General features: G+C 71.7%; 54 protein-coding genes, 2 tRNA genes and 1 pseudogene (2 of these 57 cut by a window edge). 34 read left to right on the top strand and 23 right to left on the bottom strand.

The window, feature by feature from the left end; all coding sequences use genetic code 11:
- Positions 1-850, top strand: partial view of an alpha/beta fold hydrolase gene (locus ACIOD2_RS44060; protein WP_400551520.1) — the 3' portion only. It extends 29 nt beyond the left edge of the window; only the last 850 of its 879 coding nucleotides appear in the window; its start codon lies beyond the left edge, outside the window; it ends in the stop codon at positions 848-850.
- Here ACIOD2_RS44060 and ACIOD2_RS44055 read toward each other — a convergent pair.
- From ACIOD2_RS44055 to ACIOD2_RS44045, 3 genes are read right to left on the bottom strand one after another with little or no spacing between them, the layout of a single operon-like run.
- Complete coding sequence (locus tag ACIOD2_RS44055; protein WP_400551518.1) at positions 843-1,502, bottom strand: response regulator; 660 nt, start codon at positions 1,500-1,502, stop codon at positions 843-845. The genes ACIOD2_RS44060 and ACIOD2_RS44055 overlap by 8 nt on opposite strands.
- Positions 1,499-2,623 (bottom strand): sensor histidine kinase, encoded by a 1,125-nt coding sequence (locus ACIOD2_RS44050; protein WP_400551516.1) that lies wholly within the window; start codon positions 2,621-2,623, stop codon positions 1,499-1,501. Before ACIOD2_RS44050 ends, ACIOD2_RS44055 begins: the two co-directional genes overlap by 4 nt.
- Before the next feature lie 42 nt (positions 2,624-2,665).
- Positions 2,666-3,283: a stage II sporulation protein M gene (locus tag ACIOD2_RS44045; RefSeq protein WP_400551514.1), complete on the bottom strand. Its 618-nt coding sequence runs from the start codon at positions 3,281-3,283 to the stop codon at positions 2,666-2,668.
- Positions 3,284-3,411: 128 nt separating this feature from the next.
- Here ACIOD2_RS44045 and ACIOD2_RS44040 point away from each other — a divergent pair, with 128 nt between their 5' ends.
- From ACIOD2_RS44040 to ACIOD2_RS44010, 7 genes are all read left to right on the top strand, one after another.
- Entirely contained in the window at positions 3,412-4,017 is a 606-nt protein-coding gene (locus ACIOD2_RS44040; protein ID WP_400551512.1) for a TetR/AcrR family transcriptional regulator, read from the top strand.
- Positions 4,018-4,192: 175 nt separating this feature from the next.
- The gene (locus tag ACIOD2_RS44035) at positions 4,193-4,567 is read left to right on the top strand and encodes a YciI family protein (protein ID WP_400551511.1); all 375 of its coding nucleotides are present in this window, start codon (positions 4,193-4,195) and stop codon (positions 4,565-4,567) included.
- Positions 4,564-5,796 carry an RNA polymerase sigma factor gene (locus ACIOD2_RS44030; RefSeq protein WP_400551509.1) on the top strand — a complete coding sequence of 411 codons (1,233 nt, stop codon included), beginning with the start codon at positions 4,564-4,566 and terminating at the stop codon, positions 5,794-5,796. Before ACIOD2_RS44035 ends, ACIOD2_RS44030 begins: the two co-directional genes overlap by 4 nt.
- A gap of 80 nt (positions 5,797-5,876) precedes the next feature.
- The gene (locus ACIOD2_RS44025) at positions 5,877-6,365 is read left to right on the top strand and encodes an SRPBCC family protein (RefSeq protein WP_400551507.1); all 489 of its coding nucleotides are present in this window, start codon (positions 5,877-5,879) and stop codon (positions 6,363-6,365) included.
- Between the two features lie 49 nt (positions 6,366-6,414).
- A complete protein-coding gene (locus ACIOD2_RS44020; RefSeq protein WP_400551505.1) occupies positions 6,415-6,747 on the top strand; it encodes a hypothetical protein in 333 nt (110 codons plus the stop codon).
- A complete protein-coding gene (locus tag ACIOD2_RS44015) occupies positions 6,734-7,315 on the top strand; it encodes a carboxymuconolactone decarboxylase family protein (protein WP_400551503.1) in 582 nt (193 codons plus the stop codon). The genes ACIOD2_RS44020 and ACIOD2_RS44015 overlap by 14 nt, the downstream gene beginning before the upstream one ends.
- A 136-nt stretch (positions 7,316-7,451) precedes the next feature.
- Positions 7,452-7,613, top strand: a complete 162-nt coding sequence (locus ACIOD2_RS44010) for a hypothetical protein (protein ID WP_400551502.1) — start codon at positions 7,452-7,454, stop codon at positions 7,611-7,613.
- A gap of 104 nt (positions 7,614-7,717) precedes the next feature.
- On the opposite strand, the pseudogene ACIOD2_RS44005 reads toward ACIOD2_RS44010, so the two are convergent.
- Positions 7,718-8,171 (bottom strand): annotated as a pseudogene (locus tag ACIOD2_RS44005) (alkaline phosphatase family protein); the annotation flags it as partial.
- A gap of 245 nt (positions 8,172-8,416) precedes the next feature.
- Positions 8,417-8,983: a hypothetical protein gene (locus tag ACIOD2_RS44000; protein ID WP_400551500.1), complete on the bottom strand. Its 567-nt coding sequence runs from the start codon at positions 8,981-8,983 to the stop codon at positions 8,417-8,419.
- A gap of 56 nt (positions 8,984-9,039) precedes the next feature.
- Here ACIOD2_RS44000 and ACIOD2_RS43995 point away from each other — a divergent pair, with 56 nt between their 5' ends.
- Both ACIOD2_RS43995 and ACIOD2_RS43990 read left to right on the top strand, forming a co-directional pair.
- Positions 9,040-9,270, top strand: coding sequence for a hypothetical protein (locus ACIOD2_RS43995; protein WP_400551498.1), 231 nt, complete (start codon positions 9,040-9,042; stop codon positions 9,268-9,270).
- Positions 9,267-9,554 (top strand): tyrosine-type recombinase/integrase, encoded by a 288-nt coding sequence (locus ACIOD2_RS43990; RefSeq protein WP_400551496.1) that lies wholly within the window; start codon positions 9,267-9,269, stop codon positions 9,552-9,554. Before ACIOD2_RS43995 ends, ACIOD2_RS43990 begins: the two co-directional genes overlap by 4 nt.
- A 73-nt stretch (positions 9,555-9,627) precedes the next feature.
- Here ACIOD2_RS43990 and ACIOD2_RS43985 read toward each other — a convergent pair whose 3' ends face one another.
- Complete coding sequence (locus ACIOD2_RS43985) at positions 9,628-10,230, bottom strand: hypothetical protein (protein ID WP_400551494.1); 603 nt, start codon at positions 10,228-10,230, stop codon at positions 9,628-9,630.
- Positions 10,231-10,447: 217 nt separating this feature from the next.
- Here ACIOD2_RS43985 and ACIOD2_RS43980 point away from each other — a divergent pair, with 217 nt between their 5' ends.
- Together ACIOD2_RS43980 and ACIOD2_RS43975 are read left to right on the top strand one after the other, a co-directional pair.
- Complete coding sequence (locus tag ACIOD2_RS43980; RefSeq protein WP_400551492.1) at positions 10,448-11,023, top strand: dihydrofolate reductase family protein; 576 nt, start codon at positions 10,448-10,450, stop codon at positions 11,021-11,023.
- 33 nt (positions 11,024-11,056) lie between these two features.
- Entirely contained in the window at positions 11,057-11,683 is a 627-nt protein-coding gene (locus ACIOD2_RS43975) for an alpha-ketoglutarate-dependent dioxygenase AlkB (protein ID WP_400551490.1), read from the top strand.
- Positions 11,684-11,744: 61 nt separating this feature from the next.
- Here the strand turns inward: ACIOD2_RS43975 and ACIOD2_RS43970 are convergent, their stop codons facing one another.
- Complete coding sequence (locus ACIOD2_RS43970) at positions 11,745-13,022, bottom strand: cytochrome P450 (protein WP_400551488.1); 1,278 nt, start codon at positions 13,020-13,022, stop codon at positions 11,745-11,747.
- A 136-nt stretch (positions 13,023-13,158) separates the two neighbouring features.
- On the opposite strand from ACIOD2_RS43970, the gene ACIOD2_RS43965 reads away from it, so the two are divergent.
- On the top strand, positions 13,159-13,947 hold the full coding sequence (locus tag ACIOD2_RS43965) for a methyltransferase domain-containing protein (RefSeq protein WP_400551486.1): 789 nt from the start codon (positions 13,159-13,161) through the stop codon (positions 13,945-13,947).
- Between the two features lie 3 nt (positions 13,948-13,950).
- Here ACIOD2_RS43965 and ACIOD2_RS43960 read toward each other — a convergent pair whose 3' ends face one another.
- Positions 13,951-15,612 carry a peptide-N4-asparagine amidase gene (locus tag ACIOD2_RS43960; RefSeq protein WP_400551484.1) on the bottom strand — a complete coding sequence of 554 codons (1,662 nt, stop codon included), beginning with the start codon at positions 15,610-15,612 and terminating at the stop codon, positions 13,951-13,953.
- 134 nt (positions 15,613-15,746) lie between these two features.
- Between ACIOD2_RS43960 and ACIOD2_RS43955 the strand changes: the two genes are divergently transcribed.
- Positions 15,747-16,742 carry a LacI family DNA-binding transcriptional regulator gene (locus ACIOD2_RS43955; protein ID WP_323330655.1) on the top strand — a complete coding sequence of 332 codons (996 nt, stop codon included), beginning with the start codon at positions 15,747-15,749 and terminating at the stop codon, positions 16,740-16,742.
- A 49-nt stretch (positions 16,743-16,791) separates the two neighbouring features.
- Positions 16,792-18,000, top strand: coding sequence for an MFS transporter (locus ACIOD2_RS43950; protein ID WP_400551482.1), 1,209 nt, complete (start codon positions 16,792-16,794; stop codon positions 17,998-18,000).
- 12 nt (positions 18,001-18,012) lie between these two features.
- Here the strand turns inward: ACIOD2_RS43950 and ACIOD2_RS43945 are convergent, their stop codons facing one another.
- The 4 genes from ACIOD2_RS43945 to ACIOD2_RS43930 all read right to left on the bottom strand — a co-directional run bounded on the left by ACIOD2_RS43945 (position 18,013) and on the right by ACIOD2_RS43930 (position 23,965).
- A complete protein-coding gene (locus ACIOD2_RS43945; RefSeq protein WP_400551480.1) occupies positions 18,013-18,663 on the bottom strand; it encodes a DUF6193 family natural product biosynthesis protein in 651 nt (216 codons plus the stop codon).
- 78 nt (positions 18,664-18,741) lie between these two features.
- Complete coding sequence (locus tag ACIOD2_RS43940) at positions 18,742-19,635, bottom strand: ROK family protein (protein ID WP_400551478.1); 894 nt, start codon at positions 19,633-19,635, stop codon at positions 18,742-18,744.
- Complete coding sequence (locus tag ACIOD2_RS43935; protein ID WP_400551476.1) at positions 19,632-22,526, bottom strand: glycosyl hydrolase 2 galactose-binding domain-containing protein; 2,895 nt, start codon at positions 22,524-22,526, stop codon at positions 19,632-19,634. Before ACIOD2_RS43935 ends, ACIOD2_RS43940 begins: the two co-directional genes overlap by 4 nt.
- Positions 22,523-23,965 carry an APC family permease gene (locus ACIOD2_RS43930; RefSeq protein ID WP_400551474.1) on the bottom strand — a complete coding sequence of 481 codons (1,443 nt, stop codon included), beginning with the start codon at positions 23,963-23,965 and terminating at the stop codon, positions 22,523-22,525. The genes ACIOD2_RS43935 and ACIOD2_RS43930 overlap by 4 nt, the downstream gene beginning before the upstream one ends.
- A gap of 147 nt (positions 23,966-24,112) precedes the next feature.
- Between ACIOD2_RS43930 and ACIOD2_RS43925 the strand changes: the two genes are divergently transcribed.
- The gene (locus tag ACIOD2_RS43925) at positions 24,113-25,291 is read left to right on the top strand and encodes an ROK family protein (RefSeq protein ID WP_400551472.1); all 1,179 of its coding nucleotides are present in this window, start codon (positions 24,113-24,115) and stop codon (positions 25,289-25,291) included.
- A gap of 21 nt (positions 25,292-25,312) precedes the next feature.
- Here ACIOD2_RS43925 and ACIOD2_RS43920 read toward each other — a convergent pair whose 3' ends face one another.
- Positions 25,313-25,543 (bottom strand): hypothetical protein, encoded by a 231-nt coding sequence (locus ACIOD2_RS43920; RefSeq protein WP_247050471.1) that lies wholly within the window; start codon positions 25,541-25,543, stop codon positions 25,313-25,315.
- Positions 25,544-25,826: 283 nt separating this feature from the next.
- Here ACIOD2_RS43920 and ACIOD2_RS43915 point away from each other — a divergent pair, with 283 nt between their 5' ends.
- The 3 genes from ACIOD2_RS43915 to ACIOD2_RS43905 are packed head-to-tail and all read left to right on the top strand — an operon-like array spanning position 25,827 to position 28,365.
- Entirely contained in the window at positions 25,827-27,311 is a 1,485-nt protein-coding gene (locus ACIOD2_RS43915) for an MFS transporter (protein ID WP_400551470.1), read from the top strand.
- A gap of 2 nt (positions 27,312-27,313) precedes the next feature.
- A complete protein-coding gene (locus tag ACIOD2_RS43910; protein ID WP_400551468.1) occupies positions 27,314-27,871 on the top strand; it encodes a TetR/AcrR family transcriptional regulator in 558 nt (185 codons plus the stop codon).
- Positions 27,872-27,891: 20 nt separating this feature from the next.
- On the top strand, positions 27,892-28,365 hold the full coding sequence (locus tag ACIOD2_RS43905; RefSeq protein ID WP_400551466.1) for a DUF3592 domain-containing protein: 474 nt from the start codon (positions 27,892-27,894) through the stop codon (positions 28,363-28,365).
- Here the strand turns inward: ACIOD2_RS43905 and ACIOD2_RS43900 are convergent.
- The 5 genes from ACIOD2_RS43900 to mftE form a co-directional block, all read right to left on the bottom strand.
- Complete coding sequence (locus ACIOD2_RS43900; protein ID WP_400551624.1) at positions 28,362-29,153, bottom strand: FkbM family methyltransferase; 792 nt, start codon at positions 29,151-29,153, stop codon at positions 28,362-28,364. The genes ACIOD2_RS43905 and ACIOD2_RS43900 overlap by 4 nt on opposite strands.
- An 834-nt stretch (positions 29,154-29,987) precedes the next feature.
- Entirely contained in the window at positions 29,988-31,163 is a 1,176-nt protein-coding gene (gene mftD / locus ACIOD2_RS43895) for a pre-mycofactocin synthase MftD (RefSeq protein ID WP_400551464.1), read from the bottom strand.
- Positions 31,160-32,590 (bottom strand): mycofactocin biosynthesis glycosyltransferase MftF, encoded by a 1,431-nt coding sequence (gene mftF / locus ACIOD2_RS43890; protein ID WP_400551463.1) that lies wholly within the window; start codon positions 32,588-32,590, stop codon positions 31,160-31,162. The genes mftD and mftF overlap by 4 nt, the downstream gene beginning before the upstream one ends.
- A complete protein-coding gene (locus ACIOD2_RS43885; RefSeq protein WP_400551461.1) occupies positions 32,587-33,372 on the bottom strand; it encodes a mycofactocin-coupled SDR family oxidoreductase in 786 nt (261 codons plus the stop codon). Before ACIOD2_RS43885 ends, mftF begins: the two co-directional genes overlap by 4 nt.
- Positions 33,373-33,655: 283 nt before the next feature.
- Positions 33,656-34,345 (bottom strand): mycofactocin biosynthesis peptidyl-dipeptidase MftE, encoded by a 690-nt coding sequence (mftE, locus tag ACIOD2_RS43880; RefSeq protein ID WP_400551458.1) that lies wholly within the window; start codon positions 34,343-34,345, stop codon positions 33,656-33,658.
- A gap of 92 nt (positions 34,346-34,437) precedes the next feature.
- Between mftE and mftR the strand changes: the two genes are divergently transcribed.
- Entirely contained in the window at positions 34,438-35,067 is a 630-nt protein-coding gene (gene mftR, locus ACIOD2_RS43875; RefSeq protein WP_400551456.1) for a mycofactocin system transcriptional regulator, read from the top strand.
- Between the two features lie 4 nt (positions 35,068-35,071).
- Here mftR and ACIOD2_RS43870 read toward each other — a convergent pair whose 3' ends face one another.
- Entirely contained in the window at positions 35,072-35,728 is a 657-nt protein-coding gene (locus ACIOD2_RS43870) for a GntR family transcriptional regulator (protein ID WP_400551454.1), read from the bottom strand.
- Positions 35,729-35,855: 127 nt separating this feature from the next.
- Positions 35,856-36,431, bottom strand: a complete 576-nt coding sequence (locus ACIOD2_RS43865; protein ID WP_400551453.1) for a hypothetical protein — start codon at positions 36,429-36,431, stop codon at positions 35,856-35,858.
- 646 nt (positions 36,432-37,077) lie between these two features.
- Between ACIOD2_RS43865 and ACIOD2_RS43860 the strand changes: the two genes are divergently transcribed.
- Positions 37,078-38,037: an ArsR/SmtB family transcription factor gene (locus ACIOD2_RS43860; RefSeq protein ID WP_400551451.1), complete on the top strand. Its 960-nt coding sequence runs from the start codon at positions 37,078-37,080 to the stop codon at positions 38,035-38,037.
- Between the two features lie 4 nt (positions 38,038-38,041).
- Here the strand turns inward: ACIOD2_RS43860 and ACIOD2_RS43855 are convergent, their stop codons facing one another.
- Positions 38,042-38,692 (bottom strand): winged helix-turn-helix transcriptional regulator, encoded by a 651-nt coding sequence (locus ACIOD2_RS43855; RefSeq protein ID WP_400551449.1) that lies wholly within the window; start codon positions 38,690-38,692, stop codon positions 38,042-38,044.
- Between the two features lie 73 nt (positions 38,693-38,765).
- Here ACIOD2_RS43855 and ACIOD2_RS43850 point away from each other — a divergent pair, with 73 nt between their 5' ends.
- From ACIOD2_RS43850 to ACIOD2_RS43790, 13 genes are all read left to right on the top strand, one after another.
- Positions 38,766-39,500 carry a hypothetical protein gene (locus tag ACIOD2_RS43850; RefSeq protein WP_400551447.1) on the top strand — a complete coding sequence of 245 codons (735 nt, stop codon included), beginning with the start codon at positions 38,766-38,768 and terminating at the stop codon, positions 39,498-39,500.
- Positions 39,497-40,723: an MFS transporter gene (locus ACIOD2_RS43845; protein WP_400551445.1), complete on the top strand. Its 1,227-nt coding sequence runs from the start codon at positions 39,497-39,499 to the stop codon at positions 40,721-40,723. The genes ACIOD2_RS43850 and ACIOD2_RS43845 overlap by 4 nt, the downstream gene beginning before the upstream one ends.
- 25 nt (positions 40,724-40,748) lie before the next feature.
- Positions 40,749-41,447: an SDR family oxidoreductase gene (locus tag ACIOD2_RS43840; RefSeq protein WP_400551443.1), complete on the top strand. Its 699-nt coding sequence runs from the start codon at positions 40,749-40,751 to the stop codon at positions 41,445-41,447.
- Positions 41,448-41,502: 55 nt separating this feature from the next.
- Complete coding sequence (locus tag ACIOD2_RS43835; protein ID WP_400551441.1) at positions 41,503-42,006, top strand: carbonic anhydrase; 504 nt, start codon at positions 41,503-41,505, stop codon at positions 42,004-42,006.
- Between the two features lie 58 nt (positions 42,007-42,064).
- Positions 42,065-43,072 (top strand): Lrp/AsnC family transcriptional regulator, encoded by a 1,008-nt coding sequence (locus ACIOD2_RS43830; RefSeq protein ID WP_400551440.1) that lies wholly within the window; start codon positions 42,065-42,067, stop codon positions 43,070-43,072.
- On the top strand, positions 43,069-43,956 hold the full coding sequence (locus tag ACIOD2_RS43825; protein WP_400551438.1) for a polysaccharide deacetylase: 888 nt from the start codon (positions 43,069-43,071) through the stop codon (positions 43,954-43,956). Before ACIOD2_RS43830 ends, ACIOD2_RS43825 begins: the two co-directional genes overlap by 4 nt.
- Complete coding sequence (locus tag ACIOD2_RS43820; protein ID WP_400551436.1) at positions 43,953-45,245, top strand: MFS transporter; 1,293 nt, start codon at positions 43,953-43,955, stop codon at positions 45,243-45,245. The genes ACIOD2_RS43825 and ACIOD2_RS43820 overlap by 4 nt, the downstream gene beginning before the upstream one ends.
- Entirely contained in the window at positions 45,245-46,024 is a 780-nt protein-coding gene (locus tag ACIOD2_RS43815) for an SDR family NAD(P)-dependent oxidoreductase (RefSeq protein WP_400551435.1), read from the top strand. The genes ACIOD2_RS43820 and ACIOD2_RS43815 overlap by 1 nt, the downstream gene beginning before the upstream one ends.
- A complete protein-coding gene (locus tag ACIOD2_RS43810) occupies positions 46,017-47,003 on the top strand; it encodes a ketopantoate reductase family protein (RefSeq protein ID WP_400551433.1) in 987 nt (328 codons plus the stop codon). Before ACIOD2_RS43815 ends, ACIOD2_RS43810 begins: the two co-directional genes overlap by 8 nt.
- Positions 47,000-48,169, top strand: coding sequence for a M20 family metallopeptidase (locus ACIOD2_RS43805; protein ID WP_400551431.1), 1,170 nt, complete (start codon positions 47,000-47,002; stop codon positions 48,167-48,169). The genes ACIOD2_RS43810 and ACIOD2_RS43805 overlap by 4 nt, the downstream gene beginning before the upstream one ends.
- Positions 48,170-48,189: 20 nt before the next feature.
- A tRNA-Pro gene (locus ACIOD2_RS43800) sits at positions 48,190-48,264 on the top strand.
- 9 nt (positions 48,265-48,273) lie between these two features.
- Positions 48,274-48,346: transfer RNA gene (locus ACIOD2_RS43795), tRNA-Arg, on the top strand.
- Between the two features lie 24 nt (positions 48,347-48,370).
- The gene (locus ACIOD2_RS43790; RefSeq protein WP_400551429.1) at positions 48,371-50,647 is read left to right on the top strand and encodes a hypothetical protein; all 2,277 of its coding nucleotides are present in this window, start codon (positions 48,371-48,373) and stop codon (positions 50,645-50,647) included.
- A 72-nt stretch (positions 50,648-50,719) separates the two neighbouring features.
- On the opposite strand, the gene ACIOD2_RS43785 is transcribed toward ACIOD2_RS43790, so the two are convergent.
- Together ACIOD2_RS43785 and ACIOD2_RS43780 are read right to left on the bottom strand one after the other, a co-directional pair.
- Positions 50,720-51,223 carry a type VII secretion system-associated protein gene (locus ACIOD2_RS43785; protein ID WP_400551428.1) on the bottom strand — a complete coding sequence of 168 codons (504 nt, stop codon included), beginning with the start codon at positions 51,221-51,223 and terminating at the stop codon, positions 50,720-50,722.
- A protein-coding gene (locus tag ACIOD2_RS43780; protein ID WP_400551426.1) for a hypothetical protein crosses the window boundary here: on the bottom strand, positions 51,213-55,389 show its 3' end. Its footprint extends 10,418 nt past the window's final position; 4,177 of the gene's 14,595 nt are visible here — the last part of the coding sequence; the start codon falls outside the window, past its right edge — the gene reads right to left on this strand; the stop codon is at positions 51,213-51,215. Before ACIOD2_RS43780 ends, ACIOD2_RS43785 begins: the two co-directional genes overlap by 11 nt.

The raw sequence follows: 55,389 nt of genomic DNA, 5'->3' as shown, positions 1-55,389 counted from the left end.
CCTGTGCTGTGCCGTGGCCGGAGTGGCGCTGGCAGGCTGCGACGAGGCGCCGGACGCGGACTCGGCTCCGCCTGCGAGCACATCCTTTACCGGCACGGAGAAGATCAAGGTCGGCGACCGTTCGGTGAACGTGTCCTGCTCGGGCGATCCGGTCGACGGACATCCGGTCGTCGTGCTGCTCCACGGTGGCGGCGACGGGCTGGACAAACTGGCGGCCCTCCAGAAGTCCCTCGCGGGCAAGGACCGGGTCTGCTCCTACGACCGGCTCGGCGCGGGCGCCAGCGACCAGCCCGACGGGCCGCAGACCTTCGAAAGCACCGGGAAGGTCCTGACCGCGGTCGTCGACCGGGTCGCCGGGGACCAGCCGGTCGTGCTGGCCGGGCACTCGCTGGGCGGGCTGATCGCCGCCCGGTACTCCCCCGACCACCAGGACCGGGTCAAGGGCCTCGTCCTGATGGACGCCACCTCCCCGACCCAGACCGCCGACCTCCGGGCCGGGATACCGGACTCCGCCACCGGAACAGCGGCCGAACTGCGTGCGCAAACCCTGACGGTGCTGCAAGGGGAAGGCCCGGAGAAGCTGGCAGCTCCCGACAGTGACGTCCGGTCCGCCGGGAACATCCCGGTGGAGGTGATCCAGCACGGGAAGCCCTACCTCGCCGCCGTTCCCGAGTACGGGCCGGCCCTGGAGCGGGCGTGGGCCGAAGGCCAGAAGAAGTGGCTCGCGATCTCCAGCCACAGCTCCCTGACCACCGCGACCGGCAGCGAGCACTACATCTACCTCGACCAGCCCGACCTCGCCGTCCAGGCGATCCGGCGCGTCGTCCTGCAGGCCACGCCGGTCAGGTGACCAGGCCCTGGCGGAAGGCGTAGATGACCGCTTGGACGCGGTCGCGGAGCCCGAGCTTCGTGAGCATGCGCGACACGAAGGTCTTGACGGTCTCCGGGCTGATCATGAGAGTCGCGGCGATCTCGCTGTTGGAGAAGCCGTCCGCAATGAGCCGCAGCACCTCGAGCTCCCTCGGGGTCAGCGGGATGTCGCCCGGGTCGTCGTCGACGGGCCGGATCCGGGCGGCGTACCTGCCCACCAGCCGGCGCGTCACGTCGGGATCGAGCAGAGCCGCGCCCGTCGCCACGGTCCGGATCCCGTCCAGCAGCCGGTCGGGCGGCGCGTCCTTGAGCAGGAACCCGCTCGCCCCGGCGCGCAGTGCCCGGTAGACGTGCTCGTCGAGGTTGAACGTGGTCACCACGAGCACCTTGCTGGGCTGGGGCACACCGGCTCCGGCCAGCAGCCGGGTGGCTTCGATGCCGTCCAGCACCGGCATCCGCACATCCATCACCACGACGTCCGGGCGGAGGCGGGCGGCGAGGTCGACCGCGGCCCGTCCGTCCCCGCATTCGCCCGCCACCTCGAGGTCGGGCTGGGCGTCGATGATCGTCACCAGCCCGGTGCGGACCAGCATCTGGTCGTCGCAGACCAGGACCCGGATCGGTGTGGTCACGAAGGGCTCCCCGCGGGAATGCGGGCCCGCACGGAGAACCCGCCGCCGGTCTTCCCGCCCGCGCTGAAGTCGCCGCCCAGGACGTCGACCCGCTCGCGCAAACCGGCGAGGCCCCGTCCGCTCCCGCCGGGCGACCCGGTGCCCGGGCCGGACCCCTCCGTGCTGACCTCCACGGTGATCTCCCGGTCGCCGTGCCGCACCTGCACCGAGGTCGGGCTGCCGTGGGCGTGCTTGAGGGCGTTCGTCAACGCTTCCTGCACGACCCGGTAGGCAACAGGACCGGCGGGCGACGTCGACGGCGTGCCCTCCTCGACGAACTCGACCGGCTGCCCGGCCCGGCGGGTGTGCTCCACGAGTGCGAGAAGCCCGTCGGCGGTTCCGTGGTCCGGGTTGAGCACGTCGAGCAGATGACGCAGATCGGTGACGGCCAGCCGCCCGGTGCCGGCGATGGCGGCCAGGCTCCGGTCGAGCCGCTCCGGCGCAGCGGTCAGGTAGCGAGCCGCCTCGGCCTGCACGACCATCGTCGTCACGTGGTGGGTCACGACGTCGTGGAGTTCACGGGCGATGCGGGCGCGTTCGGCCGCGCGAGTGTCTTCGGCGATGCGACGACGGCGTTCGGCCTCCGCGGCCCGAGTGGAACGCAGCCACGTCCCGATCCCCCACGCGAGCACCAGCGCGAGGTAGAAAGTCACGTAGCCGTCCAGCGATTCGTCTCCGCCGAGCAGGACGAACGCGGCCACCAACGCCACGTACGCCGCGGAGAACACGAGCGCGGCGGTGCGCCGGCGCCGTTCCAGCAGCAGTCCCGCGGTCAGCAAGGCGATGGGGAGCGCGGTGCCCGCGAACGAGTGGTAACCACGAAGCTGGTCGAGTGCGAAGCCGAGCGACACCAGCACGAAGCAGGCGACCGGCCATCGCCGGCACACCGTGAGGGGAACGCATTGGAGGGCGACCGCCGCTAGGGCCAGCGCGTCGTAAGGACGAAACGGCATACCGCCGAACTGCGTCCCGTGGCTCTGCAAGGCCGGCAGCAGGGACCCGGCGAAGAGCGCTAGCGCGACCACGGGATAGCAGATCACGCCGGCGCGCCACAGCTTCGAGTCCCGCGAGAGGATCACCACACGGGCAGCCTATTCCGTACGTGCGCCGCCGGCGCCCGGCGTTCAGGACCCGAGCACCAGCGGCACGAGGAAGTAGATCTCGACGGCCTCGTACACGGCGCCGACGACGAAGAGCGCGAGCGCCGGGAGCCAGAGCCGGCCGAGCAGTCCCAGACCACGCAGGTATCCCTGCCGGCGAGTAGGTGCGTCGACCGTCGCGGGCCGGAGCCAGGACCGGCCGAGCAGGTAGGCGCCGAACATCACGAGCACGTAGGCCTGGAACTCGATGAGCAACGTGAGGGAATGCGGGATGAGAGTCAGCCGCGACGTCGCGTCGACGGGAGCGAGCGTGATGCCCAGGTCGAGCGTCTTGATCGCGAAGACCACGAGACCCGCGAAGGGGACCACGAGCGACGGGAGGGTGATCAGCAGCAGCGCGGTCGGGAACACGTTGACGAGGAAGATGACCGTGCCGAACACCCACCCGTTGCCGATCACCGCGTTGACGAGCGCGCCCTGCCCGCCTCCCGCGAACGAGGCGGCCCGCGAGGCGTGCAGGTCCGGGAAGAGCAGCCCCAGCGCCATGCCGAGGAGCACCATTCCGTAGACGAAGACGTTGACGAGGAGGTACGCCCGGAGGTCGGCGCGGATGATCTGGAACGGCCTGCGGAGGCGGTCCATGGGTTCACGTCCATTCGTTCGTCGGGTAACCGTGTCGACCGCCTCACCACGCTTTTAATACACTGTGCTAGTGCGGTCGGCGGCGACAGTAGCACAGCGTGCTAGTACAGTGTGTTAGAGAGGTGCTGATGGCTGAGCAGGAGACGGGTACCGGCAGCCGGGACATGGTCCTTCGGGCGGCCATGGCGATGTTCGGGGAGGACCCGGGCGCGCGGCTCAGCGTGCGGGCGGTCGCGGCGCGGGCCGGCGTGAGCACCGGCTCGCTCCGGTACCACTTCCCGACGCAGCGTGCCCTGCAGGACGCCGTGCTGACCGGCATTTACGACGCGATCGCGCCCGAGGACCGGATCCACGACCGATCGGTGTCCGCGCGGGACCGGCTGATCGACTGCCTCCGGCAAGTCCTCTCCCTCGCCGGCGTGGGCGACCAGGCCCGGGCGGGGTGGGGCCAGATCTTCAAGAGCTACATCGAGCCCGAACCGACCGAGGCGAGCCGCGCGGCGTACCTCGCCATCGATCGGGAGGCGCAGCGCCGGGTCGAGTACTGGCTGACCGTCCTGAGCGGCGAAGGCGCCCTTCCCGAAGGGGACAACCCGCGGCGGGCCAGGTTCCTCGTGACCGTCCTCAACGGACTTTCCATCGCGAGGGCCCTGCCGTCCGAGGATTCGATCCTGGCCACCGAAACCGAGACGCTGCACGCGGCCGTCGACCACGTCCTCGGTTCCCGATCCTGACGGACGGTCACCGGGGACCGCCGGCTGCGGCCGACAGGCGCCACGTCACCCATCGCCGCGGCTTACGACCGAGCTTCCGCAACACTCAGCCTGAATCTTCGAAGGTGCTGTCGAGTTACGGTCGTTCCACTCGTCATCCTCTTTGACGCACCCGAACCGCTGAGCTGGAGGACACGTGCACTACATGCTGCTGATCTACAACTGCAACCGCCCCGAACCCGGCGACCCGGCCTTCCCCGACGCGCTGGCCAGGGTCAACGCCTTCGCCGAGGAATGCCGCCGACGAGGCGCGTTCGTCTCCGGCCACCCCCTCATGGGCGAGCACACCGCCACGACCGTCAGCGTCCGCGACGGCAAGACGCTGATCACCGACGGCCCGTTCCCCGAGACCCACGAGCACCTCGGCGGCACTTACGTCCTAGACTGCCGCAACCTTGACGAAGCCCTCGAGCTGGCCGCCCTCTGCCCGATGGCTGCCGACGGCACGATCGAGGTCCGCCCGATCGCCGGAGTCCCGGACCTCGACCACCGCCCGTCGACGGGCGCATGACAGCCGCGCCCATCCTGCTGGAGACCTACCGCGAACACCGCACCAAGATGCTCGCCGCCCTGGTCCGCGTGCTGGGCGACTTCGAACTCGCCGAAGACGCGCTGCAGGACGCCTGCGCGCTCGCCCTGCGCAACTGGGCGGACCGGACACCCGACGACCCGGTCGCCTGGCTGCTGACCGCGGCCCGCAACACCGCGATCGACCGGCTCCGGCGTGCCCGTCAAGGTCGCGAAAAGCTCGCCCAGCTCGGAGGACAACCGGAGGCGGCGAACGTGGAATTCGACGAGGATCGCCTGCTCAGCGTCGGCGACGAGCGGCTCAGTCTCATCTTCACCTGCTGCCACCCAGCCTTGGCCGAGGAGACGCGGGTCGCCCTCACGCTGCAGGCCGTGGCCGGCCTGACCGCCGGGCAGATCGCCCGGACCTTCCTGGTCACCGAGCCGGCACTGGCGCAACGGCTCGTGCGGGCCAAACGCAAGATCCGCGACGCGGGAATCAGCCTCGAAGTCCCCACCGACCGCCTCCTGCCCGAGCGGCTCTCCGGCGTCTTCGCCGTGATCTACCTGATCTTCACCCGCGGCTACACCGCCGGCGGCGACCAGCCGGACTACCGCGAGCTGCAGCAGGAGGCGATCCGGCTCGCCAAGCTCGTCGCCACCCTCATGCCCGACGAACCGGAAGCCCTCGCTCTGGTCGCGCTGCTGCTGGCCCACCACTCGCGCTCGGCCACCCGGTTCACGCCAACCGGGGACCTGGTTCTGCTCGACGACCAGGACCGGTCACTCTGGGACCGCGCCGAGATCGCCGAAGCCGTCCGCCTGCTGGACCGGGCCCTGCGCTTCGGCGCGCCCGGGCCCTACCTGCTGCAGGCGACCATCGCGGTCCTGCACGCCCAGGCGCCGACGGCCGACGACACGAACTGGCCCGCGATCGCCGCGGTGTACGAGCAGCTGTCCGAGTTGACGCCGTCGCCGGTGATCGCCCTCAACCACGCCGTGGCGGTCGCGATGGCCACCACCCCGGTCGAAGGACTGGCCTTGATCGACCGGATCGAGGGTCTCGACGGCTACCACCTGCTGCACGCCGCTCGCGCCGATCTCCTGCGACGCCTCGGCCGCACGGACCAGGCGGCCACGGCATACCGGCGGGCCCACGACCTCGCCACCACCCCCGCCGACCAGCGCTACCTAGCCGGCCGCATCCACGCGCTCGAAAAAAGTGAAAAGTGAAGCGATGAAATGTCGAGAAGCCGGGCAGCTGTTCGTCCTCTGGTGAGTCAACCGACGACTCGCCGAAAGGACACCACTCCATGAGCAGCACGTCACCGACCTCAGTTCAAGCCGACATCGTCGTCGATGTTCCCGTCGAGCACGCCTTCCGCGTGTTCACCGATCGGTTCGACGAAGTCAAGCCGCGCGAGCACAACCTGCTCGCGGTGCCGATCGAGCGGACAGTTCTCGAGCCCAAGGCCGGCGGCAGCGTGTACGACGTGGGCACCGATGGCAGCCGGTGCACCTGGGCGCGGGTCCTTGCCTACGAGCCGTCGGACCGTCTGGTCCTCAGCTGGGACATCAGCCCGCGATGGCAGCTGGAGTCCGACCCCGGCCACACCAGCGAGGTGGAGATCCGGTTCACCGCCGAAGGTGCCGACCGCACCCGGGTCGCACTCGAACACCGGCACCTCGACCGGCACGGTGAAGGTTGGGAGAGCTTCTCGAACCTCGGCTCCGGCTCGGGCTGGCCGCTGTACCTCGACCGGTTCCGCGCCACCACGCAACGGGATGCCGCAGAGGCCTGAACCGGATACCGTCCACACCGGACCCGATCCTGGACAGCGGGGAGGCCACATGAGCACCCACGACTCACACCGCGACCGAGCGGGAACACTGCGCGCGGCGGTCAGCGGCGACACCGGAGTCACCGAGGCAGCGCTCCGGACCGCGGTGGCCGCCCGGGCAGCTGGCGGACCGCCGGTTGCCGAGCCGTACGACGAGCTGGCCCGGCAGATCGGTGAAGCCTCCTACCGGGTGACCGACGCCGAGGTCGCCGCCGTCCGGCAGGCGGCAGGCAGCGACAAGGCAGCGTTCGAAGTCGTCATGTCCGCCTGCATCGGGGCGGGCCTGGCCCGCTGGGACACCGCGGTTCGGGTCATCGAGGAGGCGACCGATGCGCCTGCCTGAAGTCGAACACGGTGACGGTCTCCGCAGCAAGTTGCTGATCCGGGTCATCTCCATGGCGTTGGGTGCGCGTCTCCCGGACGCGGCCCGAGTTGCCTTCTACCACAAGGGTTTCGTCGGCACCGCCCTCGGCGCGTGGACGCAAGACGTGATGCGCGGGCCGAGCGAGTGGTCCGTGGCGGAGCGGGAATTGATGGCCGCGATGGTCGCCAAGTGGAACTCGTGCCCCTTCTGCGTCGGGGCGCACCGCGCCATCGCCGTGCACGGGATGAACAAGGCGGTGGCCGACGCCGCCCTCGCCGACTACCACACGGCGCCCATTTCGGCCCCCCTGCGCGCCACGCTCGCCGTGCTGGAAACCATGACCGTGCGCCCGGACGAACTGCAAAGTGATCAGATCCAAGCGGCGCTGGCCGCGGGTGTCACCCGGCGACAACTCGAAGACGCGGCCGCAGTCGCAGCCGTGTTCAACATCATCACTCGTTACGCCAACGCGCTGGGCTTCGCCATCCCGACCGACGCCGAGTTCGACAAGGCCGCGGGCATGCTGCTCAAACGCGGCTACGCCTGACCCGCGGCCAGCCGGCGTATCAACGTGACTGCGGCGCCCGGCGGCCTGGCGAGTGGCCAGACGTCGGGTGCCACAGCCAGGATTCAATGCCACGCCGCTGCCGGCGGCACAAGAAAGTTGAGCCGGGCACATTCCGATGATCACCGGCTCCGGCCCGAACGCGATCCTGGCTGTCCTGGTGGTGATCCTGTTCTACGACATCTACCGCATCGGCGATTCCGGCGCGCCGGCCAGCTGGCAGGGCTGGTTCAGCGCCACCCCGGCACCCGCGGCCCCGGCCGCCGACAAGGCCGGATGAACGCCGTGACCGGCGGGCCACGGTCGGAAACCCTTTCCGCGCGCAAACAGCACGTCGCGGGCACCTGACCGGGACGCCGGCCAGGTGCCCGTGAAAGTGTCCGGTCAGCCGTCGGAGTCCGCCGACGGGATGTAGGCGCCCGGGACCTGGTCCGGGGCGACCACCTGCTGCTCACCCGGGTACGGCACCTGCCAGCCGTGCGCCTGATACCACGTGTAGTGGTTCATCTGCGCGGGGTTGGCGTAGTCGGCGACCGCGTTCGGACCGGTCAGCCGCAGACGGCTGGGTCGCCAGGCCGGCCGTCAGTGACGTTCGGTTCGGCAACGTGGTGAACGGCGTGTAGTCCGGCTGCCGCGTGAAGGCCGCGCTCATCGGCGTCGCCGCGCTGTCCTTCTGGTTCATCGGCTTGCCCCCGAGGATCTGCTCGATCGTCCGGACCATCGTGATCTGCGAGTAGCAGTGGCTGTCGACGACGCCATGCTGGGCGTACGGGCTGATGATCTACACCGGGGCCCGGTGGCCGTCGACGTGGTCGAGACCGGCCTGCGAGTCGTCCTCTGAACCAGGACGGCGAAAGCCCCTGAGACCAGATCGCCGCTGCTGCTCGCCGGGTGCTGGGTGGGCACCCGCCGGGCCGGGCCGATGAGCATGGCGCAGAGCCTCTGCGAGTGCCCCTCTTGAACTGGATCAGCCTCCGCGTAAGGAGCTATCGCGACCGTTTGTCCAATGCCACGGTCAGCGGGCGCATCGAGTGGAATTCACAGACAACCCTTCTGCCGGTCTACTGCGTTTCGTGAAACTGCCTATCCGTCATGCCACCAAGGCACGTCCGACTCGCCGAAGAGCATCGTGAACGTGGACACCGGGAAACGACCGTCCGGCGGGTGGAAATCTACGGTCGCCTCGATCTCTTCGGCGCTGAGCAAGGTCAGCCCTGCTTCCCGGAGCATCTCGATGATGCGCCTTTCTTCCGCGGGCCTGTCTTCACCAAAATCGGTGACTACGTCGGCGCGTGCCAATGTCGTATCGGGGTCGCCGCCGTACGCGAGCAACGCGTACGGCCCCACCCCCGACAGCCACAGCAGCCAGCCCGACCGGCTCCGGCGATGCGAGTTCAGGACATACGAGAAACTGACGTCCAGCGGGTCAGTCCAGTCCTCGACGACGAGGAACTCCCGGAACCCGTTCAGGAGCGACTTCCACGGGTTGTTTCCCAGCGCGTCAGCGAAGAATCCGTAGTACGGATTCCGGAGGTCTCCATAGGCACGGCGGGCATGCTCGAGGAACTCCTCCGACCGGTCGTCCGTCCCCAATGCCATGGCGAACCGTGCATCCCCTTCTTGACGTGCGTGCTCACGCGCACCGTCCACTGCCGTTTACCCTTGATTGACCGACCGACAGGATACGGCATCCGAAGCGTCCGGATATGCGGCTGACCCTGCTTGGGCTTGCCGAATGCCGCGCCGAGCCGGGTGTGGACGTTCGCCCACCGCCTGCCGCGGCCAGGATCGGCCGCCGGCCACGGATGGGCGAGGCGTCCCGGGCCATCGTCGCCGGCCACGACCTCGACGGCGCCCTGAACGCTTTCGAGGGCCAGTACCGGATCCTGCTCGGCCTGCCCGAGCCGTCCGCGGCGAACGAACCGGCGGTGGCATGATCAGCGGCCCCGAGTACAACCTCGCCGTCTGGAAGCCGGCCTACGCTGCAGCCGGGCTGGACTACATCCCGCGACGAGACGGCATGCACGGCATGCGGCACTTCTACGCCTCGGTCGCCCTTGCGTCCGGAGTGTCGGTGAAGGAACTGGCCGAGTACCTCGGTCACCACGACCCGGGCTACACGCTCCGGATCTATACCCACCTTGTCCCGTCAAGTCATCGCCGGGCGCGAGAGGCAGCCGACGGGATTTTCAAACCGCGCCACCGCGGCGGCACGGCTTGAAAATCCCGAGACGGCCTAGCGACGGCCTGACGCCATCAAAAGCTACATAACTGCAGGTCAGGCCATATCTACCCTACTTGTGCCAGAACTTCACGCCGCTCCACGTCACGGTGATCGGGCCTGCGCCGCTGGAGGTGCGGTAGCTGCCGAACTTGTCGTAGTAGCTGCCGCTCGGGCTGGAGATCGTCTGCTTCAGCGAGCCGTTGATGTACACCTTGTGCGAGCTGCCGACCTGGTTGATCGTATTCACTCGCACCGACGTGCCGACGGTTGCGCCGCTGCCCAGCGTTGCTCCGCCTTCCACGGCGTACATGCGGCCGCCGTTCTCGACCGCCAGCAGGAAGTACGGCCCGGAGTCCGAGCCGTCCCGGAAGGTCTGCTTGAGACTGATCCGGGAGCCGGTCATGCTGGTGATCTTGAACGAGCCCTCGAACTGGTGGGTGCCGCCCGTGTAGGTGTCGTAGCGGCGTTCCGCCCGCTGCTCACCGCTGCTGCTGGAGCAGGTGAGCTTGAAGGTGAGCCCGGACGTCGAGCCGCAGCCGACGTTCTGCGTCTTGTAGCCCGGCGAGTCCGAGGTCCACGTACCGCCTCCGACCTGGGCTTCCGCCGTCGGGGCGAGTACCGCCAGCCCCGCCGCGACCGTCACGAGCACTCCCGCACCGCGAAGTCTGCGCACCGTCCAACCTCCTGTGTGACTAGAGGCGGCGGTGACGGGACACAGGTTCAGACCTTTGTCCGGCTTGGAACAACTGTACGAGCCGGGGTGCCCGGTGGACAAGACCCACTTCCGCCCGGACGAGTGCGTCGGAAGTTTTCCCGCGTGTGTTGTCGAATCCGGCGGAGCTCGTTCGACACACTGGTGAAAGCAAGCTTGATCAACCTAGGAGCACCCCATGCGCACCCTGATCTCCACCTCGTTCGTCTCGCTCGACGGCGTCGTCGAAGGACCCGGCGGCGAGCCGGGCTACCGCAACTCGGGCTGGACCTTCAAGGACGTCGAGTTCGACCCCGCCGCCTACGAGATCAAGGGCAGCGAGCAGGAGGAGGCCACGGCCCTGCTGCTCGGCCGGGTCAGCTACCAGGTGTTCGCGCCGGTGTGGCCGGGCATGACCGTCGAGTTCGCCGGGTACAACGCGATGCCGAAGTACGTCGTGTCGACCACGCTGCAGGAGTCCGACCTGGTGACCAACTGGGGCGAGACGACCATCCTCCGCTCGCTGGACGACGTCGCCGCGCTCAAGGAGACCGAGGGCGGCCCGATCATCGTCAACGGCAGTGCCGCGCTGAACCGGGCGATGGCCGACGCCGGCCTGATCGACCGCTACCACCTGCTGCTGTTCCCGGTCCTGCTCGGCGCGGGCAAGCGGCTGTTCAGCGAGACCGACAAGGACAAGCAGAACCTCAAGCTCATCAGCAGCGAGGCGTACGGCAACGGGATCCAGAAGCTCGTCTACGACGTCGTGAAGTAGAACAAGTGTTCGACTGTGGTGTACGGTCGGGGCATGACGACACCGGCACTGCAGGCATCGCTGTTCGGTGAGTCGGGCCCCGTCACCCTCCACCCGCTCGCACCCCGGCGCACCGAGCTGGGCTCGGGTGCCTGGGTCGACGTGCAGCCCGGCTGGCTCGACGGCGCCGACGAGGTGTTCAGCGAGCTGGTCACCGGCGTCCCGTGGCAGGCGGAGCGGCGGCGGATGTACGACCGGCTCGTCGACGTCCCGCGGCTGCTCTGCTTCTACCGCGAGGCCGCCCCGCTCCCCCACCCCGTGCTGGCCGAGGCGCGCGCCGCGCTGAGCGAGCACTACGCGGGCGAGCTGGGCGAGCCGTTCCGCACGGCCGGCCTGTGTTACTACCGTGACGGCCGCGACAGCGTCGCGTGGCACGGTGACACGATCGGCCGCGGCAGCACCGAGGACACGATGGTCGCGATCGTCTCGGTCGGTGCCGCGCGCCAGCTCGCGCTGCGCCCCCGCGGCGGCGGCGAGTCCCGGCGCTACGCGCTGGGCCACGGCGACCTGATCGTCATGGGTGGCTCGTGCCAGCGCACCTGGGAGCACGCGATCCCGAAGACGAATCGTGCGGCCGGGCCGCGGATCAGCATCCAGTTCCGGCCGCGCGGGGTCCGCTAGCGACCGGGCACGCGTCGAAGCGCACCGCGACCGCGCGAAGCGGCGGCCGTGCCGCTTTGATTCAGCCGACCAGGACCGGCAGCTCGTCCAGACCGTACACAATGGACACCTTGCGGAACGAGAGCTCGTCGGCCGGTACGGCCAGGCGCAGGTTCGGGAACCGGCGCACAAGCGCGGGATACGCCGTGCGCAGCTCCATCCGGGCCAGTTCGGCGCCGATGCAGCGGTGGATGCCGTAGCTGAACGCGAGGTGCGACGTCGGCTCGCGGGTGGCGTCGAAGGTATCCATGTCCGGGCCCAGCTTGGTGTCCCGGTCCGCGGCCGACAGCGACACCAGCACGATGTCGCCCTCGCTGATGTGGACGCCGGCGATCTCCATGTCCTGCTTGGCGAACCGCGGGAACGCCATCTGCACCACGGTCAGGTAGCGCAGCAGTTCCTCGACGAAGCGGTGCACGGACTCGTCGTCACCGCGGACGGCGTCGAACGCCTTTTCGTCGCGCAGCAGCACCAGCGCGCCGAGGGCGAGCATGCTCGCCGTGGTCTCCAGGCCGCCGGTGAGCACGCCGTCGGCGAGCCCGGCCAGCTCCTGGTCGGAGATCTCGTCGCCGTGCTCCTTGATCAGCATGCCGAGCAGGCCGTCACCGGGCTCCGCGCGCTGCTTCTTCACGATTTCGAGCAGGTAGGTCAGCGACTCGGACATCGCGCCGAGTGAGGCACTCGCGCCACCGAAGAGGTCGAATCGGGCGGTGCTCAGGCGCTGGAAGTCTTCGCGGTCCTCGTAGGACACACCGAGCAGTTCGCAGATGGTGAGCGACGGGATCGGCAGCGCGAACGCCTGCCAGAGGTCCACGGGGCCGTCGGCGGCGGCCATCGCGTCGAGCTGCTCGGCGACGATCTCGTCGATCCGCGGGGTCAGCCGGTTGAGCCGGCGCATGGTGAACTCGGGCGTGAGCAGCTTGCGCAGGCGGGTGTGCACCGGCGGGTCCGCGAAGCCGAGGCCGCCCGGGTTCTGGTCCTCGGTCACCCCGGCGCTGCCGACCAGGTTGGTGAAGTCGGTGGAGAACTCCGTCACCTTGCCGAGCACGGCCTTGGCCTCGTCGTACCCCGTGACCAGCCAGGCGTTCATCCCGAACGGCAGATCGAGCTTGCTGATCGGGGCTTCGGCCCGGATCGCGCCGATCTCCGCGACCGGGTCGAGGCCGTCGCGCTTGAGCGGCTGCAGTGCCGAATCGGGCAGGAAGGACGACATCTTCTCGAGGTCGAAGCCCTTTTTCGACTGCCACGCGAGGTAGCGTCGGCCGACCCAGCCCAGGACCCGTGAGCGGAGACTCCCCATGTCTTCGACAGTACCCCACTAGCCCGATCGGGTGAGCGGGCACGAGACGGGGTTCACCTGCCCGAAACCTGGCCGGCCGGCACGTGTCCGAAGTGGACGGGTACCCGCGCGGCGCCGGCCGGGCCATGCTGGGGCGATGAACCGCTACCTGCTCGACAACCGCAGCCCCGAGGCCGGCGAACGGTTCGCGGCGCTCGCCGAGCTGTTCGACCCGTGGACCTTCCGGCACCTCGACGACCTGGGGCTCGGCGAGGGGTGGCGGTGCTGGGAGGTCGGTGCCGGCGGCGTCTCGGTGCCGCACGGCCTGGCCGGGCGCGTCGGGAGCACCGGCCGGGTGCTGGCCACGGACATCGACGTGTCGTGGGCCGGGCCCGCGGCCGGCGGCGCGCTCGAGGTGCGACGGCACGACGTGCTCCGCGACCCGCCGCCGGCGGAGACGTTCGACCTGGTCCACGCCCGGCTGGTCCTGGTCCACCTGAAGGACCGCGCGGCCGCGATGCAGGTCATGGTCGACGCGCTCCGGCCGGGCGGCTGGCTGGTGATCGAGGACGGCGACCCGGCGCTGCAGCCCCTCGCCTGCCCGGACGAACGCGGCCCCGCCGAAGCGCTGGCGAACCGGCTGCGCACCCGGATCCGGACGCTGATGGCCGAGCGTGGCGCGGACCTCGCCTACGGCCGCACGCTGCCCCGGCTGCTGCGCGAGTCGGACCTCACCGACGTCCGCGCCGAGGCCTACTTCCCCGTCGCGGCACGCGCGTGCGCGGTCCTGGAGGCGGCCACGGTCCGCCACGTCCGCGACCAGCTCCTGGCCGCGGACCTGGCGACGCCCGAGGAGATCGGGACGCACCTCGCGAACCTCGCGCGCGGTGACCTGGACCTCATGCTCGCGCCGATGATCACCGCGTGGGGCCGCAAACCGGCCTGAGCCTCACCGCCGCGGCGGCAGCTCCCGGTTCTGGGTGATCCGCCCGTGTTCGCTCGCGATGTAGTGGAGGTATGGCCGGCCCAGATCGTCAGGGCCGGTGTAGAGCGTCTGGGACTTCCCGTCGGCCTCGGTGTTGACGCCGTTGGTACGGGCCAGCACGCCGGACGCGGTCAGCCATTCCCGGGACGCGCGCACCGGCCGCCAGTTCCGGCCGTCGCCGGTCAGGTCGCCGAGGACCTTGGTCATCTCGGCCGAGCCGGAGATCCGCAGGTTCTGGTCGTCGGTGATGTTCGCGGTCGCGTCGGTGGTCAGCGGGTAGGACCAGGTGTGCCGGTCCGCCGCCCGCACCCGGCCGTCCACAGTGGACGTCGAGGTCTGCTGGCCCGCGTCGGCCTGCACGACGTGCTGGGTGAAGCCGCCGCCGGTGACGTCGTCGCTGTTGCGGTAGTCGCGGGTGCGCTCGACGCGGGTGTAGACGCGCCCCGCCGAGGTGTCGACGTACCCCGCGGTGACGTCGAGGCGTTTTGCCGTGACGGTCGCGTTGACCCCGCCGGCGATGTCCTTCACCGTCGTCTGCCGCACCGGGGCCGCCGCGACGTCGTCCTGGGTGAGCGCGCCGGACGTCCGCGCGGCGTGGTCGTCGGTGGAGAGCAGCAGGGTGGGCACGACGGTCCACTCGCCGCCGATGTCCGGCACGGTGAACGACAGGTCGTGCGCGCCGCCGTCGACGAGCTCGCCGACGAACGGCGTCACGTCGTAGGTCTCGGAGTGCAGGCTGAAGGTGTCGATCGCCACGATCGGGCGCCACAGCTGCGGCACGATCCCGCCGGAGTAGATGTGCGGGAAGGTGAACGCCGAGCCGGCGGCCGTCCCGTCGATCGCGAAGTTCGCCTCGCGGTAGGGCCCGTGGCCGCACATCCCGGCCGCCGGGTACTTCGCCGAGACCTCGTCCGGGACGTCGTCGAACCACTGCTCGTCACACGCGTGGCCTTCGAGCGTCACTTCCAGCTGCGCGCGGGTGATGTTGCGCGGCAGGTCCTTCGCGGTGAAGTGGACGGTCGGCGCCGCGGGGGTCGCGTCGGCGTGGCCCATCCCCGTGACGTGGTCGGCGACGTCGGGCGCGGGGTGCTTCCGGTCGGCGCGGTAGTAGGTGAGCGTCACGGTCTGGGCGTAGACGCCGGTGTAGACGTCGGAGGTGAAGTTCTCGATGCCGCCGCGGAAGGGCTGCGGGGTGCGCAGCAGCGCGCTGTAGGGCGTGAGGTCCTTGTCGAAGTGGTAGGTGATCGGGCGGTTGCCCTCGCCGCTGGGTTCTTCGGTGGTCCCCCACCAGACCTCGGCGTCACCGATCTTCAGGTCGCCGATCCGGTCGTACTGCCGCCCGCTGACGGTCACGGTCTGGTCCATGACGACCTTCGCCCACGGCCCGGCGCACGCTTTCGGCGGCGTGAGCGTGCCTTGGTAGAACTGCGAGGTGCCGTCGGCGGCGTTGGAGCGGAAGGCGTCGGCGAGCGTGACGGTGCAGTGCGGCGTGTCGGGCCGCGTCACCGCGGGCGCGGCCAGCACGGGATCGTCGGTGTCGTGCTCGAGAACAGGATCGGCGGAGGCGATTCCCCCACCCACCGCGGTCATCAGCAGCAGGGACAGGACGATCGTGAAGATCCGCACCCGGACTCCTCCCAGTGGCAGGAAACGCGAGTCGAATCCTAGTACCGCGATCATGCGACTTATGGTGGGAAACAGCCTTCAGTGAAACGTTTCATCATCGTGCTAGGCTTGGTTTTTCTCAGCGAGGGGGTGCGGTGGTCGGCATCAAGGACGTCGCGAAACGGGCCGGCGTCTCGATCGGCACGGTGTCCAATGTGGTCAACCGGCCGCACGTGGTCGCGACCGCCACCCGCAACCGGGTGCTTTCGGTCATCGAGGAACTCGGGTACGTCCGCGACGAGTCCGCCCGGCAGCTGCGGGCCGGCAGCAGCCGGATCCTGGGACTGCTGGTGCTGGACCTCGGGAACCCGTTCTTCGTCGACGTCGCCCGCGGCGCCGAGCAGGCCGCCCACGCCGAAGGCCTCAACATCATCACCTGCAACAGCGGCCAGCGTTCCGACCTCGAAGCGTCGTACCTGGCGATGTTCGCCGAACAGCGGGTCCGCGGCGTGCTGCTGAGCCCGGTCGGGGCGTCGAGCGAGGCGCTGCACGCGTTCCGGCGCAGCGGCACGCCGTACGTCTTCGTCGACCGCAAGGCCTCGACGAGCGAAGCGAGTTCGGTCGCGGTGGACGACGTCGCCGGCGGCGCGCTCGGCGCCCGGCACCTGCTGGAGACCGGCCACGACCGGATCGCCTTCGTCAACGGCCCGGCCATCCTCGACCAGTGCCGCGACCGCGAGCAGGGCGTCCGGTCGGTGCTGTCCGGTTCGGCGGCCGAGCTGACGGTGCTGGAAGGGCTCGGCCTCGACGTCGAGTCGGGCCGGGACGCGGGTTCCCGGCTGCTCGGCATGAGCCCCCGGCCGACTGCGGTGTTCTGCGCCAACGACCTGCTCGCGCTGGGTGTGCTGCAGGCGATGGTGGGCGCGGGCGTGCGCGTGCCGGAGGAGATGGCGATCGTCGGGTACGACGACATCGAGTTCGCGGGCGCGGCGGCGGTCCCCCTGACCTCGGTCCGCCAGCCCGCCCGGCGCCTCGGGCGCACCGCCGCGGAGCTGCTGCTGGCGGAGACGGCGGACACGAAGGCGGAACGCCAGGCTGTCGTGTTCACCCCGGAGCTGGTGGTCCGCGAGTCGACCCGCGTGCGCCGCTGATCGTCTAAATGGTTTGAGTCCCGCCCGATCGTTAGGCATGCTAACGATCATGACCAGCAGATGGGTGCGCCTCCAGGCCGTAGCGGTGTCCGGTTCGGCTTGTGAAGGACTGCTGCTGGCGGCGCTGCCCCTGCTGGCCGTGTCGATCACGACCGATCCGCGTGAGGTGTCGCTGGTCAACGTCGCCGGGCAGGCGCCGTGGCTGCTGCTGTCGCTGTTCGCCGGGGTACTCATCGACCGCGTCCGGCGGACCGCCGTGCTCGCCTGGGCCTACGCCGTGCAGGTCGGGACCGCGCTGGTGCTGGCCGCGATCACGACGGCCGGGGCGCTGACGCTGCCCGCCCTGCTCGTCATCGCGTTCGTCATCACCTCCGCGCAGGTGCTCGGGGACGGCGCGAGCGGCGCGCTCGTGCCCGAGCTGGTCGAGCCGGACCGGCTGGCCCACGCCAACGCGCGGCTGACGGTGATCGACCGGGGTGTGGTGCAGTTCATCGTCCCGCCGGCGACCGGCTTCCTGATCGGCGTCGGGACCGGCGTACCCGCGTGGCTGGCCGCCGGGTTCGCGCTGGCCGCGCTGGTGCTGGCGCGGCGGATCCCGTCGGAGTCGGTCGTGGCCGCGCGGACCCACCCGCTGCGCGACCTCTCGGCCGGGCTCACGCACCTGGTCCGCACGCCGCTGCTGCGGTCGATCACGATCAACGTCGCGCTGGGCTCGTTCGCCGCGAGCGCCGGCAGCTCGATGCTGGTGCTGTACGCGACGCAGGTGCTGCACGTCGGTTCGGTCGGCTACGGCATGCTGCTGGCCTGCCTCGCGATCGGCTGGGTGCTGTCGTCGTTCGTGGTGCAGAAGATCGTCGACCGGCTCGGCTATTCGTGGTCGATGCGGCTGGCGCAGGGCCTGGGCGCGGTGGCGCCGCTGCTGCTGGCCGTGCTCCCGCCGTGGCCGGCCCTGATCGGGCTGGTGCTGGTCTTCATGACCTCGACGGTGCTGGTCTGGAACGTGTGCTCGCAGTCGAGCCGCCAGCGCTTCACACCCGCGCCGCTGCTCGGCCGGGTGCTGACCAGCCACCGCGCGCTGGCCTGGGGCCTGACGCCGCTGGGCGCGCTCACCGGCGGTCTGGTCGCGGCCCACTGGAGCCTGCGCGGCGTCTGGGTGATGGTCGCGGTGATCCAGGCGGTCAGCGCGGTCCTCGTGTGGTTCCAGCTGTCGCCGGAAGCCTTCCGCCGCACCGAAGAACTGGCGGCGGCCGGGGCCTGAGCACGACGACGATCAGCGGCGGTCCAGCGCGGCCACGCACACCCGGACCGCCTCCGCGGCCTCGCAGGTGACGGCCGGATCCTCGCCCCGGCGCTCGAAGACCTGGTACCGGCCGCCGCCCGCCGGGCGTACCCACGGGCCGGACACCCGGGACGGCTCCGCGGTCGGCCGGAACGACATCGTGGTCACCGACTTGACCGGGTACATCCGCCGCAGCCTCGGCTCCCGCATCGCCGCCTCGACGAACCCGCCCAGGCCGTCCAGGTCGTGCGCGCGGTACAGCTGCCACCGCAGCTCGATCGGATCGCCGCTCTCGTACGCGTCGGCGACCGCGACGAAGTCGGCGAACGGCCACGCGGCGGCCAGGTCACGCGCGGTGGCACCACCGAGCCAGGCCGCGGTGGCTCCGGTGACCTCCGCCAGTTCGGTCGTGGACAGCCAGCTCAGGTACCGCCCGCGAAGCCGGTGCCGGACGCGGAACAGCCGCAGCTCCGTGAGCGGAATGACGGAGACGGCGCGGTCACCGTTGCGCACCACGGCCTTGAAACCGCCGAAGGCACCTGGAGCGTCGCTCATCTCGATGTCGCAGCCGGGACACGCGGCCCGCAGCATGGCCTCGAGGCCACCGGCGTCGGCGAGTTCCGGAAACGGTGCTTCCCCCACGCCATCCAAGATAACCGGCTCGTCGCGGGTGATACCGGGTGGCGTGCCAGGTCGGGGCACCGGCACGCCACCCGGTCGTTACTGATCTCCCAGAGCCAAGGCCACCGCACCCAGCAGCGCCGCGTCCTGGTCGAAGCGGGCCGCCACCAGTTCCGGGGGGAACGGGACCGCGTGGGCCAGCCGGGCCGCCAGGGCCGGCAGCAGCACGTCCGCCGAGCGGACCAGGCCGCCGCCGACCGCGATGCGCTGGGGGTCCACCATCAGCGCCAGGTTGGCCACGTGCATCGACAGCTCGTCGAGCGCCGCGGTCACCAGCTCCTTGGCCTCGGCGTTCTCCTTGGCCAGGGCGAACAGCTCGCCCGCGGTGACCGGGCGGCCGAGCAGACTGCTCGCCCGGCCGCCCAGCCCACGCCCACCGACGGCTTCCTCCAGCGGCGCCGCTCCGCTGGCGAAACCCTCGGTGTCCTGCGGTGAGAGCAGGTTGTACCCGATCTCACCCGCAGCTCCGTTGGCGCCGGTCAGCAACCGGCCGCCGACCAGTACCGCCGCGGCGATACCGGTGCCCAGCGAGAGGAACACGGCCGGATCGGTCCCGGCCAGCGCGCCCCACCGCCATTCCGCGAGTGCTGCCGCCTTCGCGTCGGTCCCGACCGAGATCGGCACGTCCGGGAACTCCGCCGCCACCAGCTCCGCCAGGTGCAGCTGCTCCCAGCCCGGCACGTTCGGCGCGAGCAGGATCCGGTCCGGCAGCACGATCCCCGGGCTGACGACGCCGATCGCGGCAGGCACGGCGCTCGCGTCGGCCAAGAGCCCCCTGGCTCCGGCGAGCGCCCGCACGACCACCTGGTCGGCTCCCGCCTGCGCGTCGGTGTCCAGCCGGCAGGTGGCCAGCAGGTTCCCGTCGTGGTCGGCGAGCCCCAGCGCCACCTTCGTGCCGCCGAAGTCGATCCCGAGAATCACTTCGCTTGTCACTCCCTGGTCCCCTCGATCTGCGGCGCCACCGCCGCGTCCCCGTGGTGGCCGTGCCCGCCGGCCGCCCCCACCACGATCCGGCCGGTGTTGAACCCGTCGACGCTGATCACCGGCGCGGCGCCACGCAGGTCGGACGCCTTGTAGGTGACGGTCAGCGTCTGCGACTGGCCCGGCCACAGCGTGATGTCGTTGTCGTCCCAGGTCGCGGCCGCGAGCTGGTTGTCACCACCCGCCTCGTGCCCGTCCGGCGTGCCGCGCCGGACGTCGGCCCGCAGGAAGAAGCCGACCGCCGGGGTCTTCGACGTGTTGGTGACGGTCACGGTCGTGACGGTGTCGTCCCCGTTCGGCCCGCGGCCCGGCTTCGTCGACGCGACGGCGCCGACCTGCGACTTCGGCAGGTCCTGCAGCGCCTGCAGGTTGCTGTACTGCGACAGCGTCGCCTGCGGGTTGCCCAGGGTCTTGCCCCAGTCGACGACGTCCTTCTGCGTGGAGAGCCAGTAGACGTTGCGGTCGACGACCTTGCCGCCCTGCTTCACCTGCAGCTCGACGAAATACACCTTCGCGGGAGCCGGCGCCTTGGTCTCGGCGGGCACCTTCGGCTTGAGGACACCGGTCTTCACGCCCTGCGAGCCCAGCGAAATCCCGGACGCCGTCTGGTCGTCCAGCACCTTGCCCGCGGTGTCGAGCACGCGAGCCTGCACCGAAAGGCCGTTCTGGGTACCGGCGCCGAGGTTGTCGACGGTCACGGAACCGTTGTCGTAGCCGTAGATCGCGTGCAGCGGCTTGTTCGCCTTCTTGGCGCCGAAGAACGCGCCCGCCTGGTCGCCGTCGTCGTTGTAGAGCGACCACAGCAGGGTCGGCCAGCCCTTGTTCAGCTGCCAGTAGACAACACCCGTCGCCGGGTTGTCCTTGTCGGTCGAGTGGTGCAGGAACGCCTCGAACTGCGAGCGGGTGTTCTCGTAGTTCGCGATGTTCGCGAGGTCCACATAGGACTTGAGCGAGTTCCACTTGCCGTAGCGCTGGCTGATCGACTGGTCGAGCGTGTACAGCGTGCCGAACGCGTAACCGCCGTGGTCGGGCTCGAAGTTGGCGTGGTACTGGTTGTACGCCGGGTCCTGCCACAGCTTCGCCTGCTCGGTCGGCGAGAGGAACCGCTTGATCGAGTCGAGCGTCGGCACGGTGTGCCCGGCGCTCTGCTCGCTCGCGAAGCCCCACGAGCCGCCCGCGTTGGTGCGCGACGAGTCGTCCGCGTCGAAGTGCGAGGTGTCGTACCAGTAGGACGGCGGGACCCAGTCGTACGGGCCTTCCTTCTCGCCCGAATTGCCCAGGGTCGGCGTGCTCTTGTACTCCGCCGAGGCGATCACCGGCACCTGGAAGTCGGCGTCCTTGAACGCCTTGAGCGTCTCGCTCTCCTGGCGCGGCACCGGCTCGTTGTCGCTCCAGCCGTAGTTGAAGACGCTCGGGTGGCTCCGCTCCATCTGCGCGATCGTGTAGGCCGAGTCGTGCATGATCCGGTAGTCGCGCTCGGTCAGCGTCGAGGCGTCCTCGGGCTGCCAGGCGTCACAGCAGATGAACCCGCCGATCACGAGCAGCCCGGCGCGGTCGGCCTGGTCGTAGAAGTCCTGCGGCATGTCGTGACCCTCGAGCCGGACGCCGGACAGGCCCATGTTCTTGATCAGCGCGATCTGGTGCGCGGTGTCGGCCTTGTCGTAGCGCAGGAACAGGTCCGGCGCGAAGCCGCCGCCGCGGAAGACGAAGTCCTTGCCGTTGATGGAGAACTGGCGCGCGCCGTCGGGCAGCGGCACCGACTTCCCGACCAGGCGCGAGGTCACCGTCCGGATGCCGAAGGTGCTCTTCGACGACGTCGACAGCGTCCCGTTCTGCGAGACCGCGGTGGTCAGCGTGTACAGCGGCTGGTCGCCCATCGAATAGGGCCACCACACCTTCGGCTTGCTGATCTTGACCGGCGCGAACGTCACGGTCTGCTTGGTGTTCGCCGGGATCGTCGCGCGCTGCTTGACGACGATCGGCGAGCCCGAGGGCGGGGTGATCGTCGCGGCGACGTCCCCGGTCTGCGGGCCGGCCGCGTTGTTGGTGACGTCGACCTTCACCGTCAGCGAGGAGCTGGACAGGTCGGGGGCGTTGTCCTGCACGACGTGCGCGTTGTCGCCGGTGAGCGCGTCGGACACCTGCAGGGTCGGCGGGAACTGGATGCCGGTGTTGTTGTCCGGCGGGATCTGGCCCCAGTCGACCTGGTCGAGGGTGTACATCTTCGACGGGTCGTTCGGGTAGACCTTGATCGCCAGGGTGTTCTTGCCCGGCTTGACCAGCTTCGAGACGTCGAAGGTGTGCCCGGCGTACGCGCCACTCACGATGTCCTTCGAAGCCACCAGCTTGCCGTTCACCCAGACGTCGCCCTCGCCGACGATGCCCGGGATGGTCAGCTTCGCGCTCTGTCCCGGACGGAAGTCGGGAGCGAAGTCGGTGCGGTACCACCACGGGTCGGAGAACGGCTTGGTGACGACCGGGCCGACCGAGGTGACGTACCCGAAGCACTTGCGCATGTTGTCCGAGACGAAGACGTCCGGGCACTTCCCGTTCTGCACCAGCGCGTTGATCTCGGTGCCGGGCGCGCCGGCGTCGTCCGGCTTCACCGGCAGCCAGCCGCGGGTGGCGTAACCGGGCGTGGAGACCTTGTCCCCGCCGTCCTTGACGCTCGCGGTGGTCAGCACCTGCCAGCCCTGCGCGCCGATCGTGCTGAGGCCGTGCGCCTGGGCGGCTTCCTGGTGGGCGGGTTCTTGAGCCGAGGCCGGCGCGGCCACGCTCAGCACCCCGGGCACCAGGATCAGCGCCGCGACGGCGGCGATCCTGGCCTTGGGCGACTTCGTCATGCGTGAGCCCCTTCGGTGTCGGCGAACGCTTCCTTGATCTCCTTCGGCCCGAACGGCCAGGTCTTCTCGGTCTTCGCGTAGACCAGGTACGCGATGCCGCCGAGCACGAGCCAGCCCAGCGACAGCCCGATCGACAGCGGGGTCGCGGAGACGTAGATGTAGACCCAGCCGACGAGCGCGAGCAGCGTCGGGAACGGGTAGAGCCACTGCCGGTACGGGCGCTTCAGGTTCGGCTGCCGGCGGCGCAGCACCCAGATGGCGGCGACCTGGGCCAGCGACTGGATGATCACCAGGGTGGCGACGGCCGCGTTGATCACGTCGGTCAGGGTGAACAGCGAACCGATGATCGTGATGGCACCCATGGTGAGCACGCCCGCGGTCGGCAGGTTGAGCTTCGGGTGCAGCTTGGCGAACACCGACAGGAACACCTTGTCGCGCGCGGCTTCGAACGGCACGCGCGAGCCGCCGAGCAGGCCGGCGAACACCGAGCCGATGGCCGCGATGACGATGAAGACGGTGACGATCTTCGCCGTCACGCTGCCCCACGCCTGCTCGAGGACGGTCGAGGCGACCGAGGTGGCCGTCTTCAGCTCCTCCAGGGGCACCGAGCCGAGCACGCCGACCTGCAGCAGGAAGTACAGCGCCATGATGCCCACGATCGAGAAGAGGATCGAGCGCGGCAGGGTGCGGCCCGGCGTGCGGACCTCGCCGCCGAGGTAGGCGGTGGTGTTGTAGCCCAGGTAGTCGTAGATGGCGATGATCAGGCCGGCGCCGAGGCCGCCCCAGAACGTGCCCTCGCCGGCCGAGCTGAACGCGCCGGGCGTGAACGCGAACGCCTGCGAGGCGCTGAAGTGCGTCGCGGCCGCGACGATCGTGGTGAGCACCGCGACCAGCATGACCACGAACAACCCCGTGGTGAGCTTGCCGATCTGCCCGATCTTGCGGAACAGCGCCAGCACGATGAGCAGCGTGACGCCGATGCCGATGATCTTGCCCAGCGCGGTGACGCCGCCGTCGTCGGTGACGCCCGGGATCAGGTAACCGAGGTACTGGACCAGGCCGATGATGCCGGTCGACATGATCAGCGGGATGAACAGCACCGCGCTCCACACGAACAGAAACGGCATCAGCCGCCCGGTGCGGTACTGGAACGCTTCACGCAGGTAGATGTAGGTGCCGCCGGCGCCCGGCATGGCCGCGCCGAGTTCGGCCCAGATGAGCCCGTCGGCCAGAGCGACGATCGCCCCGATGATCCAGCCGAACATCGCCTGCGGGCCGCCCATGGTCGCGACCATGGCGGGGATCGTGACGAACGGGCCGATGCCGCACATCTGGGTCATGTTGATCGCGGTGGCCTGCAGCGGGCCGATCTTGCGCTCAAGGGCGGGCTGCGGGGAAACCGCGGGCCCGGACTCCCCTGAACGAGTGGGTGAACTCACGACGTGCCTCCGTCCGATAGTTAGTAAAGTTTCTTAACATAAAACCCTCGGGGTCGAAAGGGTTCCGTAGGTAAACTTGCGGCAACGCGGACAGGAGATGGGGACGTCGTGGGCCAAAACGGGCCGCAGGTGGGGACTCCGGCCAGCATGCGGGCGCTGAACCAGCGCCTCGTGCTGGAAAGGCTTCGCGCGCACGGCGAAGCGACCCGGCCGCAGATCGCGGCCGACACCGGGTTGTCGAAACCCACGGTCGGGCAGGCACTGCTCGACCTCGAACAGCACGGCCTGGTGCGGGCGACCGGGCGCAGCCTGGCCGGCCCCGGGCGCGCGGCCGTCGTGTACCAGGCCGCGCCGGACGCGGGGCACGTCGTCGGCGTCGACATCGGGCGGCGCGCGATCCGCATCGCCGTCGCCGACCTCGACGGCAGCATCGTCGCGCGGCTCGACGAGCCCAACCGGTGCCGCTCGGCGAGCGCACTGGTGCGCACGGTGAGCGAATCCGTCGAACGCGCGGTCGCGTCGGCCGGGCTGAACCCGCACGAGGTCGTCTCGACCGTCGTCGGCACCCCCGGCGTCCCGGACCCGGCGACCGGGACGGTGCACCGCGCGCCCAACCTGCCGGGCTGGGAACGCCGCGGGCTGCTGCACGAGCTCGTCGCCGCGCTGGCCGGGGCCGGGTCGGACGTCGTGGTCGAGAACGACGCGAACCTGTGCGCGGTCGGCGAGCACGCGCTCGGCGCCGCGCTGGGTGTCGACGTGCTGGTGTGCCTGACCGTCGGCACCGGCATCGGGATGGGGCTGCTGGTCAACGGCAGGCTGTTCCGCGGCGCGCACGGCGCGGCGGGCGAGATCGCCGACCTGCCGTTCGGGCCCCTCCCCGACTCCGGTGGCACCGACGCACACCGGCCCGGCCCGGTGGAGACGGCGGCGGCGGGTCAGGCCGTGGTCGCCGCGGCCCGCGAGCACGGGCTCACCAAGGCGCGCTCGGCGAAGGACGTCTTCCGGCTGGCCCGCCAGGGCGACGAGCGGGCGCTGCGGGTGGTCGAGGACGAGGCGGAGAAGCTGGCGTACGTCGTCTCGGCGGTGACGGCGGTGCTGGACCCGCGGCTGATCGTGCTGGGCGGCGGGATCGGCGGCAACGCGGACCTGCTGGCCGAGCCGATGCGGCGGGCACTGGCCGCGACGGTGCCGGTGGTCCCGGAGATCGTGGCCGGCCAGCTGGGCGAGGACGCGGTACTGGCCGGCGCCATCGCGACGGCCCTGGGCACGGCTCGCGACCTGGTGTTCGACCGGCGCGGCCTGCGCCGCGCGGCGGGCGAGGCCTAGCGTCCACTTCGGACCGGAGCGTCAGTCCGAGCGGCCGCGCAGGGTCAGCACCACGCGCAGCACGTGCTCGACGGCCGCCGGGAACGCGGCCCCGCGCAGCTCGCCGCGGTCGGCCAGGTTCCGGGACGCGAACTCCAGCTCGCGCTCCGGCCCGCCCCGCCGCACCACGAGCGCGGCCAGCTCCTCGAGGTCGAGGTCCGGGTGATCGAGGCGCGTCAGGGCGAACTCGACGATCAGTTCCTCCTGCGTCACATCCGCCTCCTTCCGGCCCTTTCCAGCCTACCCGCGTCGGCCGTGGTGGCAGGCCGTGCAGCCGATCACGGCGGCTACCGGTCCTCGGCCGCGGGGCCGTGGCCGCAGTGGGCGCGAAGCAGCCCGAACGCCGGATCTCGGCCGACACCCGGGAACACCGGCACCGTCGGCGGAGGACCGGCTTCACCCGTCCGTGAGCCGGATCGTCGACTGGGACCGCAGTGGCGCATTGTGACCGGTCTGACCTGGCTTACTGTACCGTCCAGCCGGTACAGTAACGGGCATGACCACGTACGCGCCCACCTCCGCACCGTTGAGCCACCGCCGCCGCTGGGCGGCGCTGAGCGTGCTGGTCGGCGCCGTGCTGCTGCTCGCCGTCGACGGCACCGTGCTGTACCTCGCCGTGCCGTCCCTGACCCGCGAGCTCTCCCCCAGCGCCACCGAGATCCTCTGGATCGGGGACGTCTACTCGCTCGCCCTGGCCGGCCTGCTGGTCACGGCGGGTAACCTCGCCGACCGGTTCGGCCGCAAGAAGGTGCTGCTCATCGGCACCGCGGCGTTCGGGGTGGCGTCCACGCTGGCCGCCTTTTCCCCCACCGCGGGGGTGCTCGTCGCGGCGCGGCTGCTGCTCGGGATCGCCGCGGCGACGATCATGCCCTCGACGCTGTCGATCATCCGCACGCTGTTCACCGACCCCCGCGAGCGCACCCGCGCCATCGCGATCTGGTCGGCGGGCTCCGGCGGCGGCATCGCGCTCGGCCCGCTCGTCGGCGGCGCGCTGCTGGAGCACTACTGGTGGGGTTCGGTGTTCCTGATCAACGTGCCGATCGTCGTCGTCTTCCTCGTCGCCGGCGCGTGGCTGCTGCCGGAGTCGCGTGACCCGAACCCGGGCCGGTTCGACCTGCTCTCGGCCGCCCTCTCGATGGCCGCGATCGTGCCGCTGGTCTACGCGGTCAAGCACGCGATCGGCTCCGGCGTCGACGCGCAGGTGGTGCTGACGGCCGCCGTCGGGATGGTCTCGGGCTTCCTGTTCGTGCGCCGGCAGCGCCGGGCGGCCGACCCGCTGATCGACGTCACCCTGTTCCGCAACGGCGCGTTCAGCGGGGCCGTGGTGGCCAACTTCGTCGCCGTCTTCGCGTTGATGGGCCTGCTGTTCTTCTTCTCGCAGTACCTGCAGCTGGTCCGCGGTTTCAGCCCGCTGCAGGCCGGGCTGGCCGAGATGCCGGCGACGCTCGCCTCGATCGCGGTCGTGGCCGCGGTCGGCGTGGTCGTCACGCGGCTCGGCCGGGGACGCGCGGTCGCCGTGAGCCTCGCCGTCACGGCGGCCGGGCTGCTGCTGGTCGCGGTCACCGAGCAGGCGCCGCAGTACCTCTGGCTGGGCCTGACGCTGGTGCCGGTCGGGCTCGGTGTCGGGCTGGCGCTGACGCTGACCGTGGACTCGGTGCTGTCCGCCGTCCCACGGGACAAGGCGGGCTCGGCGTCGGCGATCTCCGAAACCGCGTACGAACTGGGTGCCGCGCTGGGCATCGCGCTGCTCGGCTCGGTCGTCACGCTCGTCTACCGCGGCCTGCTGCCGTCCGACTCGGCCCCCGGGGTCCGGGAGTCGCTGGCGTCGGCGGTGACCGTGCTCGACCCGGTGTCGCCGCAGGCCGAGGCGGCCCGGCAGGCGTTCACCGGCGCCATGCAGGTCACGTCGGTCACGGCGGCGGTCGTCACCGCCGTCGCCGCGGTGATCGCCTGGCGTACGATCCCGTCCGGAAAGGACTGAGCATGCCGCGCAAAGCCGGGCGCAGCCCGGAAGACACCCGCCGGGCCCTGCTCGACGCCGCCGGGACCACGATCCGCGGCCGCGGGGTGTCCGCGTCGCTGGACGACATCGCCCGGCAGGCCGGCGTCTCGAAAGGCGGGCTGCTCTACCACTTCCCGGCGAAGGACGCCCTGGTGCGCGCGCTCGCCCAGGACATCCTCGACGCCTTCCGGGCCGAGGTGTCCGCCGCGCTCGACCCGGCGGACACCGGCCCGGGGCGGCTGACCCGCGCGTACGTCCGGGCGTCGCTGGACACGTCGCAGGACGAGGTCGCGGTCCGCGAGAACATCGCGCTGATCGCCCAGCTGATCTCGATCCCCGAGGTCGCCGAGCTGGCCCGCGCGGACGCCGAGCGCTGGGACCGCGAGCTCCACGCGGACGGCCTGCCCGCCGACGTGGTGACCCTGGTCGTCGCGGCGGCCGACGGCGCGAGCACGGCACCGCTGTGGGGCGTCGGCATCAACGTCGGCGCGGCGCGGCGACTGGAACGGCAGCTGCTGGACCTGACCCGCGAAGCGTGACATTCGCCCATACTGGACAGGTGAGCGAACTCGTGCCCGTCCCCGCCGCCTGGGAGCACCGGCGCCGCGGGCTGACCACCCGGGTCGCCGCGTGGATCCTCGCCGCCGGGCTCGTGCTCGCCCTCGCCGTCGCATTCGAGGCCGTCGCGGTGCAGCGGACCGGGAGCCGGCTGAGCACGTCGGGGCAGGAAGCGCCGGCCACGGTCACGGAGATCCTGCCGCACAGGTCCGGCTACAACGTGCAGGTCCGGTTCACCACCGCGGACGGCCGGGAGATCTCCGCCCGGCTCGTGAACTTCCCGCGTGACCCGGGCCTGGGGGTCGGCGACCGGCTCCGCGTCGGGTACGACCCCGAACGCCCGGACGCCACCCTCTGGGACGTCCGGGATCCCTTGGACTACACGGGCTCGGCGATCTTCCTCGCCGCGCTCTCCGCGGTGCTGGCCGCCGCGTCGTTCCTGTTCTTCTGGGTCGTCCGGCGGCGGCGCGGCTAGCGCACCGCGAACACCATCCCGATGTCCGCCGCTTCCTGGATCGGATCCTGCTCCGCGGTGACCGTGAAACCCTTCGCCTCGAACACTTCCCGGATCGTGTCCCGGTGGCTCCGCCAGCCTTCGACCTCGACGACCGCCTGCCGGACGAGCGGCCAGTGGCGGTCTTCGATGCCGTGCAGGACGTCGAGTTCCGCGCCTTCGACGTCGACCTTGAGCAGGTCGACGCGGTCGATGCCCTGCTCGTCGAGCACCGCCGACAACGGCCGGACGCGGACGCGGTGGGTCTCCAGCTCCCGCATGACCCGCAGCTTGCGCCCGACGATTCCCCGCAGCACCGGCGCCGGCACCCGGCGCGCGGCGGAGCCGAGGCCGCCCCGGCGGATCATCTCGACGATGCTCGCCGTCACGCGCTTGCGCTCGGCCTCGACGTTTCCCGCGTCCCGCAAGGAAGACGAGAAGATCGTGGCCGCCGGGAAGTAGCTGAAGTCGAGGTCGTCCTCACCCGAGGACAACCCGAACGGCAGCGCGGTCAAGGCGCCGCCGAAGAACTCGCGGGCGTTGCGCTCCAGCGTCTCGAAGAGCGGCGGCATCGGCTCGAACGCGAAGATCCGGACGTCACCGTCCAGCCGCTCGTAGACGGCCGCCGAGAAGACGCCGACGTTGGCCCCGACGTCGAGAACGGTGGCGCCGGGCGCGAACTCGATGCCGTGGGCGAAGTAGCCACCCACCTCCTCGCGCAGGAACGACACTTCCCACGGGTTGATGCTGTGCAGGTCGATCGCGTCCATCGTCACGCGCAGAGGCTTATCAGCATCGGGTACCGGTGGTCCAGACCCGGACGTCGGGACGCTGCCGTCACCAACCTCCTCGACGCATTCGTTCCGGCCACAAGGGAAACCGGAATCGTCCGCTAGTGCACGCCTCCATTTCAATGAGCTCCGCAATACCCGCAGGTCACGGAGTCGAGGCCAACCACGACCACACCAATGACACAAAGTCATCGTGAATCACTCGTTCGGGCGATCAAGCCCAGCTCCTACGGCATCCCCAGTGCCATTCAGATCAGCACGATAACTCCACTCAGCCGAGCGATGTCAGGAAGAGCATCACCGTGCGGAGTCAAAGCTGCTTCAAAGACGGGCTTCCTCTCGCAGAGCCAGGTTTTTCACTCCGCGAACATGATCTTCGCCGATGGCGGTCGTTCCCTTTTTGGTTTCGCCATGGCTAAAGTGCTCCCAGCACCTTCGCCGAGGGTGTGCTCGGCTGGCAGGAACCTAGGGCGAGCACACCACAGGAGGGAGGTGATCCCTGGTGGCAAAACGCTTTCACCTCACGGTGAAGGTGGCAGGCCCGGTCACGATCAAGGTGACCGGGGCCGCCATCCTGGCCCTGGTACTGGGTACAGCTGTGCTGTACCTCGTCCTTCAGCGGGCATAAGGAGATGCGGGGAAGTCGTGCGGCTTGCCGGAGCCAGCGGCTTTCCCGCGTCGGGAACTCCCAGGACACCGCGGAGCGGTGCCCTGTGCAGGGTAACGCTCAGACACGCATTCGACGCAAGCACTTCAATCGAACGGTTCGCACTTCACCCTATTCGACCAAAGACCCGGACGTCGGGACGTCGCTCAGCCGACGGCGACGCCCAGGTCGGCCTCGAAACCCGACGGCACGAGCACGTCCGAACGGCTCAGTTCGCCCACGCTCCGCTTCCCCAGTGCCAGCAGCGTCGAGTCGATGCCGTTGCGGAGCACGTCCAGGACGTTCTCCACGCCCGTCTGGCCGGCCGCGGCCAGGCCCCACAGGTACGCGCGGCCGACCAGCACGGCGCGCGCGCCCAGTGCCAGGGCCTTGACGACGTCGCTGCCGCGGCGGATGCCGCCGTCCAGCAGGATCTCCACCCGGTCGCCGACGGCCTCGGCGATGGCCGGGAGGGCGCGGATGGTCGCCGGGGTGCCGTCGAGGTTGTTGCCACCGTGGTTGGACACCGAGATCGCGCTGACGCCGGCGTCCACCGCGCGGCGGGCCTCGTCGACCCGGATGACGCCCTTGAGCAGGAACGGGCCGTCCCACCGCGCCCGCAGCCAGGCCACGTCCTCCCACGACGGCGGCGGCGTCTGCATCCACTGGCCGTAGGCGCCGAAGAACGTCGGTGACGGTTCGCCGGGCGAGGCCATGTTCGGGACGCCGAGGTCCGGCAGGGCGCGCGTGCGCACGTAGTCCATCAGCCAGCGCGGGTGGGTCAGGCCTTCCGGCGCGAACCGCAGCAGCTCGCGGAAGGTCAGCCGTTCGGGGATGTGCGGGCTGCCCCAGTCGCGGCTGTGCGAGAACGACCAGTCCAGCGTCAGGATGATGCCGACGGCCCCGGCGGCGCGGGCGCGCTCGAGGCGGCGCTGGATGTCCTCGCGGCTGCCCGTCCAGTAGACCTGGAAGTACGTGTTCGGGTTGGCCGCGACGACCTCCTCGATCGGCTTGCTGCCGAACGAGCTGAGCCCCATCGACGTCCCGCGCGCGGCGGCGGCCCGGGCCACGGCGACCTCGCCGTCCGGGTGCACCGCCTGCACCCCGGTCGGGGAGATCAGCACCGGCAGCGCGACGTCGCGGCCGAGCACGTGCGTGCTCAGGTCGCGCTCGCCGAAGTGGCCGGCCGTGCGCGGCGCGAACCCGAGCTCGTCGAACGCGGCGACGTTGTCGGCCAGCGTCAGGCCCTTTTCGGAACCGGCGATCAGGGCCGAGTAGACGGAGCCGGGGAGACGCTTCTTCGCGCGTCGCTGCGCTTCGGCGACCGATTCGAACCAGGTCATCGTTGTCCCTTCGGGTCGATCTTGAGCGGGCGCCGGACGAGCGCCGGGCGCACCGGCACCGTGGTGCGGTGCGCCAGGCACCCGGCCCAGACGCCGGTGCCGTAGGCGATGTCGTCGGCGATCGCGGCCGCGGTGTAGCGGACGGGATCCAGCTCCGGCCGCCGCCCCGCCCACGCGGTCAGCGGCGGGCCCAGCAGCAGCGAGGCGACGGCGGCGCGGCGGCCCCAGCGCCGCCGTCCGCCGGGGACCAGCAGCGCGACCAGGAGCGGGGCCGCGAACTGGGTGCCGTAGCGGCCGCAGCCGAGCCAGGTCTGCCGGACGGCGGTGGCCATCGCGCGCACGACCCCGGCGTCCGGGACGTCGTGGGCGTGCAGGAGCTTGCGCATGCTGCCCACCGAGCCGCCGAACGCCAGCGCGGCGAGCACCGGACGGCGGGCCAGCAGCGCACCGGCGGTCAGCGCGGGCCAGGGGTGCAAACCCAAGGGCGCCAGCGCTTTCGGGTGCCGCAACGCCAGTGGCGCGGCGGACGTGCCGTAGCGGGCCCGGCGCCCGAGCAGGGCGCGCCAGGTCTCCGGCTCGTGGTGGTCGACGGCGACGTCCGGGGCGTAGCGGACCCGGAACCCGGCCTCGTGCAGCCGCCAGACGAGGTCGACGTCCTCGCCGACCCGCAGCCGCGGGTCGAAGACCGAGCCGTCGATCGCGACCGACGTCAAGGCGCTGCGGCGGACGACGAGCGCGGCGGTCGGCACGTACGACGTCCGTGTGCCGGGCGCAACGCGCGCAGGCCGGTCGCCGAGGTCGAGGCTGCCCGCGGCGCGGGTGTACCGGCCGGCCCAGCTGTCCGGCGCCAGTGCGCGCACGCGGGGCGCGACGGCGGCGAGCAGCGGGTCGGCGAAGTGCGTCGTGAGCCGGTCGACCCAGCCCGCTGTGGGAACGCAGTCGCTGTCCAGGAAGGCGATCAGCTCGGTGCCGACGTGGTCCAGCGCGGTGTTGCGCGCGGCGCCGGGGCCGCCGTTGACGTCCCGGCGGACGAGCTTCGCGCCGTGCGCGGCGGCCACGGCCGCGATCGCGGCGGCGTCGTCCGACCCGTCGTCGACGACCAGGACAGGATGCTTCCCGTCGAGCCCGGCCAAGCAGCGGTCGAGCAGCTCAGCGCGGTCGCGGACCGGGACGACGACGGTGACGTCCGCGGGCGCTTCGGGCTCCGGGGGCACGGGGTGCGCGAGACCGGCGTCGGTGAGCCGCCGGGCGAGCGCGCCCGTGGCGGTGGAGGTGACCGGGCCGTCGCCGAGCTCCTGCCAGGCTTTGCGTCCCGCCTCGGTCAGGCGCAGCACGCGGGCCGGGGAGCCGCCGAACCAGAGGCCGTCGGAGAGTTCGCGGGTGTCCTGGTCCAGCGCGATGCGGAACCCGGGCGGCAACGGCGTCACAGGGACAGTCCTCCGTCCACCGGCACGACCGCGCCGGTCATCCCGCCGCTGTCAGCGCCGGCGAGGAACGCCAGCACGGCGGCGACTTCCGCCGGGTCGAGAAGCCGTCCGGCGGGTTGCTGCTCGGCGAACGCGGCCGCCTCGGGCAGGTCGTAGAGCCGGGCGCTCTCGGCGAGGATCGGGGTGTCGGTCGAGCCGGGGCTGACGGCGTTGGCGGTGACACCGCTGCGGCCCAGTTCGGCGCCGAGCGCGCGAATGAGCCCGGCGACCCCGGCCTTGGCGGCGCAGTAGGCGGCGAGCATCGGCAGGCCGCGCGTCGCGGCGGCCGAGGCCACGGCGAGAAACCGCCCATCGCGTGGTTCGGTCCGGCGAAGCAGTGCGGGCACGGCGGCCCGGGCGAGGTGGAGGACGCCATTCAAGTTGACTTCAAGGACGGCCTTTTCCTGCTCTTCCGGGACCTCCCAAAGCGGCACTCCCCCGGCGATCACGCCCGCGGCGGCGATCGCGACGTCGAGCCCACCCCAGCGCCGCTCGGCCTCGGCGACGGCGGCGGTCATGGCTGCGGGGTCGCGGACGTCGGCGACGAATGCCGCGGTGTTCTCGCCCGCCTTTTCGACCACAGTGGACAGTTCGGCGGCGGTGCCCAGGGGGTACGGGAGGGCCGGATCGTCAGCGGTGACGTCGACGGCGAGGACGGCGTAGCCCTGCTCGGCTAGGCGAAGAACGGTCGCGGCGCCGATCCCGCGAGCCGCGCCGGTGACGAGGGCGGTGCGGATGCTCATGCGACCACCGCCGTGGTGTCCACAAGGGACAGTTCGGATGTGCACACGGAGCGCAGGACGGTGACAGCGCCACGCCATTCCTGCTCGGCGATCGCGCCACCACCGGGCGCCGGGAATCCAGCGCGCGCGAAGTGTGGACCGAGGGCAAGAGCAGTCGCCGTCATCGCGCCACCACCGGGCGCCGGGAATCCAGCCACCCGCGCCCGCGTGGCAGCAGCAGCCGGGCAGCGGTCCTCCCGTGCAGTAGCACGCCGCGCGGCTGGTCCACCGGGGACACCGGCAGTCATGCGACCACCGCCGGGTGCCAGGCGTCCACATGGGACACCAAGGCTTCGGTCAGGCGCGCCAGCAGCTCCCGGCCTTCTTCCGCCGTCGCCGAAGTCGGGTCGCCCAGTACTCCGGTCGCCGTCACCGCGCGGACGCCGCCCTCGCGCAACAGCGGCAGCACCTCCCCCAGCGGCCGCCGGTCCCCCGGCTCCGCGCGGTCCATCCGCACCGCGTCCGGCCGCAACGCCAGCTGCAGGGCCGTTTCCGGCCGTCCGGCGTGCGGATCTCCCGGCCAGCGCGGCTGGAACACCTCGACGTCACGCGACTCGGCCCGCAGCCGGGCGACCGCCCGCGCGACCGGAGCCGTGTTGCCGCCGTGGGCCGAGACGAACAGCAGGCAGCTGAACGTCTCCGCGGCCGAGCGGCCCAGCTCCACCAGCAGCAGCTCGGTCGTCTCCTGGCCGATCGACAGCGTCCCGGCGAAGCCCGCGTGCTCGCCGCTGGAGCCGTACGCCACCGGGGGCGCCACCAGCACATCCGGGCGGGCCGCGGCGAGTCCGGCGCACAGGGCCGAAGCGATGTCCGTGTCGGTGGTCAGCGGCAGGTGCGGGCCGTGCTGCTCGGTCGCGCCGACCGGGACCGCGAGGATCGCCCCGGCCGCCGCGCGCTCGGCGACGTCCGGCGAGGACAATTCCGCGAGTCGCATCACCAGCTCCTTTTCGGCACCCTGTGACGAATATCAGGCAGAGTAATGTCACGCGGTGTCAGAAACAAGTCTCACGAAGGAACCGCACTCGGATGACCGAACAGACCCCCGTCGCCCGCCGCGGCCGTCCGCCGGGCACCAGCGCCCGTGAGCTGGAGGTCATCGCCCTGCGCCTGTTCACCGAACGGGGGTTCCACGAGACGACCGTCGACGAGATCGCCGCGACCGCCGGGGTCAGCCGCCGCACGTTCTTCCGGTACTACGACGCCAAGTCCGACGTCCTGTGGAACGAGTTCGACAACGAGGTCGGGACGATCCGCAAGCTGCTCGCCGACGCGCCCGCGGACCTGCCCGTGATGGACGCCGTCCGCGAGGCGGTGCTGGCCGCGAACCACTACCGCGCCGAGGACGTCCCCGAGCTGCGGATGCGGATGAGCCTGCTCAGCTCGGTGCCCGAGCTGGCCGCGAGCGCGACGATCCACTACGACGCGTGGGAACGCGCGGTCAGCGCCTACGTCGGCGCGCGCACCGGCCAGCCCGCGGACTCGCTGTACCCGCTGGCCGTGGGCCGGGCGGTGCTGGCGGCGTGCCGCGCGGCCTACGAACGCTGGTCGGCCCGGGCCGACGCCGACCTGACCGTCTACCTGGACGCGGCCCTGCGGGCCCTGACCGCGGGATTCGCCGACGCCGCGCTCACGGCCGAACCGTCGCCGGAAAGCTGAGGGGTCACTTGCCGGTGAGGATGTCGAACGCTTGCCGGCGGTGGGTGGCGAACAGCTCCAGCGCCGCCTCGCGCTCACCGGCGCGTAGCGCGGCGGCCAGCTGCCGGTGCTCCTCCGGGATCGCGGCGAGGTAACCGTCGGCCTCGACGCCGACACGCGTCAGCAGGAACAGGTGCACCTGGGAGCGGATGGCCTGCCACGCCTCCAGGAGACGCCGGTGGCCCGCGGCCGCGTACACGGCGTCGTGGAAGTCGATGTCGCAGCGCACCATCTCGTGCTCGCCCGCCGCGCGCGCCATCCGGGCGACGGCCGCGTCGACGTCCGCGAGCCCCTCTTCCGGAGCGCGGTCGATCACCAGAGCGACGGCGAGCTGTTCGAGGGCCGCGCGCAGCGTGTCCAGCTCGGCGACGTCCTGGTCCGACAGGCTCGTCACGGTGGCGCCGCGGTGCCATTCACTGCGCGCCAAGCCTTCCCGCTCGAGCCGCAGCAGAGCTTCCCGCACCGGCCCGCGGCTGACCCCGAGCGCGGCGGACAGCTCGACCTCGCGCAGCTGGCTGCCGGGCGGGTAGGCCCCGTCGAAGATGGCGTCCCGGATCCGGTCGGCGACCTCGTCGGCCAGCCCCCGGCGCCGCGCGGGCACCACCCGGCCGGGTTCGCTCATCGCTGTCCCTCCTCCAGGATTGTCCCCAAGTTAACATCGTCCGCCCCGCCGATTCCGCCAGTACGCCAGTACGCCACCGAACCACGGCGTCCGGCCCTGCCGAGGGCGCACTGGCTCGGCTGAGCCGTCAAAGATCCGACGCGCCCCGGAACGCCCGGTCCAGCATGACGACGACGGTCAGGCCCAACAGCCAGCCCAGCACGAAGCCCGCGATCAACGGCCACGGCGCCGGCTGCCGCCACCAGCGGTAACCCGCGGACAGCGCCGCGGCGGCGAGGCCGAGGAAGCCGACCCCCTCGAACGCCAGCCGGGTCGGGTGCGCGAAGTTCCAGCCGGTGACGCTGAACCAGCCGCGCGTGGCCGGCGCTGCCAGCGCCGAGGTGCGCCACGACTCCCACCGAACGTGGCCGGCCAACCGCTCGGCCAGCGACTCGCACAGGTAACGCCGGATCAGCTTGATGTGGAAGTCGTGCAGCAGGTACCGGCTGCCGAGCAGGTACGAGGCGAACGGGATGAGCAGCACCAGCGCGAAGTTCGCCGTGGAGATCGCAACGCTGGCGATCGCGCCGGCGGAGGCCAGCTGCAGGGCGAACACGTTCCACTGCACGGTCGCGCGCCGCTCGACCTCGGTGCGGAGGGCGCCGTACTCGGCGAGCAGGATCTGCGTGCGGACGGCCGGATCGTCGTCGCCGGGCTGGGCCATGCCACCAGGATCCCAGATGCGCCAGGATCGGCGGGTGTCCTCCGGAAACGATCGGGAAACGCGCTCCCGGCTGAACGTGCTGGCCACCAGCTGGACGCCGCGCAGAACGCCTGGGCCGACGACCCGCTCGGCGAGGGCGCCGGGTACGCCGCGTTCGCCCGGCAGAACACCGCGATCGCCGAGGCGATGCGGGACACGCTCCGCAGGATCCTCACGGCCGCCGGCTTCGACGTGGCCGACAGCGGCAACGACTACCCACCGCACGACCTCCTGGTCACCCGCCGCGCGGAGGGCTCCCCCATGGGCGGCCCGGGGCGGCGCCGATCTGCACCGTCGCCAGGAGAAGATGGTCGCTGCCTGGAGCAGGCGGAACTAGAGCGCGTCGCGGGCCGGCCGCCGTCACGGCCCGTCATCACGCGTCACGCGGCCCCGCCGTCCCCCGGTCACGGGACGTGCCCGCAGCCGTCCCCCAGCCGGCTGCGGGCCGTCCCGCCCAGCAGAACGTGCCAGCGGCGGGCGAGCGGGGCAACCGGCTCGAAAACGTTTCGCACCTGGCCGAAACGTCGTGTGACGTACAACCCCGGCCTCCCCCGCCGAAACCGGCTCCGACCAGCGCTACTCTCCCTTCGAAAGGGGTGCGCCCGGCATGTTGGAAATTCACTTCACGGACGCGGACCTGGCGAAGCTGACCATCGCCGAGGACGCCGACCCGATGTGGGAGCTGCTGATGAGCAGCTACCGGATCCGGCGACCCGAGGGCGAGCCCTTCTTCGGCCGGTGGCGGCGGGGGTCACGCTCCGCGGTCCCCGAGTCGGGGCGGCTGCTCATGACGGCCGTCCCGCCGTACGGGTACTGCCCGGACTTCCTCACCCCGCCCGGCGCCGGCACGGTCGGCGACGGGATCGCGGCGGTGCTCGAAACCCCGCAGCGGATCCTGGCCGCCGACGTCGCCGAGCTCGCCGCGCAGGGCACCCGCGTCCCGCCGTGGCTGCGCCGTGTCGGCGACGGTGACACGCGCGAGCTGCGCCGGCTGGGCACGGCCCTGCACGACTACTACCGGCAGTGCCTCGCCCCCGACTGGCCGGCGATCCGCCGCACCGTGGCCCGCGACCGCCGCCGGCTGCAGTCGAGCCTCGACCGCGGCGGGCCCCAGCTGCTGCTCTCGACCCTGCACCCGGACATCACGTGGAGCCCGCCGGTGCTGCGGGTGCGTTTCCCGGTCGAGCAGACGCTCCACCTCGGCGGCCGCGGGCTGCGCCTGCTCCCGACGTTCTTCGCCCACGGCATGCCGACGGCGTACAAGGACCCCGGGCTGCCGCCGGTGCTCGTCTACTCGATCGGCCACACGAGCCTGGACAGCGACGCCGAACCCGGCCCGTCGCTGGCCGCGCTGCTCGGCCAGACCCGCGCCCGTGTCCTCATGACGGTGGCGATCACCCGTTGCAACACGAGCGAGCTCGCGGAGCTGACGGACATCTCGCTGGCCACGGCGAGCCAGCACGCGTCGATCCTGCGGGCCAGCGGGCTGATCACCAGCGCGCGGGTCGGCAAGTCGCAGATCCACGAGATCACGCCGCTGGGGCTGGGCGTGATCCGCGCGAGCTGACCCCTTACGCGTACCGCGGCGGGGGGAACACGCGGGTGAAGGTGTCCAGCAGCTCGCGCCGCCCCGCCAGCTCGACCAGGCCGCACTTGATGGCCTGCATGAGGTTCCGGTAGGACGGCAGCTCGTCGACCACCGGAACGGTCAGCACGAGGTCGGCGGCACCGGGGGCCGGGCCGGGGCCGGCGTCGAGCTTGCCGTCGGTGACGACGGCGTACACGACCATGCCGGGGGCACGGATCTCCCAGGACGCGGTGAGCCCCGCCGCGGCCGCCTCGTCGAACACCGCCCGCAGGGTCATGGTCACCGACTCCGGGGTGACGATCTCACCCGGCCGCGGGTCGCCCAGCTGGGTGGCGCCCCAGCGGCCGAGGGCGAGGACGGCCGGTTCGAGCTCGTGGCCGGCGGCGGTCAGGGTGTAGCGCACCCCGCGCTCCGGCGCGGGCGCGACCTGGCGCTCGACGATGCCCGCCTGCTCGAGCTCCTTGAGCCGGGTGGACAGCACGTTCGTGGGGATGCCCGGCAGTCCTTCGAGCAGGTCGGTGTAGCGGCGCGGGCGCACCGAGAGGTCGCGGACGATCAGCAGCGCCCAGCGCTCCCCCACCAGCTCCAGTGCCCGGGCGAGACCGCAGTACTGGCCGAACTCACGTCGCTTCACGCGTCTAATGTAGCAAACTTCATCCAACGAAGCTTACTTGCAATAATGAAGCGCCGTGGTTATGTTGGCTGTCATGACGGCGGAACTCCTCGAACTCGTGCACGACGCCCACGGCGGGCCGGCCCGGTGGCGGCAGCTCACACGGCTGGGATTCACCGCCTCGGCGGCCGGGATCCTCCCCTGGCCCCGCCCGGACTTCCTGGCGGACACGGGCGGAACCCTCGACCCGCACGCGCAGCGTGTGGAGTTCCGGCCGTTCGGGGCGCCGGACCGCCGCGCCCGGTACACCCCCGGCCGGGTCGAGATCCTCGACGCCGGCGGCACCGTGCTCGCCGCCCGGGACGAACCCCGGCGGGCGTTCGACGGTCACCCGCCGGGCCGGCTCTGGGACGAGCTGCAAGCTGCGTACTTCGCCGGCTACGCGTTCTGGACCTACCTGACCATCCCGTTCCTGCTGGCCTGGGACGGCGTCGGAACCGCCGAAATCGAGCCGTGGCGGGAAAACGGCGAGACCTGGCGACGGCTGCGCGTCGAGTTCCCCGGCACCGTCACGACCCACAACCGCGTGCAGACCCTCTACTTCGGAGCCGACGACCACCTGCTGCGCCGGCACGACTACAGCCCCGACATCCTCGGGAACCCGTTGACGGCCCACTACACCGGCGGCTACCGCACGTTCGACGGGTTCACGTTCCCGACCCGGCGGTACATGGTGCGCCGGGAACCGGACGGCACCACCTCCGGCGGGCCCCTCATCACCCTCGACCTCCACTCCGTGACCACCACCAGCGAAGGAGCGCTCCCGTGAGCGTCCGAGAGAAAACCCTTCCCCACAGCGAGCCCGGCACCAGGAAGCGCTTTCCCCGCGTGTCCCGCGCCACCGGCTTCGCGGGCGTCTCCGCGGCGATGGTGGCGATCCTCGTCGCCGCCGGCGCACCGACCCCGCTGCTGCCGATCTACGAGAAGGAGTGGGGCTTCGCCCCTTGGCTCCTGACGCTAGCGTTCGGCGTCTACGCGCTCGCGTTGCTGGTCGCGATCCTCGTGATCGGGTCGCTGTCCGACCACATCGGACGGCGGCCGCTGATGATCGGCGCGCTCGGGCTCGAGCTGGTCGCGATGCTGGTGTTCCTCTTCTCGCCTTCGATCGGCTGGCTGATCGTCGCCCGCGTCATCCAGGGCATCGCCACCGGCGCGGCGTCGAGCACGCTCAGCGCGGCCGTCGTCGAACTGGCGCCCGAGCGGCACAAGAAGCTGGGCGCGCTCATGACCGGTATGGCGCCACTGGCGGGCCTCGGCATTGGCGCACTCTTCGCCGGCCTGCTCGCCCAGTTCGTCTCCGGCGCCGCTTTCGCGGTGTGGCTCGTCCTCGTGGTGGTCATGGCGCTCGGGACGCTCTTCACGGCGTTCACGCCGGAGACGTCCACCCGCAAGCCGGGCGCGCTCGCCTCCCTCGTCCCGCGGGTTTCCGTGCCGGCCCAGGTGCGCACGCTCTTCGTGTCGACGCTGCCGGGGACGATCAGCGCGTTCATGACCATGGCGCTGTTCCTCGGCCTGGTCCCGATCGTGCTGGCGTCGGTGTTCGCCGTGAAGAACCCGCTCGTCGGCGCGCTGGCCGCGTTCGTCACGTTCGGCGCCGGGACCGTGGTCTCCGCGGTGACCGGTGCCGTGCGCCCGCACCGCCTGCGGGTGCTCGGATCCGGCGCGATGACGATCGGCGCGGTCCTGTTCGTCGGGAGCGTCGGTGCCGGGGCGCTGCCGCTCGTCTGGGCCGCCGCAGTGCTCGGCGGCGCGGGCCTCGGCGCGTCGTTCGCCGGCACCACCCGCGGGCTCGTGCCCGAGGTGAAACCGCACGAACGCGCCGGGCTGTTCGCCGCGATCTACCTCGTCGCCTACCTCGCGATGGGCCTCTCCGCGATCGTCGCGGGCCTGTTCGTCGACGTGGTCGGCGTGAGGGCCGTGGCGGCGGGCTTCGGCGTCGTCCTCGCGATCGCTGCCCTGGCCGGCGTGGTCGCCACCACCCGCAGGGCCTAGAACCTTCCCCAGAAAGGAAAAGAAGATGACATCCCTGAAGGACGCGACCGTCTTCGTGACGGGCGCCAACGGCGGGCTCGGCACCGAGTTCGTCAAGACCGCCCTCGACCGCGGCGCCCGCCGCGTGTACGCCGCGGCACGGTCCACCCAGGACTGGGACGACAAGCGTGTTGTGCCAGTGCGGCTGGACGTGACCGACCCGGCGTCCATCGACCGGGCCGCGGAGCTGGCCGGCGACACCACGATCCTGGTGAACAACGCGGCGATCTTCCCGCGCGGTGACCTGCTGACCGCGCCGCTCGGCGACATCACGGCGAACCTCGAGACCAACCTGATGGGCCCGATCCGGCTGACCCGTGCGTTCGCGCCCGCGCTCCGCTCGGCCAAGGGCGCGCTGGTCAACGTCGGTTCGGTGCTCAGCTGGTTCGCCGTCGGGAAGGCGCACAGCGTCTCGAAGGCGGGCCTGTGGATGGCGACGAACGCGCTGCGGCTCGAACTGGCACCCGACGGCGTCCAGGTGCTCGGCGCCTACCCCGGCCCGACCGACACGCCGATGCAGCCGGGCAGCGACCGGGCCGGGATGAACAAGCCGGCCGACGTCGTCGCCGCCGTCTTCGACGCCCTCGAAGCGGGCGAGCTCGAGGTGCTGACCGACGAGATGACCAGGAAGGTGCACGCCGGGATCTCCCAGCCCGTCACGGCCCTCTACCCCGCTCTCGCCTGATCCCCGCGGGCCCGGTGTTCGCACCGGGCCCGCCCCGGCTTCCGGAAGGAATCTCGTGCTGGACGCTCTTCTCGACGGCAACCGGAAGTTCGCCGCGACCCGCTTCCGCGGCGACCTCACCATGCGGCCGAGCCGCACCACGATCGTCATCGGCTGTCTCGACCCGCGGGTCGACCCGGCCGTCGTCCTCGGCGCCGAGCAGGGGCAGCTCGTGGTGCTGCGCAACGTCGGCGGGCGCGTCACCCCGCACCTGCTGGAGGAGCTGGTGCTGCTCCGCCAGGTGGCGCGCGGCGCGGGCGGGGACATCGGCGCCGGGTGGGAGGTCGTCGTCCTGCACCACACCCAGTGCGGCATCACCCTGATCCAGGACCGGCCCGAGCTGCTCGCCCCGTACTTCGGGCTCGACGAGCGGGACCTTCCGGGCGTCTCCGTCGGCGATCCGCGGGCGGCCGTCACCCACGACGTCGCCGTGCTGCGCGGGGAAACCCGGCTTGCGGGCATCCACGTGTCCGGCCTCGTCTACGACGTCACCACCGGGCTGGTCCAGCCGGTCATCTGAGGCTTTCTTGCATCCGGACCCCTTGACTTGACGTTTTCCTGCACGCAGGATGCGTTCTGTGCAGAACGAAGTCAAGACGACCGAGCTGGACCGGCGCATCGTCGGTGCCCTGCAGCTGAACGGGCGGGCCTCCTGGGGTGCCGTCGCGCGGCACGTGGGCGCGAGCGAATCCACCGTGCTGCGCCGCGCCGCGCAGCTCACCGAGACCCGGCAGCTGCGGGTGATCGCGGTGCTCGACGTGCTGCGGTGCGGGCTCGGCGTGCCCGTGCTCGCCCGGCTGCGGTGCCGGCCCGGGACGGCGGCCGGGGTCGCCGAAGCGCTCGCCGCGCGGCCCGAGGTGCGGTACGCGACCGTGCTGGCCGGCAGCGCCGACTGCTCGGCCGAGTTCGTGCTGCCCTCCTACGGCGACATCGCGCGGCTGCAGCGTGCCGGGTTCCCGGCCGCCGGCGACGTCCACGACGTCGAGACGTTCGCGGTGATGCGCACCTTCACCTCCAACCACGACTGGGACTCCGGCGAGCTGAGCCCGGAAGCCGCCGCCGACCTGCGCGGCGGTGACGTGCGGCCGTTCGAGGAGCAGCACTGGGAGCGCCCGCCCGAGCAGCTCGACGAGCTGGACCTGGCCATCTGCGCGGCCCTCGGCGAGGACGGCCGGCTGCCGTTCAAGGAGGTTTCACGGCAGGTCGGCACCAGCGAGTCCACTGTGGCCCGCCGGGTCGACTCCCTCGTGCGCCGGGGCTGCCTGCGCTTCCGCACCCTGGCCGAGCCCGCGATGTTCGGGTACGCGCTGGAGTTCATGCTCTGGCTTTCGGTCGTCCCCGGCGAGCTCGACCGCGCCGGGCAGCAGCTCGCCGCGCACCCCGGCACCAAGTACCTCTCGGCCACCACCGGCCGGTTCAACCTGGTGGGCCAGATCGTTTTGCGCCACTACGGCGAGCTTTACCGCCACACCACCGACGTCGTCGGCGCGCTGCCCGGGCTCCGGGAGGCCGACGTGACCCTGCAGGTTTCGACGCTCAAGCGCGCGTGGGCCCCGACCCCCGCCGCCAGCTTGGAGGACGCATGACCGAACAACCCTGGCTGTGGGACGAAAAGACGTGGCGCGGGCACGTCGAGCACGTCCGGGCGGGACGCTCGCTGCGTCCCGAGTCGTGGCCCGGCGGCGCGAAGGTCGCCGTGGCGCTGTCGTTCGACTCCGACCACGAGACGCCCGCGCTGCGCGACGGCGACGTGCTGCCCGGCAAGATGGCCCAGGGTGAGTACGGCGCCCGCGTCGGTGTGCCGCGGCTGCTGCGGTTGCTCGAACGCTACTCCGCACCGTCGTCCTTCTTCGTGCCCGCCGTGTCGGCACTCCTGCACGACGGCGAAGTCAAGTCCTATGTGGACAATGGGCACGAAGTTGCGCTACACGGCTGGATCCACGAACGCAACACGGCGTTGTCCGAGACCGAAGAGCGCGACCTGGCCTTCCGCGCGGCCGACGTCCTGGAGCGGCTCGCGGGCACCCGGCCGGTCGGCATCCGGACGCCGTCGTGGGACTTCTCCGCGCACACCCTGGCGATCACCCGCGAACTCGGGCTCGAGTACGACTCGTCGCTGATGGCCGACGATGACTGCTACGAGCTGCTCGAGCACGGCGAGCCCACCGGCGTCGTCGAACTGCCGGTGGAGTGGATTCGCGACGACGCGCCGTATTTCATGATGGACCGCTTCGCGTCGCTGCGGCCCTACACACCCCCGCGCGGGGTGCTCTCGATCTGGCGTGACGAGTTCGACGCGGCCTACGCCGACGGCGGCCTGTTCCAGCTCACCATGCACCCGCACATCATCGGGCACCGCTCGCGGATCGCGATCCTCACCGAGCTGCTCGACCACATCAGCGGCCACGACGGTGTCTGGTTCGCCACGCACGCCCAGGTCGTCGGCCACGTCCTCGGGGAGCGGCCATGACCACCGTCTCGTCCACTTCGGACGTCTCCCACCGGCTGACCGCGAACCAACGCAAGGCGATCGTCGCGGGCGCCGTCGGCAACACCGTGGAATGGGTCGACTGGGCCGTCTACGCGACGTTCGCCCCGGTGTTCGCCGGCCAGTTCTTCGCCGGGGGCAACGACACCGCGGCGCTGCTGTCCACTTTGGCCGTGTTCGCGGTCGGGTTCGTCATGCGGCCCATCGGCGGCGCGGTGCTCGGCGCGTACGCCGACCGTCGCGGCCGCAAGAAGGGCCTCACGCTCACCATCTCGCTGATGGCCGGGGCGTCGATCGTGATCGCGCTGTGCCCGACGTACACCCAGATCGGCGTGCTGGCGCCGCTCGTGCTGCTGCTGGCCCGGCTGGTGCAGGGCTTCTCCGCGGGCGGCGAGTTCGGCTCGTCGTCGGCGTTCCTCATCGAGTCGGCCGCCGCCGGGCGGCGCGCGTTCGCCGGGTCCTGGCAGCAGGTCTCGGTCGGCCTCGGCTCGCTGCTCGCGGCGTTGATGGGCACCATCCTCAACTCGACGCTGTCCGACGCCGACCTGCACGGCTGGGGCTGGCGGCTCGCGTTCGGCGTCGCCGGGCTGCTCGGTCTCGTCGGCCTGTGGCTGCGTCAGTCGGTGCACGAGACGGAGGCGTTCACCAAGGTCGCCGCGCAGCCGCGGCGGCGCAACCCGGTGGTCGCGATGGTCCGCGACCACCCGGGTGCCGCGCTGCGCGTCGCCGGCGTGACCATCGCGGGAACGCTGATCTACTACGTGTGGGTCACGTACATGCCGACCTACGCGCACCTGTCGACCGGCATCCCGCTCAAGACGGCGCTGCTGGCCAACACGCTCGCCATGGTCGTGTTCATCGTGCTGCTGCCGTTCGGCGGCCTGCTGTCGGACCGGCTCGGGCGCAAGCCGACGATGACGGCGTTCGCCGCCGGGTTCGTGGTGTTCGCCTGGCCCGCGTTCCACTTCCTGTCTAACGGGTTCTGGAGCGTGTTCGTCATCGAGCTGATCGGGCTCGTGCTGATCGTCGGGTACTCCGCCAACTGCGCGGTGATCATGGCCGAGCAGTTCCCGGCCGAGGTGCGCACCACCGGGATCGGGCTGCCGTACGCACTGGCCGTGGCGATCTTCGGCGGGACCGCGCCGTACGTCACGACCTGGCTCAACGCGAACCACCTCGGCAACCTGGTGTGGGTCTACGTCGCGGCCGCCGCCGTGGTCGGCGTCGCGGTGTACCTCACGATGCCCGAGACGAAGGGGAAGGAGCTGTAGTGCGCAACGTGCTCGTCACCGGCGCCGGCGGGGGGATCGGCGCCGCGATCGCCGACCGGTTCGCCGCCGCCGGCGATCGGTTAGTGCTGGCCGACCTGCGCCTCGTCGAACTGTCCACAGTGGCCGGACGGCTGCGCGCGGACCACGGCGTCGAGGTCGTCGAACTGCCCGGGGATCTCGCGGACGCGGACCACGCGTCCCAGCTCGTGACTCGGGCGGGCGCGGTGGACGTCCTGGTCAACGCCGCGGGCATCTACCCCGCCACACCGCTGCTGGAGATGACGGCGGCGACGTGGGACCGGGTCCAGGACGTGAACGTGCGCGCCGCGCTGCTGACGACTGTCGCGTTCGGACGCGCCGGGCGGCCCGGCGCCGTGGTCAACATCTCCTCCGGCGCGGCGACCCGTGCGCGGCCGGGTGCGGCGCACTACGCGACGTCGAAGGCCGCGCTGGAGATGCTGACCAAGGCGTGCGCGGTCGAGCTGGGCGGGCTCGGCATTCGCGTTAACGCCGTCAGCCCCGGCTTCGTCACCGTGGACAGCGACGCGAACCCGGTCACCGAGGAGTACGCGGCGGCGGTGTCGGTGAACCCGCTCGGCCGTCGCGGGGAACCCCGCGAGATCGCCGACGCCGTGTTCTGGCTCGCCGGACCCGAGGCGGGCTGGATCACCGGCGCGATCCTGCGCGTCGACGGCGGCTCCACCGCGGGCGCGGCGGGGCTGCCCCTGCACTGGGCCGGCGGCACCGCCGTCCAAAACGGAGAGGAAGCACATGCCTGACCGGCGTTCGTACACCGTGGTCGGCGGCGGCGCGATCGGCGGCACGCTCGCCTTCCACCTCGCCCGCGCGGGCCACGCCGTGTCCATTGTGGACACGGACGCCGCGCACGTGGCCGCGATCACGGACCGTGGCCTCACCCTGCGCCGCCCCGGTGGCGACGAGACGGTCGACCTGCCCGCCTTCGTGCCGGACGCCGCTCCCCCGGTGCTGGGCCGCGTGCTGCTCGCCGTCAAGGCCCAGGCGACCGAGACCGTGCTGCAGTGGCTGGAGCCGCGGCTCGCGCGCGACGGGTTCGTCGTCTCCCTGCAGAACGGGCTGAACGAGGCGCTGATCGCGTCCTACGTCGGCGCGGAACGGACGGTCGGCGCGTTCGTGAACCTGTTCGCCGACGTCGCCGAACCCGGCGTGGTGCGGGACGGCGGCCAGGGCGCGCTGGTCGTCGGCGAGCCGGACGGGCGGATCAGCGACCGCGTCAAGGAGGTCGTCGCCGACCTGCAGGCCTGGGGCCCGGCCAAGGCGACGGCGAACGTCGAGGGCTACCTGTGGGCGAAGCTCGGCTTCGGCGCGATGCTGACGACGACGGCGCTGGCCGACGCGCCGATGGCCGACCTGATCGACCGGCACCGCCCGCTGATGCACGCGCTCACCGCCGAGGTGCTCACGGCTGCCGGCGACCGGACGCTGGAGGCGTTCGACCAGTTCGACCCGGCGGCCTACCTGCCCGGCGCGTCCGGGCGCGAGGAGGCGACCGACCGGCTGGTCGCGTGGCTGCGGACCCAGCCGAAGGACCGCAGCGGCATCTGGCGCGACATCGCCGTCCGGCACCGGCCGGTCGAGGTGTACCACCACTACGCGCCCGTACTGGCGGAAGCGGACGTACCGTTGCTGTGGGCGATGCTGGCGCGGCTGCGGGACGTCGAGTCCGGCGCCGCGGCGATGTCGGAAGATCACCTGAGCGAACTGGAGCGAAGCCTGTGATCCGGGAGTTGCACGAGTGGGTGCGGGCGCACCGCGACGAGCTGCTGGCCGACGTCGCCGCGTACGTCGGCATCGAAACCCCCAGTGACGACAAGGAATGCCTCGCACGCGGACTGTCCTGGGTGGACGGCTGGCTGCGCGAACGCCTGGGCGCGCCCGCGTCGGTGCGCGACGTCGACGGCGGCGTGCACGGCGACATCAAGGTCTACGACTTCGCCGGCGCCGGCCCGCCGGTCCTGATCCTGGCCCACTACGACACGGTGTGGCCGCTCGGCACCCTCTCCGGCTGGCCGTTCACCGTGGACGGCGACCGCGCGACCGGCCCGGGGATCTTCGACATGAAGTCGGGCCTGGTCCACGCGGTGTGGGCACTGCGCGCGCTGGACGCGGCCGGCCTCCCCCGCCCGGCCGTCCGGCTGGTCCTGAACGGCGACGAGGAGATCGGCAGCCCGGCGTCCCGCCCGGTGATCGAGGAAGCCGCGACGGGCACGAGCGCGACCCTGGTGTTCGAGGCGAGCGCGGCCGGCGCGGTGAAGACCGCACGCAAGGGCGTGGGCCTGTTCCGCGTGCGCGCCACCGGCGTCGAGTCCCACGCCGGGCTCGATCCGACCAAGGGCGCGAGCGCGATCGACGAGCTGGCCCGCGCGATCCTGGCCCTGCACGGCCTGTCCGACCCGGCCGCCGGCACGACGGTCAACGTCGGCGTCATCACGGGCGGGACCAGGCAGAACGTGATCGCGGGAGCGGCATCGGGCGACATCGACGTCCGCGTGTCAAGCTCGGCCGAGGCAGCCCGCATCGACGCGGGCCTGGCCGCCCTGACGGCCCACGACCCGCGGGCGACGGTCACCGTGGAGGGCGGCTGGAACCGCCCGGTGATGGAACGTTCGGACGCGATCGCCGAGTTGTACGGCTTGGCCCGGTCTTCGGCGGCCGAGCTGGGCGTGACGTTGGAGGAGTGCTCGGTGGGCGGGGCCAGCGACGGCAACTTCGTGGCGGCGCTGGGCCACCCGGTACTGGACGGCTTCGGCGCGGTCGGTGACGGCGCGCACGCACGGCACGAGCACATCAGCGTGGCAGGGATGCTGGAGCGCACGGCGCTGGCGGCCGCGGTGCTGCACCGACTCGCGGGAAAGCCGTTGGCACCAGGCGGTAAGGCGGAATAGGCTTCCCCCGCGGGCAGCGGCATGGAGTAGCTCAGCGGCAGATCACCCGGCTCGGGACCGGGAGGGCGCGGGTTCGAATCCCGCCTCCATGTCCACCCCCGCACCTTGGAGTAGTTCAGCAGGAAGAACACCCGGCTCCTATCCGGGAGGGCGCAGGTTCGAACCCTGCCTCCAAGTCTTGGCTCCACAGGGGGAAAACACATGGCGATGGGGTATGCCTACGGGCAGCTCGAACGGGCGCTGCGCACCGCGGCGTCCGCAAAGGACAGCGCGACGCGCGCCCGTGCGCGGGCGAAGACCGGGCGGTGGCAGGACGTCCTGACCGGGATGGCCGACGGCACGCTGCGGATCGGCTCGCGGACGCCGGTCGCCGACACCCCGGCGTGGGTGACCCTCGAGGTCGCGCACGGCGGGTTCGCCACCGGCCGCTACCTCGCCGAAGTTCCGCTCGACCCGGCCGAAGCGGCCCTGCCCGCCGACGGGCCGGGCACCACGGACCGCGAGCGGCTCAACCTCTGGTACCTCACCGACGACGGCCTCGCCACGCTGCGCGCGGCGCTGGCCACCGAGTCCTACCGCGTCGAGGTCCCGGAGGACGCCGCGCTGCCGACCGTCGCGTGGCTGCTCGACCACGGCCACGCCGAGGCCGCGCTGGACCTGGTCGCCGAGCTGCGCCCGCTGCTGCACCGCCTGCGCCTGGCGCCCCTGCCGGGTGCGACGCCGCGGCCGGCGGGGTCGCTGGTGCGGCTGAGCACGGTCGGCGAGGTCCGGGAGACGCTGCGCGGGGCCGCCACCAAGCCCGCGATCGCGGCGATGCTGGAGACGCTGAAGGTGTGGCACCCGCTCTTCGACCGGCTGGTCGCGCTGTGGTGCGACACCGTCGACGGTGACCTGCCGCGGTTGACCGACGGCGGCTCGGTGAGCGGCGGCTGGCCCTGCCGCGAGTGGCCGGAGGACTGGGCTCGCCGGCGGGCGCAGTGGCTGGCGGACTACACGACGGCGAGCGCGCGGCACACCGCGTCCACCGCCCACACGCACCCGAAGAGCAACTTCGCGCGGCTGCACCGCGCGCTGCTGGCGTGCGAACACGACAGCGCGGAGCTGACCGGACGGGACGTCGGCTGGATCCGGCGCGCCCTGGCGAACACCGTCACCAAGCACGGTGCGCCGGGGTCGGAGGCGCGCGCGGCGTTGCGTGCGGCGCAGGCGTCGGTCGCGGCGCGGCCGACGTACGCCGAGCTGGCGGCCGTGCTGGCCGAGCGGCTGGACCGCTACCCGGCCGAGGGCGGGCTCCCGGAGATCGACGTGGTCGTCGAGGACGCTCCGCCGCACCTGGTCGCGAAGGTCGCCCGGGCGTTGGAAGCGCCGGTCGAGGAACTGGTGGCGCGCGACGTCATCACCTCGGGCGACGTGCTGGCGACGGTCCTGCCGCAGATCACCGCGCAGCTGCTGGCGGCGAACCTCGAGGACGACCGGCTGGCGGCGCTGTACGCACAGACGTACGCGGCGTTCCGGCGCCGCCGCGGGTTGCTGCTGCTCGACCTGGAGCACCAGGTCCGCATCGAGGAGCTGCCGTGGATCGGCGCGCTCGAACCGCTGCGCGGGCACCGCCCGGACGCCACCCGCGCGGCACGCCACACGCTGACGCAGACGGTGCTGCTGGCGCTCGGGTCGTGGCCGCAGGCGATCCTGCCGAACACGCTGGTCCGGGAGCTGGGCGCACTGGCGAAGCAGGCCGGAACGCCGATGCCGCTGGTGGAGGAGGTCGCGGCGGACATCTTCATGGGCACGTTCACGGCGAAGTGGCGCGCGGCGGCGGAGATCGCCGGCGGTGCCCTGGCGGGCACGCTGTACGCGCGTTACTACGACCTGCCGTCGACGTGGACGGCCGCCCCGCGCCCGCGCTGGTCCCGTGCCTTCGGCAAGCAGACCGCGGACGACTTCGCCGCGGCCTGCGTCGCCCGCGCGGAGGAGGCGCGGCCGAAGCGCGGCTTCGGTTCCGTGGCCGCCAACGGCACGGTCCTCGAGCAGAGCCAGATCCTCACGACGCAGAACCTCGCCGTCCTGGTGGACACGCTGGCGCTGCGCCCCCGGATCCGCGCGTCCGCGCCGGAGCTGGCCGCCGAGGTGCTCACCTGGGTGGTCCGGCGCCTGGCGATGCGGGTCGACAACCACCACGCGGCCCTGCAGACGGTGAAGAACGCCGCCTACGCCTGGCGGCAGGCCGTGTTCTTCCTGAGCTTCTGCGACGAACCGGCCCAGCGCGCGGCGGTGGACCGGCTCGGCGAGCAGGTGGCGCGAGCGGGCCTGCAGGACCGCTTCGGCCCGGCGGTGGCGGGTCTCGCGCAGGTCGTGGCGGGTGGGCGTTTCACCGGGTCCGGCACCACGGCCGACGGTGCGGGACGGCGGTTCCTCGGCTGGACGACCGGCACGCACTGGTGCCTGCCGGAGCGCGCCGCCGACGCCCACCCGCGCTGAACTACGCCGCTGCCCAGTCCGTGAAGGTCGCCTTGAGGGACTCAGAGTCCCTTGATGCGACCTTCACGGCCTTCAGGCGCCCGCCAGCTCTTGGACCATCTCCGCCGGCAGGCGGGTGCAGCCCGCCGCGCCCGGGTTCAGCAGCAGGTCCGTGCCCGGGCTGGCCGCCAGCAACGCCGCCAGCTCCCCCGCGTCCACCGCCCGCCAGCCCGCGGTCCGGACCCGGCCGCGGTGGGCCGGGGCCGTCGCCACCAGCAGGCACGGGACGCCGTCCGGCGAAGGCGCCGTCAAGGGTGCGCCCGTCGCGTCCAGCGCCACCGCCGTTTTTGCCAGGCGGAACACCGCTGCCACCTGCTCGAACTCGGCGTCGCCCGTGACCAGGAGGCGGAGCACCGCGTCCAGGGGGTCGGCCGGGCTGTCCGGGCCCGACGGCTCGTACTCCGGGTTCGGCTCGAAGTCGCCGATCGAGCCGTCCGCCAGGGCCAGCCAGCCGCCGACCACGTGGGTCCGGTCGGGTGCCGACGGCTGCGGCTCCCTCGCCGGGTCCACCAGCAGCACCCACTTCTCAGCCGTCATCACGCACCCTTCCCACCGCGGCCGTCAACCGGGCTGATCGTTCCGACGCGGCCTTCTCCTGCTCCTGGTAGCGTCGCACGCCCTCCGCGATCCGCCACCGGTAGAGCCACGCCAGGTTCGTGACGCGGAACCGCCGCATCAGCCACAACGCCCGCCGCGTGGGCTCGGGATCGTCCACCGCGCCACGCACCGCCTCGCGCACGACCCCCAGGGGCAGGTCCACATCGGCCAGTTCCCGGAGCACGGCGGCGACCTCGCCGGCCCGCGTCTCGACGTCGGGCGCGGCCAGCACGGCGTCCATCGCGACCGTCACCAGACCCGGCCGTAGCGCGTCGTGCCTGGCCAGGGCGTCGATGGCGTCCGCGGCGGCGCCGACGTCCAGGCCGTCGGCCACCCGGGCCGCGATCTCCAGGACGTCGTCCCGCCCGACGACGGTGTCCGTGACGCCGTGCAGCTGCAGCAGCGCGAACTCCTCCGCCAGCCCGACCACGGCCGCCGCGTCGGCCGGGCTCGACGAGTCGTCGACCACAAAAGGAGCCGCACCGGGCGGAGTCAACGCCCGGAGTTCGGCTTGGACCTGAGCCGCAAGAGCCTCGGGCACCACGGGCACGGGCAAACCGTCGCCCAGGCGCTCCACAATGGACTCGGCGAGCGAACGAGCCGTGTCCACTCCCGAATCACCAGGAACGACCGGCCGGTAAACCAGACCATCCCGCCATTCGCCCTTGCCCACGCCCGGGAAGAAGTCCCGAATGGACGGACCGACCGGCCGCCACTTGCCCGACGCCGCGTCGAACCGCCGGTCGACGACGTGCGTGACCCCGGTGAACGTCGCGACCCGCGCCAGCACCGAAGTCCACAGCAGACCGGGATTCTCGTGCGACTCCACGGAGTCCGCAACGCTGTCCAGCCGCAGAACCGGCAGACCCGAACGAAGCCGCCCGACGATCTCGGTGACCGCGGGATCGATCCGCAGCCGCGTCGAGGCGAACGAGATCTCGACGTGCCCGCTGCCGCCGCCACGGATCTTCACCGGGACACGCGCCAGGACGTCGCGCGCGAGCGCTTCACCCAGATGGCCGGCCAAGGCCTTCGCGACGGCACCGGCACCAGCGCCCGAAAGGCTGATGGCCGGCAGCGGACCGTCGCCGGTGTCGGCGACGAGCACCGCCTGCGCGAGTTCACGGGCTCCAGCGGCGAGATCCGTGTCGCGGTGCCCGAGGTGCCGGTCGACGACCGCGCGGATGACGCCGGGTTGTTCGTGTTGCGCCAGCACCGGCCCGGGGTCGCGCAGCGCGAGGGTGGTCGCGACGGCTTCGCGCACGACCTCCAGGGTCCGGGCGCGATCGGCCAGCGGCACCAGGCCCGCGGTGGGCTCCGGGCGCGCATACTGCCAGTCCTTGGCCAGGGCCTCGGCCAGTTCCGCGACCACCGCGCCGGTGTCGGCGGGCTTCCCGAACGTCGTCCAGTGCCCGCCGCGGACGACGGCCGTGAACGCGTCGTCGGTCGCGCCGAACAGCGGCGCTGAGGGCTCGTCGTCGTCCCGGCGGTTGGCGAGCACCGAGTCCGTCGCCGCGTGCACCGGCAGGCCGGAAGCCGCGTGGAAGTCGAAAGCAACCCCGCCCGGTCCGGGACGGCGGCCCGCCGCGCACGGGAAGAGCGTCACGGATTCCGGTTTCGTGGCACCAAAAGACGACGTGACCAGCCGGGCCAGGGTGGCACCGTCGACGAACACGGCGCGCGGAACACCGTTCACCTGAGCGAAGACCTTGGCCCGGGTCTCTTCGCCGTGCCCGGTGACGAGGAACGTCTTGCCCTGAGCCAGTTCGTCCGCCCACGGCGCGCGCACCAGCACGCCGCCCTCCCCCGGCCCGCGACCGCGCAACGACGGCTGCGCGCCGGACGCGAACTCACGCATCTCGTCCGGCGCGGCTTCCACGATGAGGTTCTCCCCTGTGGTCTGCGACAACCAGGCCTGCACCTTCGCCGCCTCGTCCGGCTCGAGGAAGCTGACGCCGCGCACCTCGCCGGACGCGTCCCGCAGCGGAGTCGCCGTGAGCGCGTCGAATTCGACAGTCGTCCCCGGCTGGTCGGCCAGTTCTCCGGTGAACGCCCGCTGCTCGCCGAAGGTCGCGAAGTGCCCGCCACCGGTCACCGTGGTGAAGCCGTGCGTGGCGCCGGTCGCCTGCCCCAAGGCCGCCGACGGACGGCCGAACAGCGCGGGCTCGGTCGGCGCGTGCACCTGCAGCGGCCCGCCCAGCTCGGACAACGCGCGCTGGAAGTCGTGGGCGACACCGCCCGGCCCGTCGAGCTTGCCGGTGCTGCACGCGATGAGCGTGATCGACGGCCGCGCGGACCCGGCCGCCTGCGCGAACGGTTTCGACGCGGTGAGGATCTTGGCGAACGACGCGCCGTCGACCCGCACCGTGCGCCCGCCCAGCAGCGTGAGCTTCACCGACTGCGGCCGGCCGTGAGCCATGACGAACAGCGTCCCCGGGTCCCACGGCGCCGGGCTATTCGAAGCCCACTCGCCGAACGCACGGCCGTCCAGGTCCGGTTTCGCACCGTCGCGCAGCAGGGCCGTCGTCCGCTCTGGCGTCGTGCCTTCGGGCAGGGACCCGACGGTGTCGGAATGGTCGTCCGCCCAGTCGCGCTCGATGTCGGCGGTGTGCTCGGCGGCGGGCAGGAACGACACCGCGACGACCCGGCCGGACCGGTCCGTGACCGGGCGGGCCTCGATCTGGGAGACGTCGAAGTCGTACGGCAGGCCGGTCCCGGTGTCGACGCCGGTGACCGTGTCCTGCGCCAGCACTGCGTCCACAGTGGACGGGTCGAACGCGTCGACCTGCCGGTCCAGCTCCCGTTTGGCGTCCCACCACGCCTGCCGGGCGTCATCGGCCCGACGGCGAGCCTCGGCGACCTCGTCGAGCGCGGCTTCACGACGGGAGATCTGGTCGGCGCGGTCGTTGCGGTGGTCGTCGAGCACGGCGGCGAGACGCTCGGCGCGGTCCTGCGCGGCGCCGCGAGCGCGGGTCAGCTCCGGCTGCGCCGCGCGGATCGCGGCGGCCTGCTCCAGCGCCGAACCCCGCGTCGCGAGGAACCCCCGCTGCTCGGCCGAGCCGGGTTCGGCCGCCCCGGCCAGGGCAAGCGCCTGGTCGGCGACGTCGTTCAGGCGCGAGATCTCGGCGTTGCCCGCGCGAAGCCGCGCCCCGGCGTCACGGGCATTCGCCTCCGCCGAGGCCAGCGCGTCCCGCAGCGCCTGCACGGCGTCGTCCGAAGTGTCGACACCGAGCGAAGGACCGCCTTCGGTCAACTGACGCGAGCCTTCACGCTGGTCCAGCCACCGATCGTCGGCCTCACGCTGGGCCTGGTCGACGGCCTCCTCGGCGGTGCGCCACGCCTCGGCGGCGTCCTTCACGGCGTCCTGGGCCTGGGTCAGCGTGTCCGGCAGCTTCGCCTTCAGGAACGCCTCGACGTCGGCGTCGGTCATCCGCACCAGCGCCGACGACGGCACCTTCACCTCGACCGCCGCGGTCCGCCCGCCGCCCAGGTCGGCGACCACGCGGTACTCGACGTCGAAGCCGACCAGCCCGGTGCGGCCCTTCGGCTTGCCGGTCACCGACCGGTCGCCGGCGGACGTCGACGACGTCGGATCGGTGCTCGGGTCGGGCGAGCGGGTGTCGAGGCCGCCCCACGAGTGCGCGTTCTGCCCGGGGTCGGTCACCCCGCCACCACCGAGGTTGTGCTGCTGCTCGGAACTCGACGTCGCCTTCGCCTCACCGGTGAAGGTCGCCGTCTCGGTCGCGGAGTGCTCCAGCTTCACTGTGTCGCTCAGCCCGGCGAGCTTCGCGTTGACGACCCGCGCGTACACCTTGACCGTGCCGTGGCCGTTGCGCAGCACCGCGGCTTCGTGCAGGTCAGGGACGTTCAGCGGCCCCTTGACCAGGTCCGGCAGGTTCGCCTGGAGCAGCTCGTTGGTGACGGCGGACGCGAGCGTCGTGCTGCTGATCAGGCCGTCGCGAGCCCCGGCGGTCCGCAGCGCCTGCCGGGCCGCGGCACGCACGTCGGCGGCGCCGCGCAGGCCCTCGGTGGTCGCCGACGGCGGCAGCGAGCCGTGCCCGCCGTCCTGCCAGGTCTTCAGGTCGGCGTCGGTGAAGGCCTTGACG

The organism is Amycolatopsis sp. NPDC088138 (assembly GCF_044741685.1).
Lineage (GTDB): Bacteria > Actinomycetota > Actinomycetes > Mycobacteriales > Pseudonocardiaceae > Amycolatopsis.
Note: the sequence above shows the minus strand (reverse complement) of the source record. Positions and strands in the feature narration are given on the sequence as shown.

Excerpts from the sequence above, each read along its gene's own strand:
- ACIOD2_RS44045 (WP_400551514.1), bottom strand. The coding sequence starts at position 3,283 with ATGGACCGCCTCCGCAGGCCGTTCCAGATCATCCGCGCCGACCTCCGG.
- ACIOD2_RS44040 (WP_400551512.1), top strand. The coding sequence starts at position 3,412 with ATGGCTGAGCAGGAGACGGGTACCGGCAGCCGGGACATGGTCCTTCGG.
- ACIOD2_RS44030 (WP_400551509.1), top strand. The coding sequence starts at position 4,564 with ATGACAGCCGCGCCCATCCTGCTGGAGACCTACCGCGAACACCGCACC.
- ACIOD2_RS44025 (WP_400551507.1), top strand. The coding sequence starts at position 5,877 with ATGAGCAGCACGTCACCGACCTCAGTTCAAGCCGACATCGTCGTCGAT.
- ACIOD2_RS44020 (WP_400551505.1), top strand. The coding sequence starts at position 6,415 with ATGAGCACCCACGACTCACACCGCGACCGAGCGGGAACACTGCGCGCG.
- ACIOD2_RS44015 (WP_400551503.1), top strand. The coding sequence starts at position 6,734 with ATGCGCCTGCCTGAAGTCGAACACGGTGACGGTCTCCGCAGCAAGTTG.
- ACIOD2_RS44010 (WP_400551502.1), top strand. The coding sequence starts at position 7,452 with ATGATCACCGGCTCCGGCCCGAACGCGATCCTGGCTGTCCTGGTGGTG.
- ACIOD2_RS43995 (WP_400551498.1), top strand. The coding sequence starts at position 9,040 with ATGCGGCTGACCCTGCTTGGGCTTGCCGAATGCCGCGCCGAGCCGGGT.
- ACIOD2_RS43990 (WP_400551496.1), top strand. The coding sequence starts at position 9,267 with ATGATCAGCGGCCCCGAGTACAACCTCGCCGTCTGGAAGCCGGCCTAC.
- ACIOD2_RS43980 (WP_400551492.1), top strand. The coding sequence starts at position 10,448 with ATGCGCACCCTGATCTCCACCTCGTTCGTCTCGCTCGACGGCGTCGTC.
- ACIOD2_RS43975 (WP_400551490.1), top strand. The coding sequence starts at position 11,057 with ATGACGACACCGGCACTGCAGGCATCGCTGTTCGGTGAGTCGGGCCCC.
- ACIOD2_RS43970 (WP_400551488.1), bottom strand. The coding sequence starts at position 13,022 with ATGGGGAGTCTCCGCTCACGGGTCCTGGGCTGGGTCGGCCGACGCTAC.
- ACIOD2_RS43965 (WP_400551486.1), top strand. The coding sequence starts at position 13,159 with ATGAACCGCTACCTGCTCGACAACCGCAGCCCCGAGGCCGGCGAACGG.
- ACIOD2_RS43950 (WP_400551482.1), top strand. The coding sequence starts at position 16,792 with ATGACCAGCAGATGGGTGCGCCTCCAGGCCGTAGCGGTGTCCGGTTCG.
- ACIOD2_RS43935 (WP_400551476.1), bottom strand. The coding sequence starts at position 22,526 with ATGACGAAGTCGCCCAAGGCCAGGATCGCCGCCGTCGCGGCGCTGATC.
- ACIOD2_RS43925 (WP_400551472.1), top strand. The coding sequence starts at position 24,113 with ATGCGGGCGCTGAACCAGCGCCTCGTGCTGGAAAGGCTTCGCGCGCAC.
- ACIOD2_RS43915 (WP_400551470.1), top strand. The coding sequence starts at position 25,827 with ATGACCACGTACGCGCCCACCTCCGCACCGTTGAGCCACCGCCGCCGC.
- ACIOD2_RS43910 (WP_400551468.1), top strand. The coding sequence starts at position 27,314 with ATGCCGCGCAAAGCCGGGCGCAGCCCGGAAGACACCCGCCGGGCCCTG.
- ACIOD2_RS43900 (WP_400551624.1), bottom strand. The coding sequence starts at position 29,153 with ATGGACGCGATCGACCTGCACAGCATCAACCCGTGGGAAGTGTCGTTC.
- mftD (WP_400551464.1), bottom strand. The coding sequence starts at position 31,163 with ATGACCTGGTTCGAATCGGTCGCCGAAGCGCAGCGACGCGCGAAGAAG.
- ACIOD2_RS43885 (WP_400551461.1), bottom strand. The coding sequence starts at position 33,372 with ATGAGCATCCGCACCGCCCTCGTCACCGGCGCGGCTCGCGGGATCGGC.
- mftE (WP_400551458.1), bottom strand. The coding sequence starts at position 34,345 with ATGCGACTCGCGGAATTGTCCTCGCCGGACGTCGCCGAGCGCGCGGCG.
- mftR (WP_400551456.1), top strand. The coding sequence starts at position 34,438 with ATGACCGAACAGACCCCCGTCGCCCGCCGCGGCCGTCCGCCGGGCACC.
- ACIOD2_RS43870 (WP_400551454.1), bottom strand. The coding sequence starts at position 35,728 with ATGAGCGAACCCGGCCGGGTGGTGCCCGCGCGGCGCCGGGGGCTGGCC.
- ACIOD2_RS43865 (WP_400551453.1), bottom strand. The coding sequence starts at position 36,431 with ATGGCCCAGCCCGGCGACGACGATCCGGCCGTCCGCACGCAGATCCTG.
- ACIOD2_RS43860 (WP_400551451.1), top strand. The coding sequence starts at position 37,078 with ATGTTGGAAATTCACTTCACGGACGCGGACCTGGCGAAGCTGACCATC.
- ACIOD2_RS43850 (WP_400551447.1), top strand. The coding sequence starts at position 38,766 with ATGACGGCGGAACTCCTCGAACTCGTGCACGACGCCCACGGCGGGCCG.
- ACIOD2_RS43840 (WP_400551443.1), top strand. The coding sequence starts at position 40,749 with ATGACATCCCTGAAGGACGCGACCGTCTTCGTGACGGGCGCCAACGGC.
- ACIOD2_RS43825 (WP_400551438.1), top strand. The coding sequence starts at position 43,069 with ATGACCGAACAACCCTGGCTGTGGGACGAAAAGACGTGGCGCGGGCAC.
- ACIOD2_RS43820 (WP_400551436.1), top strand. The coding sequence starts at position 43,953 with ATGACCACCGTCTCGTCCACTTCGGACGTCTCCCACCGGCTGACCGCG.
- ACIOD2_RS43810 (WP_400551433.1), top strand. The coding sequence starts at position 46,017 with ATGCCTGACCGGCGTTCGTACACCGTGGTCGGCGGCGGCGCGATCGGC.
- ACIOD2_RS43790 (WP_400551429.1), top strand. The coding sequence starts at position 48,371 with ATGGCGATGGGGTATGCCTACGGGCAGCTCGAACGGGCGCTGCGCACC.
- ACIOD2_RS43785 (WP_400551428.1), bottom strand. The coding sequence starts at position 51,223 with ATGACGGCTGAGAAGTGGGTGCTGCTGGTGGACCCGGCGAGGGAGCCG.